At 67.3% G+C, this 49581-nt stretch carries 71 protein-coding genes, 1 tRNA gene and 1 pseudogene (1 of these 73 running past the window's edge); 25 read left to right on the top strand and 48 right to left on the bottom strand.

What is annotated here, in order from left to right:
- Window positions 1-120: 120 nt before the first annotated feature.
- Together QRT08_RS11220 and QRT08_RS11215 are read right to left on the bottom strand one after the other, a co-directional pair.
- Window positions 121-315 carry a hypothetical protein gene (locus QRT08_RS11220; RefSeq protein WP_286046040.1) on the bottom strand — a complete coding sequence of 65 codons (195 nt, stop codon included), beginning with the start codon at window positions 313-315 and terminating at the stop codon, window positions 121-123.
- Between the two features lie 118 nt (window positions 316-433).
- The gene (locus QRT08_RS11215) at window positions 434-871 is read right to left on the bottom strand and encodes a Rieske (2Fe-2S) protein (RefSeq protein ID WP_286046039.1); all 438 of its coding nucleotides are present in this window, start codon (window positions 869-871) and stop codon (window positions 434-436) included.
- Window positions 872-1202: 331 nt separating this feature from the next.
- Here QRT08_RS11215 and QRT08_RS11210 point away from each other — a divergent pair, with 331 nt between their 5' ends.
- The 5 genes from QRT08_RS11210 (at window position 1203) to QRT08_RS11190 (ending at window position 4255) form a co-directional block, all read left to right on the top strand.
- Complete coding sequence (locus tag QRT08_RS11210; RefSeq protein WP_286046038.1) at window positions 1203-1400, top strand: hypothetical protein; 198 nt, start codon at window positions 1203-1205, stop codon at window positions 1398-1400.
- 100 nt (window positions 1401-1500) lie between these two features.
- Window positions 1501-1662 (top strand): hypothetical protein, encoded by a 162-nt coding sequence (locus QRT08_RS11205; protein ID WP_286046037.1) that lies wholly within the window; start codon window positions 1501-1503, stop codon window positions 1660-1662.
- Window positions 1663-1860: 198 nt separating this feature from the next.
- Window positions 1861-2532, top strand: coding sequence for a helix-turn-helix domain-containing protein (locus tag QRT08_RS18835; protein ID WP_286046036.1), 672 nt, complete (start codon window positions 1861-1863; stop codon window positions 2530-2532).
- 189 nt (window positions 2533-2721) lie between these two features.
- On the top strand, window positions 2722-3393 hold the full coding sequence (locus QRT08_RS11195; RefSeq protein WP_286046035.1) for a helix-turn-helix domain-containing protein: 672 nt from the start codon (window positions 2722-2724) through the stop codon (window positions 3391-3393).
- A 163-nt stretch (window positions 3394-3556) separates the two neighbouring features.
- Entirely contained in the window at window positions 3557-4255 is a 699-nt protein-coding gene (locus tag QRT08_RS11190) for a helix-turn-helix domain-containing protein (protein ID WP_286046034.1), read from the top strand.
- Between the two features lie 350 nt (window positions 4256-4605).
- On the opposite strand, the gene secY is transcribed toward QRT08_RS11190, so the two are convergent.
- From secY to QRT08_RS11065, 25 genes are read right to left on the bottom strand one after another with little or no spacing between them, the layout of a single operon-like run.
- Window positions 4606-6075, bottom strand: a complete 1470-nt coding sequence (gene secY, locus QRT08_RS11185; protein WP_286046033.1) for a preprotein translocase subunit SecY — start codon at window positions 6073-6075, stop codon at window positions 4606-4608.
- 3 nt (window positions 6076-6078) lie between these two features.
- Entirely contained in the window at window positions 6079-6594 is a 516-nt protein-coding gene (locus QRT08_RS11180) for an uL15m family ribosomal protein (RefSeq protein ID WP_286046032.1), read from the bottom strand.
- A 7-nt stretch (window positions 6595-6601) separates the two neighbouring features.
- Window positions 6602-7066: a 50S ribosomal protein L30 gene (locus tag QRT08_RS11175; protein WP_286046031.1), complete on the bottom strand. Its 465-nt coding sequence runs from the start codon at window positions 7064-7066 to the stop codon at window positions 6602-6604.
- Window positions 7066-7704, bottom strand: coding sequence for a 30S ribosomal protein S5 (locus QRT08_RS11170; protein WP_286046030.1), 639 nt, complete (start codon window positions 7702-7704; stop codon window positions 7066-7068). The genes QRT08_RS11175 and QRT08_RS11170 overlap by 1 nt, the downstream gene beginning before the upstream one ends.
- A gap of 2 nt (window positions 7705-7706) precedes the next feature.
- The gene (locus tag QRT08_RS11165) at window positions 7707-8258 is read right to left on the bottom strand and encodes a 50S ribosomal protein L18 (RefSeq protein WP_286046029.1); all 552 of its coding nucleotides are present in this window, start codon (window positions 8256-8258) and stop codon (window positions 7707-7709) included.
- Window positions 8258-8707 carry a 50S ribosomal protein L19e gene (locus QRT08_RS11160; RefSeq protein ID WP_286046028.1) on the bottom strand — a complete coding sequence of 150 codons (450 nt, stop codon included), beginning with the start codon at window positions 8705-8707 and terminating at the stop codon, window positions 8258-8260. Before QRT08_RS11160 ends, QRT08_RS11165 begins: the two co-directional genes overlap by 1 nt.
- Complete coding sequence (locus tag QRT08_RS11155; protein WP_286046027.1) at window positions 8700-9479, bottom strand: 50S ribosomal protein L32e; 780 nt, start codon at window positions 9477-9479, stop codon at window positions 8700-8702. The genes QRT08_RS11160 and QRT08_RS11155 overlap by 8 nt, the downstream gene beginning before the upstream one ends.
- Window positions 9480-10064, bottom strand: a complete 585-nt coding sequence (locus tag QRT08_RS11150) for a 50S ribosomal protein L6 (RefSeq protein WP_286046026.1) — start codon at window positions 10062-10064, stop codon at window positions 9480-9482. It lies immediately after the preceding gene.
- Between the two features lie 3 nt (window positions 10065-10067).
- Window positions 10068-10460, bottom strand: coding sequence for a 30S ribosomal protein S8 (locus tag QRT08_RS11145; RefSeq protein ID WP_286046025.1), 393 nt, complete (start codon window positions 10458-10460; stop codon window positions 10068-10070).
- Window positions 10457-10633 (bottom strand): 30S ribosomal protein S14, encoded by a 177-nt coding sequence (locus QRT08_RS11140; protein ID WP_286046024.1) that lies wholly within the window; start codon window positions 10631-10633, stop codon window positions 10457-10459. The genes QRT08_RS11145 and QRT08_RS11140 overlap by 4 nt, the downstream gene beginning before the upstream one ends.
- Complete coding sequence (locus QRT08_RS11135) at window positions 10626-11177, bottom strand: 50S ribosomal protein L5 (RefSeq protein WP_286046023.1); 552 nt, start codon at window positions 11175-11177, stop codon at window positions 10626-10628. The genes QRT08_RS11140 and QRT08_RS11135 overlap by 8 nt, the downstream gene beginning before the upstream one ends.
- Window positions 11174-11932: a 30S ribosomal protein S4e gene (locus tag QRT08_RS11130; RefSeq protein ID WP_286046022.1), complete on the bottom strand. Its 759-nt coding sequence runs from the start codon at window positions 11930-11932 to the stop codon at window positions 11174-11176. Before QRT08_RS11130 ends, QRT08_RS11135 begins: the two co-directional genes overlap by 4 nt.
- A complete protein-coding gene (gene rplX / locus QRT08_RS11125) occupies window positions 11929-12285 on the bottom strand; it encodes a 50S ribosomal protein L24 (RefSeq protein WP_286046021.1) in 357 nt (118 codons plus the stop codon). Before rplX ends, QRT08_RS11130 begins: the two co-directional genes overlap by 4 nt.
- A gap of 11 nt (window positions 12286-12296) precedes the next feature.
- A complete protein-coding gene (locus QRT08_RS11120) occupies window positions 12297-12695 on the bottom strand; it encodes a 50S ribosomal protein L14 (RefSeq protein ID WP_286046020.1) in 399 nt (132 codons plus the stop codon).
- Window positions 12695-13144, bottom strand: coding sequence for a 30S ribosomal protein S17 (locus QRT08_RS11115; RefSeq protein WP_286046019.1), 450 nt, complete (start codon window positions 13142-13144; stop codon window positions 12695-12697). The genes QRT08_RS11120 and QRT08_RS11115 overlap by 1 nt, the downstream gene beginning before the upstream one ends.
- Window positions 13135-13482, bottom strand: coding sequence for a ribonuclease P protein component 1 (locus tag QRT08_RS11110; RefSeq protein ID WP_286046018.1), 348 nt, complete (start codon window positions 13480-13482; stop codon window positions 13135-13137). Before QRT08_RS11110 ends, QRT08_RS11115 begins: the two co-directional genes overlap by 10 nt.
- A 6-nt stretch (window positions 13483-13488) precedes the next feature.
- Window positions 13489-13758, bottom strand: a complete 270-nt coding sequence (gene rpmC, locus QRT08_RS11105; RefSeq protein ID WP_286046017.1) for a 50S ribosomal protein L29 — start codon at window positions 13756-13758, stop codon at window positions 13489-13491.
- A complete protein-coding gene (locus QRT08_RS11100) occupies window positions 13758-14708 on the bottom strand; it encodes a 30S ribosomal protein S3 (RefSeq protein ID WP_286046016.1) in 951 nt (316 codons plus the stop codon). Before QRT08_RS11100 ends, rpmC begins: the two co-directional genes overlap by 1 nt.
- Window positions 14708-15175: a 50S ribosomal protein L22 gene (locus tag QRT08_RS11095; protein WP_286046015.1), complete on the bottom strand. Its 468-nt coding sequence runs from the start codon at window positions 15173-15175 to the stop codon at window positions 14708-14710. Before QRT08_RS11095 ends, QRT08_RS11100 begins: the two co-directional genes overlap by 1 nt.
- Window positions 15176-15185: 10 nt before the next feature.
- Window positions 15186-15611 (bottom strand): 30S ribosomal protein S19, encoded by a 426-nt coding sequence (locus QRT08_RS11090; RefSeq protein WP_286046014.1) that lies wholly within the window; start codon window positions 15609-15611, stop codon window positions 15186-15188.
- Window positions 15608-16330, bottom strand: a complete 723-nt coding sequence (locus tag QRT08_RS11085) for a 50S ribosomal protein L2 (RefSeq protein ID WP_286046013.1) — start codon at window positions 16328-16330, stop codon at window positions 15608-15610. The genes QRT08_RS11090 and QRT08_RS11085 overlap by 4 nt, the downstream gene beginning before the upstream one ends.
- Window positions 16331-16579 (bottom strand): 50S ribosomal protein L23, encoded by a 249-nt coding sequence (locus QRT08_RS11080; protein WP_286046012.1) that lies wholly within the window; start codon window positions 16577-16579, stop codon window positions 16331-16333.
- On the bottom strand, window positions 16576-17328 hold the full coding sequence (gene rpl4p / locus QRT08_RS11075) for a 50S ribosomal protein L4 (protein WP_286046011.1): 753 nt from the start codon (window positions 17326-17328) through the stop codon (window positions 16576-16578). Before rpl4p ends, QRT08_RS11080 begins: the two co-directional genes overlap by 4 nt.
- Before the next feature lies 1 nt (window position 17329).
- Entirely contained in the window at window positions 17330-18343 is a 1014-nt protein-coding gene (locus QRT08_RS11070; protein WP_286046010.1) for a 50S ribosomal protein L3, read from the bottom strand.
- Window positions 18344-18347: 4 nt separating this feature from the next.
- Window positions 18348-19208 (bottom strand): putative RNA uridine N3 methyltransferase, encoded by an 861-nt coding sequence (locus tag QRT08_RS11065; RefSeq protein ID WP_286046009.1) that lies wholly within the window; start codon window positions 19206-19208, stop codon window positions 18348-18350.
- A gap of 196 nt (window positions 19209-19404) precedes the next feature.
- Here QRT08_RS11065 and QRT08_RS11060 point away from each other — a divergent pair.
- Window positions 19405-19475, top strand: a tRNA-Gly gene (locus tag QRT08_RS11060).
- A 168-nt stretch (window positions 19476-19643) separates the two neighbouring features.
- On the opposite strand, the gene QRT08_RS11055 is transcribed toward QRT08_RS11060, so the two are convergent.
- The 3 genes from QRT08_RS11055 to QRT08_RS11045 form a co-directional block, all read right to left on the bottom strand.
- Window positions 19644-20066: a PIN domain-containing protein gene (locus QRT08_RS11055; RefSeq protein ID WP_286046008.1), complete on the bottom strand. Its 423-nt coding sequence runs from the start codon at window positions 20064-20066 to the stop codon at window positions 19644-19646.
- On the bottom strand, window positions 20048-20302 hold the full coding sequence (locus QRT08_RS11050) for an AbrB/MazE/SpoVT family DNA-binding domain-containing protein (protein WP_286046006.1): 255 nt from the start codon (window positions 20300-20302) through the stop codon (window positions 20048-20050). The genes QRT08_RS11055 and QRT08_RS11050 overlap by 19 nt, the downstream gene beginning before the upstream one ends.
- Before the next feature lie 86 nt (window positions 20303-20388).
- Window positions 20389-21732: a hemolysin family protein gene (locus QRT08_RS11045; RefSeq protein ID WP_286046005.1), complete on the bottom strand. Its 1344-nt coding sequence runs from the start codon at window positions 21730-21732 to the stop codon at window positions 20389-20391.
- Window positions 21733-21867: 135 nt separating this feature from the next.
- Between QRT08_RS11045 and QRT08_RS11040 the strand changes: the two genes are divergently transcribed.
- Window positions 21868-22125 (top strand): hypothetical protein, encoded by a 258-nt coding sequence (locus QRT08_RS11040; protein ID WP_286046004.1) that lies wholly within the window; start codon window positions 21868-21870, stop codon window positions 22123-22125.
- A gap of 43 nt (window positions 22126-22168) precedes the next feature.
- Complete coding sequence (locus tag QRT08_RS11035) at window positions 22169-22651, top strand: DUF5813 family protein (protein ID WP_286046003.1); 483 nt, start codon at window positions 22169-22171, stop codon at window positions 22649-22651.
- On the opposite strand, the gene QRT08_RS11030 is transcribed toward QRT08_RS11035, so the two are convergent.
- Together QRT08_RS11030 and QRT08_RS11025 are read right to left on the bottom strand one after the other, a co-directional pair.
- Window positions 22648-22878, bottom strand: a complete 231-nt coding sequence (locus tag QRT08_RS11030; protein WP_286046002.1) for an Lrp/AsnC family transcriptional regulator — start codon at window positions 22876-22878, stop codon at window positions 22648-22650. The genes QRT08_RS11035 and QRT08_RS11030 overlap by 4 nt on opposite strands.
- Before the next feature lie 2 nt (window positions 22879-22880).
- Entirely contained in the window at window positions 22881-23564 is a 684-nt protein-coding gene (locus QRT08_RS11025; protein ID WP_286046001.1) for a potassium channel family protein, read from the bottom strand.
- Between the two features lie 90 nt (window positions 23565-23654).
- Here QRT08_RS11025 and QRT08_RS11020 point away from each other — a divergent pair, with 90 nt between their 5' ends.
- Window positions 23655-23885, top strand: coding sequence for an Lrp/AsnC family transcriptional regulator (locus tag QRT08_RS11020; protein ID WP_286046000.1), 231 nt, complete (start codon window positions 23655-23657; stop codon window positions 23883-23885).
- A gap of 2 nt (window positions 23886-23887) precedes the next feature.
- On the opposite strand, the gene pdhA is transcribed toward QRT08_RS11020, so the two are convergent.
- Entirely contained in the window at window positions 23888-24931 is a 1044-nt protein-coding gene (pdhA, locus tag QRT08_RS11015; protein WP_286045999.1) for a pyruvate dehydrogenase (acetyl-transferring) E1 component subunit alpha, read from the bottom strand.
- Between the two features lie 71 nt (window positions 24932-25002).
- On the opposite strand from pdhA, the gene QRT08_RS11010 reads away from it, so the two are divergent.
- Window positions 25003-25314: a DUF7991 family protein gene (locus tag QRT08_RS11010; RefSeq protein ID WP_286045998.1), complete on the top strand. Its 312-nt coding sequence runs from the start codon at window positions 25003-25005 to the stop codon at window positions 25312-25314.
- On the opposite strand, the gene tmk is transcribed toward QRT08_RS11010, so the two are convergent.
- Window positions 25311-25889: a dTMP kinase gene (tmk, locus tag QRT08_RS11005; protein WP_286045997.1), complete on the bottom strand. Its 579-nt coding sequence runs from the start codon at window positions 25887-25889 to the stop codon at window positions 25311-25313. The genes QRT08_RS11010 and tmk overlap by 4 nt on opposite strands.
- A gap of 98 nt (window positions 25890-25987) precedes the next feature.
- On the opposite strand from tmk, the gene QRT08_RS11000 reads away from it, so the two are divergent.
- From QRT08_RS11000 to cofC, 3 genes are all read left to right on the top strand, one after another.
- Window positions 25988-26917, top strand: coding sequence for a complex I NDUFA9 subunit family protein (locus QRT08_RS11000; RefSeq protein ID WP_286045996.1), 930 nt, complete (start codon window positions 25988-25990; stop codon window positions 26915-26917).
- A gap of 131 nt (window positions 26918-27048) precedes the next feature.
- Entirely contained in the window at window positions 27049-28230 is a 1182-nt protein-coding gene (locus tag QRT08_RS10995; RefSeq protein WP_286045995.1) for a tubulin/FtsZ family protein, read from the top strand.
- Window positions 28231-28281: 51 nt separating this feature from the next.
- Window positions 28282-28881: a 2-phospho-L-lactate guanylyltransferase gene (gene cofC / locus QRT08_RS10990; protein WP_286045994.1), complete on the top strand. Its 600-nt coding sequence runs from the start codon at window positions 28282-28284 to the stop codon at window positions 28879-28881.
- Window positions 28882-28984: 103 nt separating this feature from the next.
- On the opposite strand, the gene QRT08_RS10985 is transcribed toward cofC, so the two are convergent.
- A complete protein-coding gene (locus QRT08_RS10985; protein WP_286045993.1) occupies window positions 28985-29743 on the bottom strand; it encodes a creatininase family protein in 759 nt (252 codons plus the stop codon).
- A gap of 94 nt (window positions 29744-29837) precedes the next feature.
- On the opposite strand from QRT08_RS10985, the gene cofG reads away from it, so the two are divergent.
- Together cofG and QRT08_RS10975 are read left to right on the top strand one after the other, a co-directional pair.
- Complete coding sequence (gene cofG, locus QRT08_RS10980; RefSeq protein ID WP_286045992.1) at window positions 29838-30914, top strand: 7,8-didemethyl-8-hydroxy-5-deazariboflavin synthase subunit CofG; 1077 nt, start codon at window positions 29838-29840, stop codon at window positions 30912-30914.
- A gap of 142 nt (window positions 30915-31056) precedes the next feature.
- Window positions 31057-31566, top strand: a complete 510-nt coding sequence (locus QRT08_RS10975; protein WP_286045990.1) for an Hsp20/alpha crystallin family protein — start codon at window positions 31057-31059, stop codon at window positions 31564-31566.
- 51 nt (window positions 31567-31617) lie between these two features.
- Here QRT08_RS10975 and QRT08_RS10970 read toward each other — a convergent pair whose 3' ends face one another.
- Together QRT08_RS10970 and cofH are read right to left on the bottom strand one after the other, a co-directional pair.
- Window positions 31618-32175, bottom strand: a complete 558-nt coding sequence (locus tag QRT08_RS10970) for a metal-dependent hydrolase (RefSeq protein WP_369684833.1) — start codon at window positions 32173-32175, stop codon at window positions 31618-31620.
- A gap of 61 nt (window positions 32176-32236) precedes the next feature.
- The gene (cofH, locus tag QRT08_RS10965; RefSeq protein WP_286045988.1) at window positions 32237-33583 is read right to left on the bottom strand and encodes a 7,8-didemethyl-8-hydroxy-5-deazariboflavin synthase subunit CofH; all 1347 of its coding nucleotides are present in this window, start codon (window positions 33581-33583) and stop codon (window positions 32237-32239) included.
- Between the two features lie 119 nt (window positions 33584-33702).
- Between cofH and QRT08_RS10960 the strand changes: the two genes are divergently transcribed.
- On the top strand, window positions 33703-34350 hold the full coding sequence (locus QRT08_RS10960) for an HAD family hydrolase (protein WP_286045987.1): 648 nt from the start codon (window positions 33703-33705) through the stop codon (window positions 34348-34350).
- Here the strand turns inward: QRT08_RS10960 and QRT08_RS10955 are convergent.
- The gene (locus QRT08_RS10955; RefSeq protein ID WP_286045986.1) at window positions 34347-35309 is read right to left on the bottom strand and encodes an LLM class flavin-dependent oxidoreductase; all 963 of its coding nucleotides are present in this window, start codon (window positions 35307-35309) and stop codon (window positions 34347-34349) included. The genes QRT08_RS10960 and QRT08_RS10955 overlap by 4 nt on opposite strands.
- 71 nt (window positions 35310-35380) lie before the next feature.
- On the opposite strand from QRT08_RS10955, the gene QRT08_RS10950 reads away from it, so the two are divergent.
- Window positions 35381-36184, top strand: coding sequence for an N-acyl homoserine lactonase family protein (locus QRT08_RS10950; RefSeq protein ID WP_286045985.1), 804 nt, complete (start codon window positions 35381-35383; stop codon window positions 36182-36184).
- Here the strand turns inward: QRT08_RS10950 and QRT08_RS10945 are convergent.
- Window positions 36181-36930 (bottom strand): SIR2 family NAD-dependent protein deacylase, encoded by a 750-nt coding sequence (locus tag QRT08_RS10945; RefSeq protein ID WP_286045984.1) that lies wholly within the window; start codon window positions 36928-36930, stop codon window positions 36181-36183. The two genes, QRT08_RS10950 and QRT08_RS10945, sit on opposite strands and share 4 nt — an antisense overlap.
- A gap of 36 nt (window positions 36931-36966) precedes the next feature.
- Entirely contained in the window at window positions 36967-37200 is a 234-nt protein-coding gene (locus tag QRT08_RS10940) for a hypothetical protein (RefSeq protein WP_286045983.1), read from the bottom strand.
- A 128-nt stretch (window positions 37201-37328) separates the two neighbouring features.
- Here QRT08_RS10940 and QRT08_RS10935 point away from each other — a divergent pair, with 128 nt between their 5' ends.
- Window positions 37329-38342 carry a phosphoribosylaminoimidazolesuccinocarboxamide synthase gene (locus QRT08_RS10935; RefSeq protein ID WP_286045982.1) on the top strand — a complete coding sequence of 338 codons (1014 nt, stop codon included), beginning with the start codon at window positions 37329-37331 and terminating at the stop codon, window positions 38340-38342.
- Here the strand turns inward: QRT08_RS10935 and QRT08_RS10930 are convergent.
- Window positions 38339-39280 carry a formyltetrahydrofolate deformylase gene (locus QRT08_RS10930; RefSeq protein ID WP_286045981.1) on the bottom strand — a complete coding sequence of 314 codons (942 nt, stop codon included), beginning with the start codon at window positions 39278-39280 and terminating at the stop codon, window positions 38339-38341. The two genes, QRT08_RS10935 and QRT08_RS10930, sit on opposite strands and share 4 nt — an antisense overlap.
- A 168-nt stretch (window positions 39281-39448) precedes the next feature.
- Between QRT08_RS10930 and purS the strand changes: the two genes are divergently transcribed.
- Window positions 39449-39703, top strand: coding sequence for a phosphoribosylformylglycinamidine synthase subunit PurS (gene purS / locus QRT08_RS10925; RefSeq protein ID WP_286045980.1), 255 nt, complete (start codon window positions 39449-39451; stop codon window positions 39701-39703).
- Window positions 39700-40371, top strand: coding sequence for a phosphoribosylformylglycinamidine synthase I (purQ, locus tag QRT08_RS10920; RefSeq protein ID WP_286045979.1), 672 nt, complete (start codon window positions 39700-39702; stop codon window positions 40369-40371). Before purS ends, purQ begins: the two co-directional genes overlap by 4 nt.
- 204 nt (window positions 40372-40575) lie before the next feature.
- Here purQ and QRT08_RS10915 read toward each other — a convergent pair whose 3' ends face one another.
- Both QRT08_RS10915 and QRT08_RS10910 read right to left on the bottom strand, forming a co-directional pair.
- Entirely contained in the window at window positions 40576-41646 is a 1071-nt protein-coding gene (locus QRT08_RS10915) for an archaeosine biosynthesis radical SAM protein RaSEA (RefSeq protein WP_286045978.1), read from the bottom strand.
- Between the two features lie 47 nt (window positions 41647-41693).
- Window positions 41694-42050, bottom strand: coding sequence for a hypothetical protein (locus QRT08_RS10910; protein ID WP_286045977.1), 357 nt, complete (start codon window positions 42048-42050; stop codon window positions 41694-41696).
- A gap of 100 nt (window positions 42051-42150) precedes the next feature.
- Between QRT08_RS10910 and QRT08_RS18830 the strand changes: the two genes are divergently transcribed.
- From QRT08_RS18830 to QRT08_RS10890, 4 genes are read left to right on the top strand one after another with little or no spacing between them, the layout of a single operon-like run.
- Entirely contained in the window at window positions 42151-42435 is a 285-nt protein-coding gene (locus QRT08_RS18830; protein WP_286045976.1) for a nickel-binding protein, read from the top strand.
- A 42-nt stretch (window positions 42436-42477) separates the two neighbouring features.
- Window positions 42478-43743, top strand: a complete 1266-nt coding sequence (locus tag QRT08_RS10900; RefSeq protein ID WP_286045975.1) for an ABC transporter substrate-binding protein — start codon at window positions 42478-42480, stop codon at window positions 43741-43743.
- Entirely contained in the window at window positions 43740-44483 is a 744-nt protein-coding gene (locus QRT08_RS10895; RefSeq protein ID WP_286045974.1) for an ABC transporter ATP-binding protein, read from the top strand. The genes QRT08_RS10900 and QRT08_RS10895 overlap by 4 nt, the downstream gene beginning before the upstream one ends.
- Window positions 44476-45255 (top strand): ABC transporter permease, encoded by a 780-nt coding sequence (locus QRT08_RS10890; RefSeq protein WP_286045973.1) that lies wholly within the window; start codon window positions 44476-44478, stop codon window positions 45253-45255. The genes QRT08_RS10895 and QRT08_RS10890 overlap by 8 nt, the downstream gene beginning before the upstream one ends.
- Here QRT08_RS10890 and QRT08_RS10885 read toward each other — a convergent pair whose 3' ends face one another.
- A complete protein-coding gene (locus tag QRT08_RS10885; protein WP_286045972.1) occupies window positions 45256-46071 on the bottom strand; it encodes an ABC transporter permease in 816 nt (271 codons plus the stop codon).
- A gap of 9 nt (window positions 46072-46080) precedes the next feature.
- On the bottom strand, window positions 46081-47178 hold the full coding sequence (locus tag QRT08_RS10880; protein WP_286045971.1) for an ABC transporter substrate-binding protein: 1098 nt from the start codon (window positions 47176-47178) through the stop codon (window positions 46081-46083).
- Window positions 47179-47268: 90 nt separating this feature from the next.
- Here QRT08_RS10880 and QRT08_RS19025 point away from each other — a divergent pair.
- Window positions 47269-47453: pseudogene (locus tag QRT08_RS19025) on the top strand (hypothetical protein); the annotation flags it as partial.
- On the opposite strand, the gene QRT08_RS10875 reads toward QRT08_RS19025, so the two are convergent.
- The 3 genes from QRT08_RS10875 to QRT08_RS10865 all read right to left on the bottom strand — a co-directional run.
- On the bottom strand, window positions 47389-47817 hold the full coding sequence (locus QRT08_RS10875) for a VOC family protein (protein ID WP_286045970.1): 429 nt from the start codon (window positions 47815-47817) through the stop codon (window positions 47389-47391). The pseudogene QRT08_RS19025 and the gene QRT08_RS10875 sit on opposite strands and share 65 nt — an antisense overlap.
- Window positions 47818-47967: 150 nt before the next feature.
- On the bottom strand, window positions 47968-49056 hold the full coding sequence (locus tag QRT08_RS10870) for a sodium:calcium antiporter (RefSeq protein WP_286045969.1): 1089 nt from the start codon (window positions 49054-49056) through the stop codon (window positions 47968-47970).
- Between the two features lie 173 nt (window positions 49057-49229).
- Window positions 49230-49581 carry the 3' end of a sodium:calcium antiporter gene (locus QRT08_RS10865; protein ID WP_286045968.1) on the bottom strand. Its footprint extends 653 nt past the window's final position, so only the last 352 of its 1005 coding nucleotides appear in the window; the start codon falls outside the window, past its right edge — the gene reads right to left on this strand; it ends in the stop codon at window positions 49230-49232.

The raw sequence follows: 49581 nt of genomic DNA, 5'->3' as shown, positions 1-49581 counted from the left end.
CCCACGTCAGAATCGGCGTCGACGGATACGCGAATGCATCGACCGCTCCGGGGGGAGTCGATGTCGGTCGGCCCGCCGATGACGAAGGCGATCGCCCACGTGACGAGGCCGGGTTCCATCTCATCGAGCACGACGAGCCACGGCGACGGTGGACGCCATCAGCCCGGTCCCCTCGATCGCCTCGACGAGGTCCGCGAGCCGTCCAAGTCCGACGAACAGGAGGACGACGATCGCGACGAGGGCGAGGGCGATGACGACCAGCGCCGCCGTGAGCAGTTTCACGACCCAGGGCTCGACGCGTGGTGCGGGCTTCATGGACGAGTACCGAGGCACGCCGGTGACTTGAAACCGACGTACTCGACCGAGTGAAGGGTTGTGGTCGGGCGTGTCGCGCCGGGCGATACCCGCCGCGGACGACAGGACTGCTGAAGACTCACAGCCGGAGGTGCGAGGTCGAACTCGGCCCGCCGTCGTCGTCCTCGTCGTCGCGGCTCGCGCCCTCGTGGAGGAACCGAACGTCGTCGTCGGTCAGGTAGACCTGTCCGTCCTCGACGCTCACCTCGACGGCGGGGAGGGTCGTCTCGGCCGCGGGACCGTTGTCGCAGTAGCCCGAGCAGGTGTCGAAGATCGACCCGTGTTTCGGGCAGACGACCCCGCCGTCGCGGACCACCGCACCGACGCCCTCGCGGTAGAGCGACTGGGCCTCGTGGGTACAGCTGTTGACCCACGCCTCGATCCCGGAACCGTCCGCGTCCACACAGGGAACGAGGAACACCTCCACGTCCTCGCCGTGGTCGTCACGGACCGTGAACAACCACGCGCCCTCCTCCTCGACCGTCTCGACGCTCGTCAATCGGTGGCGACCGCTCATGGTCGTCTCTCGATCGGAAGGCAGTTTAGCCCCTCGATTCGATCGGGCGATCGGGCAATCGGGCGAGGAGGCCGGCGAAGTCTCGCGTGTCGGGCCGTACGGCGCTGGCGCTGGGCGTGGCGACCGGGCGACGTCGCGTCACACCCGTTCGGTCGTTCGATCGCGTTCCGAACGATCCGACGGCAGGACGACCGCCTCGAAGACGTGCTTCTCGACCCTCGTCGCGGTATCGACCGGATACGACAGTCGCGGCGACGATAGGGGTCATGTGATCGGCCGTACGCTGATTGCCCACCGGGCGGACTCACACGGGGTCCCCACCCATCACTTAATGCATCTGCAGGACGTTAGTTCACGTATCACACACCGACCGACGATCCGTAGCGAGCAGGACTTCCAGCGGGAACTGTGCTACCTCATCAGCGCTGCCGCGCGGAACGACGTCGAGATCAGTCCGATCTCGGTTTGGGTCTGTCACTACGAGGACCGCCCCGACCAGGAGGTCCAAATCAGCGAAATCGCCGAGTGAGCAGACCCATCCTTGGCCGTCCCCGGACAGTTCTCTCCCGTCTTAATGGCCTTTAGTACCGTAGGCGTACGTCTATTCGCGCGGACTCCTCACTATCCCTATGGAACAGTCGACGCTCACGTGTCGCCGGTGTGACTGGGAGGCGACAATCGGGACGGATGATCGGCCACACGAGGCGGACCACGCCGCGATCGATCACCATCTCGTGTTCGGCCATCCCGTCGAACGGGTTCCGGCATCGCGCCCGCTTCCCCGCTACTAACGGCCCCCCGTTCCGATGTCCTCTCCGTCCCTCAGGCGCCACCACCGCTCGGGCGACCGAGGGAGCTATATAAGTACCTTCGAGGATTAAGCCAGATCGCCTTATGCCTCGAAGGGGTATTTGCAGTATATGATGCTCGACTATCGGACTACCTGTCGGGAAACCACCAAACAGCGGAGTACCCAACGGAGGTAAGGCGTGTCCGTCATTGCCTATTTCTCCGTCCCCGTGCAGGACTTCATCTTCGACGACCTCTTCAGCTCTCAACCGAACGTACGGCTCCGGCTCGAAACCATGGTCCCGACCGGGAGCGCGCTCGTTCCCTACTGCTGGATCACGGGTGGGAACGTCGACGCCGTCGAAACGACGCTCAACGAGTCGCCGGTCGTCACGGAGGCCCGACTGCTCGACCGACTCGAGGACCAGACCCTCTTTCGGATCGAGTGGTCCGACGAACTCGACGGGCTGTTCGACGCCGTTCGCGACTCCGAGGCCGTCATGCTCGAGGGCTCTGCGACGAGCGAGGAGTGGTCGTTCCGGTTTCGGTTCCCCGACTACGACGCGCTCTCGGCGTTCTATCGCACCTGCGCGCAAAACGAGATCGGTCTCACGCTCGAGAAGATGCACAACCCCGTCGAACCCAGGGATATGGTCGGCTACGGACTCACCCCCCACCAGCGCGAGGCGCTGCTGAGCGCGCTCGAGGCGGGCTACTTCGAGATCCCGCGCCAGTCGACGCTCGTCGACCTCAGCGAGCGCCTCGGTATCTCCGATGCGGCGACCTCACAGCGGCTCCGCCGTGGCCTCAACACGCTCGTTTCGGCGACGCTCGCGATCGAATCCGCCGACGATTCGTTCGAAGACGACTGAGGACCCGACGGCGTATCCATAAAGACCTTCTATATCGAACCCCTGTAACGCACTACGAGCGGCCCACGCGGCGAACGGGACCACAACCGAAGGTATCAGTATGACACGCACACAGATCCGATCGATCGCATCGTTCGGACCCTCGATCGGCGCCCTCCGTGTCGACCGCGTCGCGTCGAGGGTGACCCAATGAGCGTCTTCGCCGAGTTCTCCGCACCGTCGATCAAGTGTCCGTTCGAGTCCGACCTCCACGCACACCCGTCGGTCACCCTCGAGTTCGAGCGCGTCGTTCCCCTCGAAAACGACACCCACTACCTCTGGCTGGTCGGCGAGCACCACGAGTCGGTCCTCGCGGACCTCCAGGCGAACCCCGCCATCGAGACGCTCGTGTTGGTCGACGAACTCCCGGATCGAACGCTCGTGCGCGTGACGTGGCCGGTCAGGGAGAACCCGATCTTTCAGATCCTGCTCGATACGGAGACGACGCTCGTCAGCGCGACCGCGACCGCCGACGGCTGGGTACTCTCGGTGCGGTGTCTCTCCACCGAGGAGATCTCGCGGTTCTACACCGAGTGTCTCGATCGCGGACTCGAACTGGAACTCCACCGGGTGAACGCCCAGGCCACCACCGACTTGAACCCCTATTACGGGCTCTCGCCCAAGCAGACCGAGGCGATACTGGAAGCGTTTCAGCGGGGCTACTTCGGGGTGCCACGCGGGATCACGACCGATCGACTCGCGGACGTACTGGGGATCTCGCCGCAGGCCGCCTCCGAACGGCTGCGACGGGGTGTGCGGACCCTCATCGCGTCGACCCTCCTCGAAGAGGTGGACGAGTCGGGTTCCGACACCGAAGAGTAGCCCGCCGGATGCGCGTCGGTGCCCGTCCCATAGAGTAATATACCGGTTTCGCTATTTGTAGGTCACCGGCGGAAACGGCATCGGACGACATATATTATATATTACTACTTGATTTTTGAAGGGGTTTATACGCTCTCGCCTTGTAGGAGTAACTGATCGTGCCATGAGCGTGATCGTGGAGCTGACGATTCCGGTCGAGGACTTCCTCCTCGGCGACGTACTCAGCGAGGGCTCCGACATTCGGATCCATCTCGAACACGTCGTCCCGATCGAGGACAGCGGCGTCCCCTATTTCCGGATTCAAGACGACACGCTCGAACGAATCGAGGAAGCACTCTTGGACGCTTCCGACATCGCCTCCTACGAGATGGTCGATACGATCGGCGACGAGGCGCTGGTGCGCGTCGAGTGGGCGGGTGAGTCGGATGGCCTCATCAACGCGATCGTGGCCAGTAACGCGGCGGTGCTCCAGGCGGTCGGCTACAACGGAATCTGGGACGTAGAGCTCCGGTTCGACACGCACGAGGACCTCACGGCGTTCTACCACCAGTGTGTCGAGAGGGGGATCTCGCTCACGCTCAAGCGGATGCACAACCCGGGACTGCCGAACCAGAGCGGGCTGGGGTTCTCGCTGACGGAGCGCCAACGCGAGACGCTGTTGAAGGCGTTCGAGGAGGGGTACTTCGAGATCCCGCGCCGCATGGACCTCGTCGAACTCGCGGACGTGCTGGGGATCTCGGACACGGCCGTCTCCCAACGGCTGCGACGGGGGATCACGGCGCTGCTGGCCACGACCCTGTCCGAGGCGACCGAACCCGATCGGGAACCGGACGCGGACGCCGAGTCTGGCCTCGACACCTGAGGGAGGGCGTCAGCGCTCCGGGAGCGGGGGGATCTTCGATATCGATATAATGCCCTTCGACACCTATGCAATGGCACTATCCGACAGGGAGTCGTAGTAGAAAACTGCCAAGGGAGCCTTGGCGATGGGGCCGGGGGTGAAGGGTGCCTCTGACAACTGCCCGAGCTCCGATTTTCGAAAGCGGAACCTTCGATCTCGAAGCACAGAGATGTATGACTTGGAGTGACATAGTCTTGTCGCTTGCGTAACTATTCAATCAAGTAGGTATCTGGCGGTAGAGGATCGGAACGCGAGGAGGCCAGCACGAGTCGCTCCGTCCTCCGGGTGGAGAGCAGGAGTATGGATGTTCGTTACCTACCGCCGAACATCTCGCGCATCATCGGGTGCATCTCCATCAACTGCTCCTCTGCGATCTCCTCGTAGAGCTTGTACGTGATCGAGACCGCCAGCAGCAATCCAGTACCGGAAACCGCGCCGATCGTCCCGAGCATGTTCGCCATCACCGCGAGCAGGCCCACGAGCGCGCCGCCGATGACTGTCACCTGCGGGATATACCTCCCGAGGACCTTCTCGTAGACGCCGATGTTCTGGCGGAAGCCGGGGATCTGCATCCCCGAGTTCTGGATCTGTCTCGCCGTCGCCTCCGGGCCCATGTTGGTCGTCTCAACCCAGAAGATCGCGAAGATCGCCCCGCCGACGATCATCACCGTCAGGTCGATCCCCACCCGGAGCATGATCTGCCAGACCGCCTGGCCGGCCTCGCCGAGCCACCACATCCACTCCTCGGGCGTCTGGATCGGGTTCAGGTAGTAGAACAGCCCGCCCGTGGGCTGGCCCTGGCTGTTGTAGACGCCGAGCCACGCCGGCATCCCCGCCCACCGGGCGTCCATGATCCGCCCGAGGAACTGGATGTTCATCTGCACGGCGCGAACGAGGATCATCGGCAGGACGCTCGCGTAGATCAGCTTCACGGGGAACCGCCCCCGGGCACCCTTCACGCGGGCGTGGCTGAGCGGCACCTCGACCCTGACCGATTCGGCGTAGACGACCACCACGAAGATGAACACCGTGGTGATGATCGCCAGCAGCGCTCCCTGTCCGAGTAAGAGCTCCTGGAGGCCCTCGCCGGTGAGCAACGAGGGAAAGGAGGTCTGGCCGAACAGTATCGAGAACCACGTCGGGATGATCCCGGCCTCGCCGGGCAGTCCGCCCCAGGCGAACAGCCCGCCCATGAGCCGCTGGCTCACGCCGGCGATGATGAATAGGCCGATCCCGCTGCCGACGCCCCACTTCGAGACGATCTCGTCCAGAAACAGGATGAAGATCCCGCCGATGAACACCTGCGCGAAGATGACCGTCTGGATCGTCGTCTCGCCGTAGACGGCGGCGAGTTCGGGACTCGGCGGAAGGAAACCCCCGAGAAACACCATCGGGAAGGCGGTCAGGGCGGTCATCACGACCACCAGCAGCTTCTGGAGGCCCTGATAGAGCACCTGATCGCGCGGGTCGTTGGTGTCCAAGCCGAGGAGGCCGGCACCGCCGAGCAGTTGCAGGACGATGCTCGCGGTGACGATGGGACCGATCCCGACCTGGAGGATCGTCCCCTGTTCGCCGGCCAGTATCGACCGGAAGTTCCCGAAGATGTCCTGACCCGCTTCTGCCTGGGGCATCCCCCACAGGAAGACGTTCGTCAGGAAGAAGTACACCATGAGCACACCCGCAGTCCACGCGAGCTTGCGCTTGAAGGGGACGTGCCCCTCGGGGCGGGTGACGCCCGGCATGCGCGTCAGGACCGGTTCGGCGGCTTCCTTCCAACTCATTGATTACGCTTCTTCAGCGGTTGGTTCAATATCTTCCGGTTTGGATTCGTCCTCGTCGGCCTCCTCCTCGTCGACCTGGCCGCGCTCGGAGACGACGGCCTCGCCCCCGTTCTCCTCGATGAGTTCGACCGCGCTCGCCGAGAAGGCGTCGGCGGTGACTTCGAGGGAGTTGCGGACCTGCCCGCCGCCGAGCACCTTCACGGCGTCGGCGTCGTAGCCGTCCTCGACGAGGTCTCGGGCGTCCAGCCGGTAGCCGTCGCCGGTCTCCTCCGCGAGGCCGTCGGCGACGAACAGCGGCGCGTCCTCGTCGAGTTCCTGCACGTCGATCGTCAGGACGGTGTCCTGTGCCTTCTCGGGCCGTGTGAAGCCGTGTTTGCCGAGCGGCCCGTAGTTGTGGAACTCGTGCTTGCTCCGTCCGGCGGCCCCGCGTCCGCCACGGTGGCCGGCGCCCCGTCGGTTCTTGTGGGTGCCGCCGCCGTGGGTTCGCGAGCCGCGCTGGCGTTTTTTCTTGCTTGTCATGGTCTCGTTATCGCATCGCGACGAGGAGGTCGTCGATCTCCTCGGTTGAGTGTTTGCCCAGCTGACCGCCCTCCGCGGTGACGTGCTTGATGCCCTTGTGGCCGCCCCGTGGCGGGTGCAGGCGGAGCACGGGCGTCAGCCCCTGTTCTTTGAGCGTCGTCTCCTCGGCGAGCAGCGCCTCCGCGAGCGCCTCCACCGAGTCGTACTCGGTGTTCGCCGCGAGCCACTCGTCGTCGACGTCGGCGCTGCCCTCGGCGGGCTCGGCGCGCGTGCGGATGAGCGTCTCGACGGTCTCCCGACTCGGCTCGCCGTGGGCGACGTAGTCGTTGACCTTCGTGATCATCCCGCGGAACGTCTCGTGTTCGGGGACGAGCGCGCAGTGGTTGACGCGGTGCAGGTTGAGCATCGAGAGGGTGTCCTCGACCTCGTAGTCCATGTTGACCTCGCCCCGGAGTTGGACGACCGCCTGCATCACTCGATCACCTCGCGCTGTGCGGCGGCGTGTTCGGGAACGCGCGCCTCCGCGGTGTTGCGAAGCGCGTTGAACGTCGCCTTCGCGAAGTTCACGGTCGTTCTAGTCTGGCCCGAACTGCGCGTCCAGATGTCCTCGATGCCGGCGAGTTCGAGGACGCTGCGAACGGTGTCCCCGCCCGCGAGCCCCAGCCCGCGCGGCGCGGGCAGCAGTTCGACCTCGACGCTGCCGGCCTTGCCGGTCGTCCGCAGCGAGACCGTGTGGGGGCGACCGCAGCCACACTCCCACGAGCCACACCCACGGGAAACGTCGATGATGTTCAGTTTCGCGATGCCGATCGCCTTCTGGATGGCGCCGCCGACCTGGTCGTCGCGGCCCTCAGCGTAGCCGACGTAGCCGTCGCGGTTGCCCACGGCGACCACACAGCGGAACTTCACGCGCCGACCGGAGTCGGTCATCCGCTGGACCATGTTGATGTCGAGTACGTCGTCCTCGAGGCCCGGAAGGAGCTGGTCTACGACCTCGACCTCCTTCAGCGGCAGCCCCGAGTTGAGCGCCTCGTCCATCGTCTCGATCTCGCCGTCGCGGACGAGCCGGCCGAGCCGGGTGATGGGCTCCCATCCGTCGTTTTGTGCCATTGTTAGTCCTCCATGATGGTCTCCCGAACCGAATCGAAGTGCTCGGGAAGCGTCGTTGCGTCGAACTCGCCGCTGTAGAGCGGCTCGTCGAGACTCTCTGCGTACTCGGCGATGTGCTCGCCGCGCGTGCGCGACCAGTCCGCGAGGACGCTGTCGTTGTGCGGGATGTCGAGGCCCGCGTCGATCGCGCCCTCCTGGACGGCGAACACCTTGTTGCCCGGCGTCGCCGTGTGCAGACCGATGTCGAGGACGGCCTCCGAGAGGCCCGCCTCGACGGCGCGCTTGCCCGCGAGCAACCCGGTGAGGTACGCCGCCGGCAGGTTCCCCGTCGGGGCCTCCCAGCCGTACTCTGCGAGGTCGCTCGAATGCGCGCTCGCGAGGGTCTCGTCACCCTCGGGACCGGTCGTGGTCAGCTGCGCCCTGATGTGCTTGTTGCTCGGTCGAGCGACAAGCCGCGGCTTGTCGGATTTCAACAGGCGCAACCTCTGGTGGTAGTCCGTCCGAACTTCGCGCCGACGCCGCATCGGCACCTTGTAGCGTGGTCCTGTTGCCATTAGTCGTCACCGTACTGGTTGTCGATGTAGTTGGTCATGTACCGGACGCTGCGGAACTCCCCGCCGCGGGCCTTGTTGTAGAGCTCGCGGTACTGGGTCGAATCGAGCTCGCCCTCGTCGCGGAGTTCGCGGAGCTTCCGGCGCTGTGCTCTGATCTGGTTCTTCCATTCGTCCTTCTCGTCCTGTCGCGCGCCGGCCTTCCCTTTGCGCTTGCCCGCGCCCTTGCGGTGGCCGTAGGCGCGCTTCTTCTGGCGGTCGCGCGCGCGACCGCGGGAGTTGCCCCGGGCCTCCTTCGACTGGATGATCCCCTGGTCGACGAGATCGCGGATCTCCTCTCGGGTGATCGCGTCGGCGATCTCGCCCTGGGCCTCCGGGTCGAACCAGACGCGGTTCTTCCCGACGTCCAGCACGTCGGCCGCCAGCCGTTTCTGTGCTTTGAGATCACTCATTGTCTACCTCGACTTCGACGTAGGTGGGGTTGAGAACGCGGATGCCCGCGCTCTCGGCTTCCTCCTCGATTCGCTCTCGCTTGCGCCCGCCGACCGACGAGCCGATCCGCACCGCCTGGGTGTCGCCGTCGACGCCCTCGAGGTCGTCCGTGTTCTCGACGTAGACCTCCTCGAAGCCGCTGGGGTGCAGGCCGCGCACCTCGGTGGGCGTGCGGTAGCCGGCCTCGACGACCGGCCCTCGGCTCTTGAAGCGCCGTCGCTGTTTCGAGAGGCCGCCGCGTGGCCGGCGCCACGACTCGGGCGTGCGCTTCTTCTTGTGGTAGTCCTGGCGCTTGAACGCCGGCTTCCCGGTCCGGGCGCGCTCGCCCAGCAGGCGCGCGCGCTCGTCGTCGAGTTCGGGCGTCTTCTCGGTCAGCCCGCGCGGACGGAGTTCGGTCTCGACGTCCTCGGCCTCCGCGTCGGCCTCCGGCTCCTCGTCTTCGACCTCCGCTTCGGTCTCCTCGGCGACCTCGAGGCCGCCGACGTCGGCCTTGATCCGCGCGGCGAGCGCGTTGCCGATGCCCTCGACGTCCGCCAGGTCGTCCTGGCTCGCGGCCTTGACGTCCTCGACGGACTCGAAGCCGGCCTCGCGAAGCGCGTCGGCTTTCGTCTCGCCGACGCCGCTGATGTCGGTCAGTTCGACTCGCTCGTCGGGGGCGACCTCCTCGTCCTCCGAGGGGGTCGCCTCGTCGACGTCCTCGACCTCCGCTTCGGTCTCCTCGTTGTCGGCCATCTAGACGCCTCCTTTGGGTTTCTCGGTGATGTACACGCCGTCCTGGAACACCCGCGTGTCCTTGCCGCTGACGCGGGTGAGCTGTTCGATGTCGGCGGCGGTCTGGCCGACGTCCTCCTTGTTCGGTCCCGAGAGGACGACCTCCTCGCCGTCGACCTCGACCCGCGTGTCGCCGTGGACGGTCGTCCGGCGCGGGGCGCGCTCGCCGAGGAAGTTCTCGATGACGACCTCCTCGCCCTCGACGTTCACCTGCATCGGGAAGTGAGAGTACAGCACCTCCATGCGGTACTCCCAGCCGTCGGTGACGCCCCGAACCATGTTGCGCACGTGGCTCTCGAACGTCCCGATGGTGGCGTTGGTCTTCGCGTTGTCCGTCTCGCTCTCGATGACGACCGCCTCGACCTCGCGCTGTTCGGTCTCGCCGTCGTCGGTCTCGACCTCGTCGGTGACCGTCTCGGTCGAGACCGTCACGTCGGGGTACCACAGCCGGCGAGTGACCTCGCCGTCGGGCCCCGAGATCGTCACGTCGAGGTGGTCGATCTCGCAGTCGACCTCGTCCGGTAGCGTGATTTCTGTTCGTGGCATGATCTAATAGACGTACGCGATCACCTGGCCACCGATGCCCCGTTCGCGGGCCTCGTAGTGGCTCATGATGCCGTGGCTGGTCGTGACGACGAGCGTCCCGTAGTCGCGGGCGGGGAGGTATCGCTTCTCCCACTTCTCGAACTCGTCCGCGCCCGCCGAGTAGCGGGGCTTGACCGGGCCACACTCGTTGATCGCGCCCTTCAGTTCGACCTCGAACCGTCCCGCTCGGCCGTCCTCGACGAACTCGAAGCCGTCGATGTACCCGCGGTCGTAGAAGACCTCGAGCACCGAGCCGATCTGGTTCGAAGCGGGCTGTATCGTGTGTGTCAGGTGTCCGACGCTCTCGGCGTTGTCGATCCCCGAGAGCGCGTTACTGAACGGATCACTCGTCGTCATTTGTACTTCTTGAACCCCATCTTGCGGGCGATCTCGCGGAAGCACTGTCGGCACAGCCAGATGTCGTACTTCCCGACGAGACCCTGTTTGCGGCCACAGCGCTGGCACTGTTCGATCTGACCGGTGCGCTTCGTGGCGTGCTCGCCCGTCTCCTGTGTCTCTGATTCACTCATCCGTCTCCTCCCGTCCGATTCCGGCGTCGAACGCCGCGTTCAGGTAGGCGATCGCCGCCGCCGCGTCGAGTCGGTGGCTCGACGGGATCTGCCGCGACGCGATGTCGCGCTTTTTCACCCGGTAGCCCGGGCGCACGAGGTTGACCGTCACGTCCAGCCCGAAGATTCCGACGTTCGGGTCGTACTCCTGGCCGGGGAACTCGGTGTGTTCCTCGACCCCGAAGCTCACGTTGCCGGTCTGGTCGAACTGGCTCCCCGAGATCTCGGCGATGTCGAGCGCCGTCTCGAGGAACTCGCGGGCCGCCTCGTCCCGCAGGGTGACCTTCGCGCCGATCGGGTCGCCCTGTCGGATGCCGAACTCCGGCTTGGTCCGTTTGGCCTGCGTGCGGACGCTCTGCTGGCCCGTGATCTCCTCGAGGATCTCCTCGGCGTTCGCGAGTTCGCGCCCGCCGGTGCCGACGCCCATGTGGACGACGACCTTCTCGACGACGGGTTCGCGCATCTCGTGGAACTCGCCTTCGGCCTCGTGCTGGCTCTCGCTCATTCCTCAGCACCTCCCTCGTCCTCGCGGCTGTCGCCGCTCGCTTCTTCGGACGCGGTTCCCGCGTCCCCGCCGACGAAGTTCTCGTCGATCACGACGACGTACTCGTCGATCGTCTCGAACGAGCCGTCGTCGGTGTCGACGCTGACGGTGTTGGGCGCGCTCGATTCGATCACGGTGATCTCCTCGATCTCGCCGACCTCGCCGGCGTGCTGGCCCTGCACCGCGGTGACCAGCGCGCCCTCCTCGTAGACGAAGTGCGCGAGGATCTCGCCGTCCCAGTCGATGACGATCGAGTCGCCCGGCGAGTACTCCGCGCCGTCGTCGACGCGCAGGTTGCGCCCGTCGTGCAGTTGGAGTTGGGTCTCCCCGCCGGGCACCTGCCGCTTGTCGGCGATCTTGCCGAGTTTGCCGTCGGCGTCCGCCTCGTCGATCGGCGTCAGCGCGAGCCGACCGCCCTCGTCGGGGAACACGCGGTAGAACTCCTCGCGCTCCTCGAACCCGAGGATGTCGAACATCCCGATGGGTCGACGGACGTCGCCCACCGGTTCGCCGTTGACGAGGACGTTGCCCTCGTTCGTGGCGTACTTCGCTTCCTTCGTCGAGTCGACGTACCCCAGTACGTCCCGTAGCACGATCAGGAGCGGCACGCCCGCCTCGCCGTGGGGGCCCGCGCGGGCCTTCACGGTGTACTTGGCGGTCTTGCGCTCGACCGGCCACGAGTCCGGTACCGAGAGTCGTTTCTGGTGTCTGCTCATTCGCGATCACCCGAGAGTCGCGCCTCTCGAACCTCGTCCTCGAGGTTCAACGCCGTGATCCGGAGGTTGCTCGCCTCGAGCGGGCGGGGAACCTCCTCGCCGTCGGCCTTCTCGATGACGGCGTCCTCGACGTGGACGACGCCGCGTTTGAGGTCGACCGCGACTACCTCGCCGGTCTCGCCGGCGAAGTCGCCGCGCATGACCTCGACGGTGTCGCCGACGTTGACGCGGGCACGGCGGGTGCCGTGGTCCTCGCGGAGGTCCGCGTCGAGCGTCGCGTGGACCTGCTTGTGGCGCTCGTGCAGCGGCGCGTTCTGTGCGTCGTTTCGCTGTTTGCGTGGTTGCTTGCTCATGGTTCGATGCTCTAGACGATCATCGTCGCCGTGCTGGCGACGCTCCCGAAGCGTTCGGCCACCTCGCGCGCGATCGGGCCCTTGATCTCCGTCCCGCGGGGGTCCTCCGCGTCGTCGATGATGACCGCCGCGTTGTCCTCGAACTTGACGCGCGTGCCGTCGGGCCGGCGGATCGATTTCCGCTGGCGGATGACGACCGCCTCGAGGATCTGGCGGCGCATCTCGGGGGTCCCCTTCGTGACCGAGACGGTGATCTTGTCACCGACGCCGGCCTGGGGCTGGCGGTTCTTCACGCCCGAGTAGCCCGAGACGCTGATCAGCTTCAGTTCGCGGGCGCCGCTGTTGTCCGCACAGTTGATGAGTGCGCCCTTCGAGAGGCCCTTCGTGACGTCGGCCTTCAGCGCCTCCATCACTGCTCACCCGCTTGTGGCTCTGCGCCTTCGGTTACGTCGCCCTCGCTCTCCTCCTCGTCGCCTTCGGCCTCGTCGGCCGCCTCCGTCGGGTCGACGGGGCCGAGTTCGAGTTCGGCCTCCGTGACCTCGACGACGACGTGGCTCTTCGTCTTCGAGAGGGGGCGTGTCTCTGCTATCTTCACGCGGTCGCCGACCGAGACGTGATCGAGCACGCCCGGCACGTGGGCCGGGACGCGCGATCTTCGCTTCATGTACCGATCGTACTTCGGCACGAAGACGTCGTACTCTCGCTCGACAATCACGGTCTTGTCCATGTCCGCGCTCGCGACGACTCCCTCGAGGATCTGGCCTCGAACGGAGAGTTCGCCGTAGAACGGACACTTCTCGTAATCATAGTCCGGATCGTCCGGTTCTGGTGGTGTTTCTACGTCTAATCCTATCGCCATGGTGAATCACCTGTGGTTTCGGTGCGTCGGGCGGGTCGTGAGAGCAGTCTGTCGCCATCCACCGTAACGTAGGCCGCCGGGTCGCGGTCGTGTTCCCCGGCGGTCCCGGCCCCCTTTCGGGGACCCGCGGCTTCATCTGTGGCGTCGAGTCGGAACTCGAACGTGGTGCCCGATTTCGGCACTCGCTTGTCCCGGCCGTCGCGGATCGAGAGCGTCTTCTCGCTCTCGCTTACGACACGCCCGCCGATCCCGACGTAGTCGGGGCTGTCGGCGGAAACGACCCGTACGCACAGGCCGTTGAGTTCGTGTCGCGCGATCGTCTCGGGTGTGAGTGCCATGGTTCGTTACTCTTCGCTCTCGGAGGCGTCCGCCTCGTCGGAATCCGCGTCTCGCGGCTGCGCCGCTCGTCCGGCATCGTCGCCTTCCTCGCCCTGGATCGTCTTCACGCGGGCGATGGTGCGTTTCAGCTCCCCGATTCGACCGGGGTTCTCCGGCGCACCGCCCGCGGCCTGGACGGCCTTCATGTTCAACAACTCCGTCCGGAGTTCCTCGACTTCGGCCTCGCGCTCGGCGGGCGTCATGTCGCGGATCTCCGCTGCGTGGAGGATCGCCATCAGTTATCGCCCTCCTCGCCGCTCTCTTCGGCTTCCATCTCGGCGACCAGTTCGGCCGCCTCGGCCTCGATGTCCTCCTCGAGTTCGAGGTCTTCCTCGTCGACCTCCTCCTCGACTTCCTCGACGACGTCATCGTCGAGCGCGCCCGTTTCGTCGACGAACTCCTCGTCGACGCCCTCCTCCTCGACGGTGCCGTCGGTCTCGGTCACCGCGCCGGGTTCGGCGGCGTCGGTCTCGTCGGCGACGCCGCGCGCCTCGACGGCCTCCTCGTCGACCTCTTCGTCGACGGTTTCGAGGAGGTCGTCGACGCCCTCGTCGGTCTCCGCGGTGTCGGCGATCAGGTCCTCGACCTCGGCGTCGTCGTGGATCCGGAAGTCGTCGGGCAGCTGTGCGCCCGGCGGGATGATCTTGACGTTGACGCCGATCGTGCCGAGCTTCATCACGGCCGTTCCGAGCCCGCGGTCGACGATCTCCTCGGCGGGTTCGCCGTTGTGCTTGACGTAGCCGCGGTTGAACTTCTCGACGCGCGAGCGCGCGCCCGTGACCTTCCCCGAGAGGACGATCTCCGCGCCGAGCGCCCCGGCGTCCATGATCCGGTCGATCGTGGTGTGACCGGCCTTCCGGAAGTACCACCCTCGTTCGAGGGCGTTCGCGAGCCGGTCGGCGACGATCTGGGCGTTCAGGTCGGGCTCGTCGACCTCCTGGACGTCGATCTGCGGGTCGTCGAGGTCGAAGCGCTCCTCGAGCTGGCGGGTCACCTTGCGGATGTTCTTCCCGCCCTTCCCGATCACCATGCCGGGTTTCTCGGCCTTGAGGACGATCTGGGTCCCCATCGGCGTCTTCGCGACGTCCATGCCGCCGTAGCCGGCGCGCTCGAGCTCCGTCGCGAAGAACTCGTCGATCTGGGAGCGCTGCATCCCGTTCTGGATGAACTCGTGTTCGTCTGCCATCAGTTGTCCTCCTCCTCATCTTCGAGGATCAGTTCGACGTCGACCTGCGGGGTGTTCCACGCCGTCGCCCGCCCCATCGCCCGTGGCTTCCTCCCGGGCGACTCGCCGACCTTGTGGGCGGCGACGTGCATGATCCGCATCGACTCGCCGTCGAAGCCCTGGTGGTCGGCGTTCCCGACGGCGTTCCCGAGCAGGTCGAGGAACGCCTCCGAGACCTTCTTCGGGTAGCGGCCGGCGTCCCAGCCGTCGATGTCGTTTCGGTGGCCGACGCCGGAGTTGTGCGATTTGAAGGGGACCGACCGCTCCTCGGCGACGACCGATTCGAGGTATGCGATGGCCTCGCCCGCGGTCTTGCCCTTGATCTCGCGGGCGACCTCCTTGCTGTGCTTGTGGCTCATGGGACGCTCTCGGAGCATGGCTTTCGCCGTCGTCTCCGGGTCCGCGTCCACGCTGTAGCTGATTCCCATCCTTTTTACCTCATTTCAGTGGCACGAACTTCGAGGAGCGGGTCGCGCCGATCCCGGCCTGGCCGTGCTCGACCGACTGGCGCGTGAGCTGGAACTCGCCGAGGTAGTGCCCGAGCATCTCGGGGCGGACCTCGACGCGCTCGAACTCCTGGCCGTTGTAGACGGCGAACGTCTTCCCGACGAACGCCGGCACGATCGGCATGTCGCGCAGGTGCGTGCGGATCGGGTTGTTCGCGCTCTCCTCGGGGTCACGCCCCTCGGCCTTCTCGAGCAGTTTCTGCTTCTCGACCGACAGGCCGCGTTCGATGCTCCGCCGCTGGCGGGCGGGCAGCAGTTCCGCGACTTCCTCTAGCTCCATCTCCTGCAACTCGTCGATCGTGTGGCCACGGAAGGTGAACTCGCCCTCCTGGCCGGTTCTGTAATCGGATGAACTCATCTGTTACCACCTCTCCCCGTGCGTCGCGAGGAGATGTCGCCGACCTTCCGTCCCGGCGGTGCGTCCGACGAGACGCTCTTGGGGCGACCGGGGTGCTGGCGGCCGCCGCCACCGAACGGGTGGTCGACGGCGTTCATCGCCACGCCGCGCACGCGGGGCCACTTCGTGCCCCGGGCTTTCATCTTGTGGTACTTGTTTCCGGCCTTGACCATCGGCTTCTCGGTGCGGCCGCCGCCGGCGACCACGCCGATCGTCGCTCTGCAGTCGGGCGAGAGCCGCTTGACTTCCCCGCTGGGAAGCTGGACGACCGCGGCGTTTCGGTCGTGGGTGATCAGCGTCGCGTTGACGCCGCTGGCCCGCGCGAACCGGCCGCCGTCGCCGGGTTTCGACTCGACGTTACAGACCGGGACGCCCTCGGGGATCTCCGCGAGCGGCAGCGTGTTGCCGGGCTTGATCTCCGCGCTGATCCCGACCTGGATCTCCTCGCCGGTGCCGACGCCCTCGGGGACGAGGACGAGACGCCGGTCGCCGTCGTCGAACTCCACGTCCGCGACGGGGGCGCTGCGTGCGGGGTCGTGTTCGATCCCGACGACCGTGCCGGTGAGCAGGTCGCCGTCCTCCGCGCGCCGGTGCGAGAGGTCCGCCTTGTAGCGGTGCGAGGGGGCGCGGAACACCGATCCGCCGCGGCCACGCCGCTGGCCCCTGATTCGTCGCCCCATCTAGAACACCCCGATTCGGGAGGCGACTTCCTGTGCGTCGTCGTCCTCTGACAGTCGCACGGTCGCCTTCTTGGTTCCGTTCATGGTCACCTGTGTGTTTACCTTGGTGATCTCGACGTCGTACTGGTCTGCGATCGCCTCGCGGATCTGCGGCTTGGTGGCGTCGAGGTCGACGATGAACTGGAGTTTGTTCTCGAAGTCCATGTCGTTCATCGCCTTCTCGGTGATGAGGGGGTGGCGGATCGTCATCGGTCGGCCACCTCCTCGATCGCGCTCTCGGTCCAGACCGTCAGTCGACCCGGGTGGGTGCCCGGCGCGAGGTCCTCGGCGCTGACCTCGCGCGCGGTCGCGACGTCGACGCCCGCGAGGTTGCGGGCGGCCTTCGACGGGCCGGCCTCGCTGGAGGTGACGAAGAGGATCGACTTCGGTTCCTTGTACTTGCGACCGCGGGTCTTCCCGCGACCCGCGCGGACCTTCCGGCCCTCGTCCGCGCGCGCGACGTCGTCGGCGAGGCCGACGCTCTCGAGGAACGCGAGGACCTCCTTGGTCTTGATCAGCTCCTCGAACTCGTCTGAGACGACCAGCGGCAGCGAGACGTCCTCGTCGAAGCGGTGGCCCCGCTCGGCGACGAGTTCCGCGTCCGTGGTCGCGGCGATCGCGCTTCGGGTCGCGAGCTTTCGCTCCTTCGTGTTGATGTCCTGCGAGCGGTCCTTCTCGGCCTTCGGTGGGTGTGCCCGGCGGCCGCCGACGGCCTGTGGCACGCGTTTGCCCTGCCCGTTCGAGCGGGGGACGCGCGCCATTCCGCGACCCGTCCCCAGCGACTCGGCCGAGGTGCGCTTGCCCGAGAAGGGGTCCGCGCCGTAGTCCTGCTGTCTGTTTGCCTGGGCGGCGAGCACGGCGCGCTTGATCAGGTCCGGCCGGTAGGTCGTCTCGAAGACCTCCGGCAGGTCGATCTCGCCCGCCTCGTTGCCGTCCAGATCGATGGTTTTCGTGCTCATGTTATCCCTGGTTCGATGCGGTGGACACGTACCGGACCTCGGGGTCCAGTCGCGGTCGGTCGTTCGGCCGGATCGCGGGGCGGAACCGGATCAGTCGCTTGTCTGGGCCCGGCAGCGACCCCTTGATCAGCGCGTAGGGGCCCGATACCTCGCCGTAGTTGACGAGACCGCCGTCGGGGTTGACGTCGTCTTCCTCCCCGAGCGCGATCAGGCGCTTGTTGAGTTCGGTGCGCTGGTGGTAGCCGGTCTGGCCCTGCTGGGGGACCGTCGAGCGAACCCGCGAGGGATTCCACGGGCCGAGGTTGCCGATGCGTCGGCGCCACCCCTGGCGGGCGTGTTTGCCCTTTCGCTTCTGGACGCCCCAGCGCTTGACCGGGCCCTGGGTGCCCTTGCCCGTGGTGACGCCGCTGGCGTCGAGGTACTCGCCGGCGCGGAACACATCGGTCGCGTCGTGTTCGCCGCCCTCGTCGAGCAGGTCGAGCGCGAACTCGGCGCGCTCTTCGAGCGAGCCCCCGCCGACGCGGGTCTCCATGATGTCGGGCTTCTTCTTCGGGACGCCCCGAACCGACGCGGGCGAGGTGTGGGTGATGACCCGGAGGTCGTCGACCCGTCCCTCGTCGAGCGCCGCCTCGAGGTCGTCGCGGGCCGCCTCGTCGAACTCCTCGGGGAGGTCGAGGGCGCGGTGGAGTTCGTCGTCGAACTCCTCGGCCCAGACCTCGCCGCGGGGCTGGAGTCCGTAAGCGGTCTGTTCGTACGCGCGCAGAGCGACCGCCCGCATGGGCGGGGTCTCCACGATGGTGACGGGCACCGTCTGTTCGGTGCCTTCGATGGGCGAGTTGGCCTCGTCGTTGACCATCACCACGTGGCTCATGCCGGCCTTGTAACCGGCGAATCCCTGCAGCGCTGGCTGTCCGTCGTCGTCCGGCCACGAGTTGAAGCGCGGCACCTCACTGGCGGCGCGCGTCCGTGGGCCGAACCCTAACGAGCCTTTGCGTGGTCTGCTTGGTTGTGGCATTGTCTCACTCCGTGAGTGTCAGGCACGCGAGCGACGCGAACATCGCCTCCTCCGTTCGCACCGTCTCGCTGCCCTGGTGTGGGATCGTGTTGAGCCAAAGGTCGAACCGTTCGGGTTCGCCCGATTCGGGTTCGACGGCGTCCGCCGACCGACCGGCGGCAACACGTTCGGCCTCCACGTCTAGTATCGCCGGCAGCCCGCGGCCCGGCGCGCCGAAGGCGACGGTGGTTCCGTCGCGCTGGACGCGCGCTGAGAGCCCCGAGAGGCGCCCGATCGTGAGCTCCTCGCCGAAGCGAGAAGTCGCGATCCGGACGCCCGCGTCGGGGCGGCCGAGCGCCACCGAGAGGTCCGTCCGCTCGACTTCGAGCCCCGACGGCTCCTCGACGAGTTTCGCACGGACCGGTCGTCGCGAAGATATCCTGACGGTCACGCGTTCCCCCTCCTCGACCTCCATCCCGGGAGGCGTAATGAGGGAGAGTGGGTGTTGCAGTCCGCAATTGACCCGTACGCGCCCTTCAGATCCGACCTCGGTCACGAGTCCCTGTCTTAACGACCCCGAACCGTTCGATCCGGAGCCGGTCCGTGACACGGCGAGAAGCGGGGGCAGGACGCCCGCATACTCCAGTTCGTCCCGCGTATCCCACACCTCCTTTCGGAGGTACGGGGGCGTTGCGGCGTACGCGAGTACGGTTTCGACGAACCCGCCGCCCCACCTGCGTTCCCCATCCGAATCGGGGAAGACGATCAGGCGGTCGGCCCGGAAGACGGTCGCCGCGCGGGCGACGTAGCCGAGTTTGCGAGTCGCCTCGCGTTTGTCCTCGGCCTCCCGGACCAGCGACGACGGAACGAGTATGCTGACGGTCATGCCAGCTACTTTCTCGCCGTGGCACTAGACTGTGGCGAAGGTATCGGATCAGGACCTAAAAGGGTAGCGTTTTCTCGCCGAACGTGTGGGTTTCACACGCTCAGGACGGCCGATCCCGGAGGGTTCGGGACGGCGGCGTCCGCCCCCGATTCGGAAGCCTTATACTCGTCACCGGAATACCCGAAAGTGCAACCGGGCGCTGGTAGTGTAGTGGTATCACGTGACCTTGCCATGGTCACAACCTGGGTTCAAATCCCAGCCAGCGCATATTTCTGCGAGCACTCACGCGAACAGAAATATCGTTACGCTGGATTTGAGCAAGCGAGTCGCAGCGGCTGAGCGAAGCGAGGCCGACCGTCTCGCGGGGTTCAAATCCCAGCCAGCGCATTTTTGCTGAACGCAAAACTGCGAGCAACCGCGACGGGGTGCGAGTGTTCAGACGATTTCCGTTCGGATCTCGTCTAACCCTTCGAAGTCGCTATCTCCCGAATAAAGTACCTCACAGCCGGTCATCAGCGCGGCGGCCAGATGAATAGCGTCAGCGTATGAGAGTTCACGCTCGCCGCGCTGATAGTGGCGCTCTCGGAGCCTCGCAGCATTCAGTGCAACCTCGGTGGTTACAGGGACGATATCGAGTTCGTCGAACCGGCGAATCGTATCGATTACGCGGTCCGCACGGCGTTCATCGGCTTTTCGTTCGATTCGATAGTGGACTTCCATCAGTACCGTCGGAGTGATCACGGCACCCTCCGAGGGAATTTTTTCGAGGACAGCCTCGGCATCACGCCACCGGTCATCCTCAGAAAAGTACTCGATCCAGACCCATGAATCGATAAAAATCACTCGTACTTGCTCCACTGGTGTTTCGAGTCCCGCTTCATCGCCTTGATATCAGCTTCGCTGAACGTGATCTCCTCCCGGAGTTCACGCAACTGCGCAAGCGGATCTCCCGCTTTGCGCATCACTACCACCCCTTCTTCGGTGAGTTCGAACGAAATGGTTTCACCCTGTGTGAGTTCCAATCTGTCTCGGATCTCCTTCGGAATGGTGATCTGTCCCTTACTCGTGATCGTGGCCTCGGTAGTGATACTCATTGCATTCCCCCTTACTTTGTATTCACTGTCATTGTTTATAGATGTGTTCCTTACAACTGGGCATCGAAACGAGCATGGGACCACCCTCACTCGGAGGTCTCTGGTTCGCCCTCCTCGGCTTTTTCCTTCCGAACCACGACCGTCGAGATCCGCGTCCCGTCGACCACCTCAACCGAGAGCCGGTAGCCCTCCACCGAGACCTCGTCGCCGACCTCCGGCACCCGCCCGAGTCGGTCGAGCACCAAGCCACCGATGGTCTCGTACTCCGCGCGTTCGAACTCGGCGTCGAGCGCGTCGTTGACGTTCGAGAGGGAGACGCCCCCGTCGATCGCGTAGGCACCGTCTCCGAGGTGCTCGATCGAGGGTTCGCGCTCCTCGACCTCGACGTCGAACTGGTCCTGGATGTCGCCGACGATCTCCTCGACGATGTCCTCGATGGTGACGATCCCCTCGAAGGCGCCCCACTCGTCGATCACCGCGGCCATCTGGCTTCGGTCGCGCTGGAACCCCGCCAGCAGGTCGTCGATCCGGCCCGTTTCGGGGATGATGATCACCTCGCGCGCGAGGTCGCGGGCGGTTGGCTCCTCCCCGTCCTCGATCGCCCGCAGGACGTCCTTGACGTCGACGAACCCGACGACCTCGTCGTCGTTCTCCCCCTCCAGAACGGGATAGCGGGTGTGGCCCGCCTCGACGATGATCGAGCGGAGTTCCGAGAGCGGGCAGTCGGCGGGGATCCACACCACGTCGGGCCGGGGGATCATGACCTGCCGGACTGCGGTGTCGTCGAGGTCGAAGACGCGCTCGATCATCTCGACCTCCTCCATGTCGACCGCGCCCTGTTTTCCCGAGCGCGTGAGGACGAGGAGGATCTCCTCCTCGCTCAGTGTCTCCTCGGTCTCGGAGGCGGGAGAGACGCCGATCAGCCGCGTGAAGAAGTTGGCGGTGCCGTTGAAGACGACGATCCCCGGGACGAACAGGTAGTAAAAGAGCTTCATTGGCGGGGCGACCAGCAGCGAGATCCGTTCGGCCTTCTGGATGGCGATCGTCTTCGGCGCGAGTTCGCCGAAGACCACGTGGAGGAAGGTGATGAAGCCGAAGCCGATCGCGAACGCGACCAGCGAGATGACGCCCGGCGGGAGGACGGATTCGAGCACCGGCTCGATGAGCGCCGCGACCGCGGGTTCGCCGACCCAGCCCAGCCCGAGCGAGGAGATCGTGATGCCGAGTTGGGTGACCGCGAGGTAGTCGTCGAGGCTGTCGACCGCCTCGGCCAACGTCTCGGCGCCCGCCCGACCCTCTCCGACGAGCCTATCGACGGCGGTCGAACGGATGCGGACGAACGCGAACTCGGAGGCCACGAAAAAGCCGTTCAACACCACGAGAAAGAGCGCCAGCAGTAGCCCGCCGACCGAGAACAGGACGTCTACCATGCGCTCCCCCGCGACCGTCCCGAATCGAGATCCCGAGTGTAGGATACGGACACGGCTGGTCTTATCGGGGCCGTCACAAAACGATAGCGCCGGACGACCCCCCATCTATACCGTCCTCGATACCGTCTCGTGAGTATGGCCGACACGCTCAACGAGATCGAGGCGACGCTGGCACGGGTGACCGAGATCGAGGACGACGAACGGGCCCGCGAACGCCTCGACGCCGCCCGCGAGGAGCTAGACGACCTCCGCGAGTCCGACGGGGTCGACGAGGAACGCGCCGAGGCCATCGAGGCGGAGATCGACCAGCACCGCCGGGCGATCGAGGAGCGCGAGAGCTACGACGTCGACGCGATGGGTGCGGCGCGAAGCCCCGACGACGAGAACGCCTGAACGGAGCGTAACCCCCTTACTCCCCGCTCCCCTCGTTCCGACGATGACCGACGCAGACGCCGCCCTCTCCGAGCACGCGGCCTACGAGCGGGGAGAGGCGGGCCACGAACTGACGACGACGCCGTTCGAGGCGGTCGTCGAGACCGACGACGGGGACGGAGAGACGCGCTATCGCGTCGTCGTGCGGGTGCCGACGCTCGGCGCCGTCGTCGAGGGAGAGACGGTCGCCGCGGTGGTCGAGGAAGGGTGGTTCGACACCCTGACGCTCCGGCTCGAGGGGCCCGAACAGGTGACGACCGGCCTCGAATCGATCGATTCGGAGGTGACGCGGGAGGGACGGGCGGTCCGCGTCGAGATGGCCTTTTCGAGTTCGGACCCCGAGCGCGCCGCCGAGAACGCGAAGGCGCTCGTCGAGTTCGTCGAGGGGACGTGGGTCCAGGGGATCGTCCCCGGCTACGAGTACGGCGAACCGGCGGCGTCGCTGCTCGATCGGGCGACGCAGAACTACGACGAGGGCGGCGCCTAGTCCATCGCGATGTACGTTCGGGTGTCCTCGACGCCGGAGATCCCCTGGATGCCGTCGGCGGCGATCTCCTTCACCTGTGCGGGCGAGTCGACGCTCAGCTTGGCGATGATGTCGACGTCGCCGGCGACGATGTGGGCCTCGCTGACGCCCGTTATCTCCTCGATCGAGCCTTTGAGTCGATCGGCCTCTCCCGTGTTCGCTTTGACCATGACGTATGCTGTGACCATCGTTAGACACCTCCTGCCGCGGCGGGTTTCGCGTCGCCGACGATCAGCTGTCGGACGTCGTCGAGCACCCCGAAGTCCGCGAGGACCGCAAGACGATCGCCCGCCTCGAGCGACTGGTCCGGCGAGGGGATCGCCATCGGACTGTCGCCCTTCCCGAACGCGAGCAGCGTCGCGTCGGCGGGCAGCGAGAGCTCGCTGATCGTATAGCCCTTCGTCGGCGAGCCGGGCTGGACGGTGAGTTCGACCACCTGGAGGTTCTGGGCGATGTCGGCGATCGCACGGATGTCCCCCCCGAGGAGGGCGTTCTTCGCGCCGATCGCGCCCAGGCGCTCGGGGTAGATGATCTCGTCGACCTCGTCGGCGTACTTCCGGTAGATGTCCTCGCGGTAGTCCTCGTCGATCCGGAGGATCGTCCGACAGCCGTGGTGTTTCGCGATCATACACGCCGCGAAGTTCGCGTTGAGGTCGCTCGTCAGCGCGCCGAAGGCGTCCGCGGCGTCGATCCCGGCCTCTTCGAGCACCGACTCGCGGGAGCCGTCGCCCTCGACGACCTCGTAGCCCTCCGTTCGGGCGCGATCCGCCATGTCCGCGTCGCGCTCGACGAGGACGACCTCGTGGCCCTCCGCCGAGAGCACGCGCGCCGTGCGCAACCCGACCCGACCGGCACCGATAATAACGAATCGCATGGACCACCATACGCCGGGGGGTGTGAATAATGTTACCCCACTCGCCATCGGGCAAAGGCTTTTGACCCACGGTAACGTATCTCATTGGTGATGGTTCACGCATTCGTGATGGTGAAGACGGCGGCCGGAAAGGCGGAGGCAATGGTCGACGCCGCCCGCGAGATCGCGTCGATCTCGGAGGCCCACATCGTCGCCGGCGACTACGACATCATCGCCGAGGTCGACACCGAGGAGGTCTACGACGTGCTGCACACGGCGTCCTCGGAACTCCAGGGCCTCGACGGCGTCGCCGACACCAAGACCTACATCTCGCTCGATTGAGACTACCGGTCCAGCCCCTGTGGGCCGCCCCTCTCGACGTACGCGAGCAGCCAGTCGCGCTGTTTCTCGAGGCGATGTGGGGCCTCCCCGTAGACCGGGTCGAACACCTCCTCCGGGCGTACCTCGGGTCCAGATTCGGCCCGTTCGACCGCCCGCCGGAGTTCCGCTTCGGCCCCCTCCTCGACCTCCTCGACGAGCGCCTCGTCGACGACGCCCTCCTCGCGGAGATACTTCTCGTAGCGTTCGACGGGGTCGGCCGTTCGCCACTCGGGGAGGTCCTCCTCGTCGCGGTAGCGCGAGGGGTCGTCGCTGGTGGTGTGGGCGCCCCGCCGGTAGGTGAGGCTCTCGACGAGGACGGGTTCGCCCGCGCGGGCCAGCGAGAGCGCCTCGCGCACGACGGCGTAGACCGCGAGTGGGTCGTTGCCGTCGACCCGTGTACCCGTGATCCCGTAGGCGTCGGCCTTGATCGCGATGGACTCGCTCGCGGTCTGGCGCTCCCGCGGCATCGAGATCGCCCACCCGTTGTTCTCACAGAAGAAGACCGTCGGCGTCGAGAACACGCCCGCGAAGTTCAGCGCCTCGTGGAAGTCGCCCTCGCTGGTCGCGCCGTCGCCGAAACAACAGAGCACCGCCGCCTCGTCGTCCGAATAGTCGATCGCCATTCCCAGCCCCGCGGCGTGGGGGATCTGCGAGGCGATCGGCACCGTCTGCGGGAGGATCGGCAGGTCGTGATCGGAGGCGAACTCGGGGTAGCCCCGCCGGAACCGGAGGAGGTCGCTCATCGGGACCCCGCGGGCGATCTGTGCGGCGTTCGACCGATAGGTGGGGACCAGCCAGTCGCGCTCGGAGAGCGCGTGGGCCGCGCCGACCTGCGAGGCCTCCTGGCCCGCAAACGGGGGATAGCCGCTCATCCAGCCGCGTCGCTGCAGCGAGAGCGCCCGCTCGTCGAACCGGCGGGTCCGGACCATGTCGCGGTAGAGCGCCCGCGCGCGCTCCTCGCCGACGTCGGTCGCCGAGAGGGGGTGTTCGTCGATGACGCGGTACATGACCGGCCCGACTCCCGGTGGGCTGAAAGCGATTCCGATACCGAAAAGGTCGCGCCCCTCCTATCCCCCTTATGCTCAGTCTCGGGACGGTCGTCGGCCTCGGGGTCGTCGTCGGGGTCCACACCGTGATCGCGTCGGTCCTCATTCGGTTCTTCAGGCTGCGCCTCGACACCCGCGGCGGGATGGTGGTGTTCTCGCTGTTTCTCGTCCCCATCGTGCTGGCGCTCTCGCTGCTCTTCTTCGGCCAGCTACCGGTCTTCGGTGCGATCGACCGCCAGACGGTGCTGCTGGTCACGATCCTCATGCCGCTGCTTCTCGGGTTCGCGATCGACCTGTTCTGGATGCCCTCCCCCGAGGAGGTCGAACTCGCCCGACGGGGTTAGAGCGCCTCCGAGAGCACCCGCTCGACCCGATCGAGCACCGCCTCGGGCGAGCGGGTGGCGTCGACCCGGACGAACCGGGACGGTTCGGCGTCGAGGAGGCGCTCGTAGTTCGCCCGCACCCGTCGCAGATACTCCGACTGCTCGAACTTGTTCGTCGCGCCGCTGCGCCTCGCGCCCGTCTCGGGATCGACGTCGAGGTAGACCGTCAGATCGGGCGGGCGGGTGAACGCCGCGTGGATCCCGCGGACGTACTCCATCGGGCGGTCGATGGTACCCTCCAGCGCCGCGCCCTGGTAGGCGTATCGGGAGTCGGAGTACCGATCGGAGATCACCAGTTCCTCGGCGTCGAGTGCGGGGCGCACCGTTCGAGAGAGGTGATCGGCGTGGTCCGCGGTGTAGAGGAACAGTTCCGCGAGCGGGTCGGCGTCGTCGTCCGCGATCGACCGCGAGACGGCCTCGCCGTACCACGAGTCGGTGGGCTCGCGGGTGAAGATCGCATCCGGAAAGGTGTCGTGGAGGGCCTCGTGGACGGTGGTCTTGCCGCTGCCGTCGAGGCCTTCGAGGGTGACGAGCATACCCGGGGTTCCACCGGGACCCGGTAGAGTCTGTCGGATACGGGGCTCGCGAGCGATCCGGCAGTAGGTTTACGACGGATCGGACACACGTACGGGATATGAGGGTTCTCGTGACCGGCGGGACGGGCTTCATCGGGCGACACCTGTGTGCCGAGTTGGACGAGCGGGGCCACGACGTGACCGCGCTCGCGCGCTCGCCGGACGCGAGCGACCTCCCGGCCGGCGTTTCGGTGGTTCAGGGCGACGTGACCGACCGTGCCTCGCTCGACTTCGAGGGCCAAGACGTGGTGGTGAACCTCGTCGCGCTCTCGCCGCTGTTCCAGCCGACGGGCGACACCACCCACGAGTCGGTCCACCTCGACGGGACCAGAAACGTCGTGAGCGAGGCGACCGACGCCGGCGTCGAGCGTCTCGTCCAGATGAGCGCGCTCGGGGCTGACCCGAACGGGCCGACCGAGTACATCCGCGCGAAGGGCAAGGCGGAGGCGGTCGTCAGGGAGTCGGACCTCGACTGGACGATCGTCCGGCCATCGGTGGTGTTCGGCGACGGCGGGGAGTTCGTCGAGTTCACGAAGAAGCTCACCCCGCCGTACCTCGCGCCGCTACCGGGCGGCGGCAGAACGCGATTCCAGCCCATCCACGTCGAGGACGTCGCGTCGATACTCGCGGACGTCGTCGAAGGCACTTCGACCGGCAATCGGGACGCTTCGAGTTCCGATGGCGCCGTCGAGGACGAGCGCCACGTCGGCGAGACCTACGAGATCGGCGGTCCCGAGGTGCTGACGATGGCGGAGGTGGCGAAACTCGCTCACAGGACGGACGGGCGCTCCGTGACCGTCGTCCCGATCCCGATGGCGCTCGCCAAACTGGGATCGGCGGCGATCGATCCCGTTCCCTTCATCCCCTTCGGGTCGGATCAGGTCCGCTCGCTGGAGTTCGACAACACCACGCGCGAGAACGACCTCGGGGCCTTCGACCTGAGCGAGGACGACCTGTTGACGCTCGAAGCGTATCTGAACCGGGGATAGCCCGTCGCCGGTACGCGTCCCGCGAACTCGCTGCGACCCCCGTCTCAGATAGTTAATTTTAACTCCAATTATATCACAAGATTTATGTACTTCATGCGACCATTTAGTGTCAACGGAGAACTGTCTGAAATATGAAACTCGCGATGATCGGGTTCGGGCAAGCCGGCGGGAAGGTCGTCGACCGCTTCCTGGAGTACGACGACCGCACCGGTAGCGCGATCGTCCGTGCGGCGGTCGCGGTCAACACCGCCAAGGCGGACCTGCTCGGACTCACACACGTTCCGGAGGAAAAGCGCGTCCTGATCGGTCAGGCGCGCGTGAAAGGTCACGGCGTCGGCGCCGACAACGAACTCGGCGCGGAAGTCGCCGAGGAGGACATCGACGAGGTCCAAGGCGCGATCGACGGGATCCCGACCCACGAGATCGACGCCTTCCTGATCGTCGCCGGCATGGGCGGCGGCACCGGGAGCGGCGGCGCGCCCGTCCTCGCACGCCACCTCAAGCGCATCTACACCGAACCCGTCTACGGACTCGGCATCCTGCCCGGGGGCGACGAGGGAGGGATCTACACGCTGAACGCCGCCCGCTCGTTCCAGACGTTCGTCCGCGAGGTGGACAACCTGATGGTCTTCGACAACGACTCGTGGCGCAAGACCGGCGAGTCCGTCGAGGGCGGCTACCGCGAGATCAACGAGGAGATCGTCACCCGGTTCGGCATCCTCTTCGGCGCCGGCGAGGTCGCCGCGGGCGACGAGGTCGCAGAGAGCGTCGTCGACTCCTCGGAGATCATCAACACCCTTTCCGGTGGTGGGGTCTCGACGGTGGGCTACGCCTCGGAGGTCCTCAGTCGGGAGGAGTCGACCGGCGGCGGCCTGCTCTCGCGCTTTACGGGCGGGAACGAACCCGAGGTCGACACCGCCCACACCACCAACCGGATCACCAGCCTCGTCCGGAAGGCCGCGCTCGGACGGTTGACCCTGCCCTGTGAGATCCGGGGGACCGAACGCGCCCTGCTCGTGATGGCCGGTCCGCCGCGACACCTCAACCGGAAGGGCATCGAACGCGGGCGCAAGTGGATCGAGGAGCAGACCGGCAGCATGGAGGTCCGCGGCGGGGACTACCCCGTCACCGGGGCGGACGAGGTCTCGGCCGTCCTCTTGCTGTCGGGGATCAACGACGTTCCTCGCATTCGGGAACTCCAGCAGGTCGCCGTCGAGGCGCAGGACAACATCGAGGAGATCCGCGAGGAGAGCACGACCAACCTCGACCGGTTGGTCAACGACGACGGCAACGAACTCGACCCGCTGTTCTGACGGGGCGTCGAACCCCACCCCTTATTAGCGCTCGTGGCCGACCCGCGAGCGATGCGCGTCGTCGTCCCGTTCGCCACGGTCGAGCCCAAAACCCGGCTGTCGAGCCTGCTCAGCCCCGGGGAACGACGCGAGTTCTCGCGGGCGATGCTCGGGGACGTCCTCGAAGGAGTCAGGAAGGCGGGCGGCGAAAGCGAGGTGCTCGCGACGGCGCCCCTCGACGTGGACGCTCCGACGACCGTCGACGACCGGCCGCTCACCGAGGCGGTCAACGCGGCGCTCGATCCCGAGACGGCGGTCGTGATGGCCGATCTGCCGCTCGCCACGTCCGACGCCCTCGAGGAACTGTTCGAGACGTCCGGCGACGTCGCCCTCGCGCCGGGCCGTGGCGGCGGGACGAACGCGCTCGTCTCTCGCCATCCGGACTTCCGCGTCGACTACCACGGCGGCTCGTTTCTGAAACACCGCGCGAGCGCGGCCGAGATCGGTTCGGTAGGGGTCGTCGATTCGCACCGGCTGGCGACCGACATCGACGAACCCGCCGACCTCGTCGAGGTGCTGATTCACGGCGATGGCGCGGCCGCAGACTGGCTGCGTGACACGGGCTTCTCGCTGGTGCGACGCGAGAGCCGCCTCGCCGTCGAGCGGGAGTGACTCATAGGGATTATCGTAGCCAACCGGATCCCTCGATCCCGAGAGCTGACATCGTGGTTCGATCCCCGGGCAGGAAACCGATGGACCTCTACGATACTCCCTATCAGACGGCGCCGCGCTCTGCCTCGATCCGCTCGACGTACGCCTCGGTGATCCGCTCCAGGATCGCCTCGCCGGCCTCGGGCGTCGCCTCGCAGGGATCGCCCAGTACGCCGGTTTCGGTGATCGCCGCGAATCCCTCGCTCAGCAGGCGCGAGACCGAGATCTCGCCCTCGCGGCCGACGGCGAGTTCGTCGGTTCGGACGAGGTCCTCCGCGACCGCGAGCACGATGGCCGTCTCGGCGGCCCCCGCGTGGATGACCGGCTCCTCGTACTCGACGCCGGCCTCCCGGAGACCCTCGTTCATCAGCTCCATCAGTTCGTCGAGGTCCGCGAGCGCGATCACGCTCGCATCGATCTCCCGGGCGACCTCGGGCGCGACGGTGTTGACCGGCGCGAAGTTCCCGCCGTGAGTGGGGAGGAGGACGATGTGCTCGAAGCCGTGTTCGTCGAGCGACCGGCAGTACGCTCTACTGGTTTCCATCAACGTTTCGGAGGGAACCGTGATCGTCCCCGGGAACTCCATGTGGTGGCCGGAACAGCCCGGACGGATCGTCGGGGCCGCGAGCGCATCGCCCAGCCTTTCGGCGACCCGCCGCGCGAGTTCGTCGCCCGCGAGCGTGTCCATGATCAGTGGGAGGTGCGGGCCGTGCTGTTCGACCGATCCGACGGCGACGACCGCCGTTTTCGTTCCGTTTTCGAGCGCCGCCTCGACCTCGGGCCAGGTCCGTTCCTCGAGGAGTACCGACTGCCGTGTGGACATGGCTCGTTCGACGGACGACTCGGACATAAACCCGCACGACGCGGAACCGGCCGGTAGCCGGGGGTTTTTGTCGCTGGGCGAGTACTGGAAAACGATGATCCCGGGGGCCGAGGAGTACGACATTGACATCTCGTTCGACGACCCCGAGGTGGACCGCGCGCTCGCCGTCGGGCCCGAAGACGTCTCGTCGGCCCCCGAACTCACCTTCGCGAAGAACGTGTTCGTCCCCCTCACCACCGCCTGTCGCTACACCTGCACGTACTGTACGTACTTCGATCCGCCGGGGCAGGCCAGCCTGCTCTCTCGCGAGGAAGTACGGGAGATCCTCGAGACGGGCGTCGAGGCGGGCTGTACGGAGGCGCTCTTTACCTTCGGCGACGACCCCGACGACCGGTACACGGAGATTCACGACCGGCTCGCGGCGTGGGGCCACGACTCGATCCACTCGTACCTCCGTGAGCTGTGCGAACTCGCGCTCGACGTCGGCATCCTACCCCACTCGAACCCCGGCGACCAGACCCGAGAACAGATGGAGCGGGTCGCGGACGTCAACGCGAGCATGGGCGTCATGTTGGAGACGACCGCCGGCGTCCGGGCCCACGGCGGTCCCCGGGCGAAGTCGCCGGGCCAGCGCCTCGCCACCATCCGAACGGCGGGCGAACTCGGCGTGCCCTTCACGACGGGCATCCTCGTCGGGATCGGCGAGGGGTGGCGCCACAGGGCAGAGAGCCTGCTCGCGATCCGTGAACTCCACGAGCGCTACGGCCACGTCCAGGAGGTGATCGTCCAGCCCGTCTCGAACAACGAGCGCTGGCGCGAGGGGTCGCCCGACCTCGGGACGATGCGCCGAACCGTCGCGATGGCGCGGGCGACCCTCCCCGAGGACGTCTCCGTCCAGGTTCCCCCGAACCTCGCGCCCGTACGGGACCTGCTCGACTGCGGGGTCGACGATCTGGGCGGCGTCTCGCCGATCACCGACGACCACATCAACCCCGACTACGCCTGGCCCGCGCTCAGGGAGTTGGAGGCGATCGCCGACGAGGCGGGCGTCCCCCTCGAAGAGCGCCTCCCGGTCCACGACCGATACGTCGACGGGGAGTGGCTCTCGGAGCGAGTCCGGCGGGGAATCGATTCGATCGGCGACTCGAAGGCGCCGCTCGAACGGCGATGACGCCCTGCAAGCGTGAGTTCAACGGAATGACGATCCCATCGCATCCCGGTTCGTATCGGTAAATCGGACGCTTTATGCCGTTCGATACGTTAACAAATAACATCGAGTGATTCGATGATCGAAGCGTCCACGGGAGTTAGCCATGAGCGATGAGGGGACGGACGAGGGGGACGAAGCGGAGTCGAAAAAATCGGCGACCGACGAGCGAACAGGCGGCGCGTTAAGGGGATTCCGGCTCGAGGCCGGGTTGCGACCGCTGACGGACCTGCTGGGGAGCCTGATCGAGGTGAACGTGAGCGACGCTCCGGTCCGGTCGCAGGAGCCGAACGACGAGAGCGAGCCGATCCATCGATCGACCGCGGACGAACCTCGATCGAACCGGACGAAACGCGTGCGATCGACGGGATCCGAAAACGGGGAGTGTTTCGTCGACACACGGTGGATCGACGACGAGTACCTCGTGACCGCCGACGTTCCCGGAGCGAGCAAGGACGATCTCTCGGTCGGCATCGATCCGCGGACGAACGAGCTCGTGATCGGCAGGGACGGATCCGCCCTCGAGCGCGTCGATCTCCCGTGGGCGTCCGCCGAAGCGACGACGGTACGGTTCAACAACGGCGTTCTCGCGGTCCGACTGCGACCGACGGAGTGAGCCGTCGACTCCCGATACCTGGAACACGTTTCGCTCGCGCGAGGCGACGGCTCACCCCAGCCAATCGGGCGTGAGGTCGGGCATCCGTTTGCGGTAGGTGGTGTAGACGACCGAGATCACCAGCGCGAGCAGCATGACGTTCCGGACGAGGCCGTCGTAGAGGACGAGCACGGGGAGGGTGACGCCGCCCATCAACACGAGGTCCTCCGGCGCGCCGTCGTAGCGGATCCATCTCCGAGGAGCGATCCAGCGCCCGAGGACGTGGGCGTAGACCGCCCGCTGGGAGGTCCGCTCCCACGGGCGGAGTTCGTGGCCCGCGCCCGCGGCGTCGGTCACGGCGTGGACGGTCGCCCCGAGCGCGAAAAAGGCCGCTCCGACGCTCTCGACGGAGGGCGCGAGGACGGCCCAGACGGTCGCGGGGAGGGCGACGACCCACCCGACGATCGGGAAGTGAAGCGTCTTCCTGTGGGTCCCGAAGAAGAGGTCGAGGTCCGGGAACACGCTTCCCAGGAGGGCGGCGACCGCGGCGACCGCGGCGAACTCCGGGGCCACGAGGACCGTCACGGACGCCATCGCAACGCCGATGGCCCCGTGCGTGGTGTTCATCATCCCTCTATTCTACGTCCCGAGGGAGATATGCGTTCCGAACCGCGCGATCGGTTGGCGAGCGTCACTCGACGACCATCGGCGTGCCGTCCGCACGCGGCCCCAACCGTGGCCCGTGTGGGCCGTCCTCGGGGTCGACACGTCGCTTCTCTCGATAGTCGGTCGAGCGCTCGACGGGGACCCGCCCCACCGAGGCGATCATCTCGACCAACTCCCCGACGCTCCGGAACTCGCCGTGTTCCCCGCCGGCGCGTTTGGTGATCTCCTCCGAGAGGATCGTCCCCATGAAGTCGTTCGCGCCACAGGAAAGCATCTTCAGGCCCTGCTCGTCGCCGTACTTCACCCAGCTCGACTGGATGTTCTCGATGTTGTCGAGAAAGAGCCGCGAGACGGCGATCAGGAGTTCGTCCTCGTCGGTGCTCGCCCCGCCCGTGACCACGCCGCGTTCGTACAGTGGCGTCGACTGATGGATGAACGAGAGCGGAACGAACTCGGTGATCGCGCCGGTGCGGTCCTGGAGATCCCGAACCCGTTTCAGGTGCATCACGCGGTGGGCCTCGTTCTCGACGTGGCCGTACATGATCGTCGAGGTGGTGTCCAGCCCGACGTTCGCGGCGGCCTCGATCGCCCGTTCCCACTCGTTCGAGTGTATCTTCCCGGGGCAGATCACGTCCCGGACCTCGTCGACGAGGATCTCGGCGGCGGTGCCCGGAACCGAGTCCAGCCCCGCCTCGGCCAGCCGGCTGTAGACCTCCTCGTAGCTCCAATCGGTCCCCCGGCGGGCGTGATACGCCTCCTCGGGCGTCATCGAGTGGACATGGACGCCCCCGACGCTCATCGCCTCGATCTGCTCTGCGTAGGTACTGGGATCGGTGACGTAGCGCTCGGGCGGCTTGAAGTTCAGTTCGGGGTCCTCGTCCGCCGCTCGCAGGACCTCGAGATGCTCGGAATCGAGCGCGAACGCCGGATGCAGCCCCGAGACCGAACAGACCTCGTAGATCCCCAGTTCGAGCGCGTTCGAGACGATTTTTCGGGACTCCTTGGGCGTCTTCGTGAAGCCGGGATGCTCGACCGCCGAATCCACTTCAAAATTGCTCGCGGTGTCCTTGAAGTTACAGAACAGACAGCCCGTATTGCAGGCGGTGGTGACGTTGTTGTTGAGGTTCGCGACGAACGTGACCTCCTCGCCGACGACCTCGGCACGCCGGGCGTCGGCCGCCTCGAGGACGAGTTCCTTGCGTTCGGGGTCGATCCCCGCCCGATCGGAGCCGGTCGTCATGAGTTCGATCCCGTCGTCGACCGTGAGCCGCTCGCCGGCGCGTGCCTTCGCGAGCGCGTTCTCGAAGGACTGGTCGGTCTCCGGTCGGTGATCGAACGCGAACTCGCGTTCGACCTCGGGCGTGACGGCCATCACCGTATGACGCCACCCCACGGACAAAAATCTGATCGGTACCGGCGGTTTCCTCGCCGGGTGGCGACGGCCGACACACCGACAGCGATAAACCGTGCTGGTCGGTACCTCCTACCCCGATGGACGCGATCTTCTTCGACATCGGCGGCGTGCTCCTCGATTCGGCGTCGGTTCGGCGCGCCCACGAGCGCTTCATCGCCGACCTCCGCGACGAGTACGACCTCGACGCCGGGAACCCCCTCGAAACGTGGCGCGCGGAGGTGGGCGCGCACTTCCGCGAGCGCGAGGGAACGGGGTTTCGCTCGGCGCGGGCGGGCTACGAGCGGGCGATCGACGCGCTCGGCGTCGAGGGGGAGTGGGAGTCGGCCTTCGATCGCGCCCTCTCCGAGACGATCGAACCGAATCCGGGGGCGATCGAGGTCGTCGAGACGCTCGCCGAGTACGACCTCCATTTCGGCGTGATCAGCGACGTTGACGCGGCGGAGGGGCGGCGGATCCTCGCCACCTTCGACATCCTCGAGGAGTTCGACTCGATCACCACCTCCGAGGAGGTCGGACGAACGAAGCCCGATCCAGCGATGTTCGAGACGGCGCTCGAAAAATCGGAGACGACTCCCGAGCGCTCGCTGATGGTCGGCGACCGGTATCGCCACGACATGGCGGGGGCGAAGGACGCCGGAATGGTCACGGCGGCCTACGGTGCCGAGGAGGGTCCGGCGATAGATCACCGACTCACTGACCTGCGCGAGGTCCTCGACCTCGTTTAGGACGCGAGTTCCTCGATCGTCCGCTCGGCCATCTCTTTCCCTGCGTTCGACGGCACCACGACGATCGGTTCGGTGATCGGGGCCGTCTCCGCGACCCGTTCGAAGCGCTCGCGTGCTTTTTCGGGGGTGCCCGCGACGCCCAGCGCGTCGACCATCTCGTCGGTGACACCCTCGCGAGCGCTCGCGCGCTCACCCGCCCGCCACGCCTCGGCGATCCGCTCGGCCTCCTCGGGGAAGCGCTTCGCCACCGCCCGGCGGTAGCCCTCGCCGCTGCCGACGTAGTAGGCGACGTGCCCGCGGATCGCTTCTCGCGCCTCGTCGGGATCGTCGGCGACCGCGGCGGGGACGTAGGGCGAGACGGCGAGGTCGGGATCGCGACCCGCCTCCCGGGCGGTCCGCCGGACCGTCTCGAACGCGCTCCCCAGATTCTCGAACGGGATCATGTGTGGCAGCCAGCCGTCGGCGGTGCGCCCGGTCGCGCGTCGGCTCGTCTCGCCCAGCGCGGCGGCGTAGACCGACACCTCGCCGTCGAGCGCCGGGAAGTCCTGTACCGAAAAGACCTCGCCGTCGTATTCGACGCGGCCCTCACCGGCGGTGAACGCCCGGACGAGTTCGGCCGTCTCGTGGAGCCGGCGGACGGGTCGGTCGTACGGGATACCATGCAGATCCTCGATCGCCTTGGGCGTGCTCGGGCCGATCCCCAGCCTGATCGGTCCCGAGGCGAGATCGGAGAGGGAGGCGGCCCCGCCCGCCAGAACCGCCGGCGAGCGCGAAAATACGTTGACGATGGCCGTCCCGAGCGCCGCGTCGGTGTGGGGCGCGACCGCCGCGAGCGTGACGAACGCGTCGTGTCCCCAGAGTTCGTTGGCCCAGATCGAGTCGTAGCCCTGAGAACCCATCCAGCGGGCGAAGTCGGGAGTCGGTTCGGCGGAGTCGGGTAGCAGAACGCCGCGTGGCATACCCGGCCGTTCGGGCGGGCGGGTCATGAACCCCGAGGGAGGTATAAGCCCGCCTCGTCCAAACGATAGGTATGATCGACGCGACGATCACGCCGATAGACCGCGGGCGGGTGCGTGCCGACAGGAACTACATGATCGAGGGGTACAGGCTCGCGAGCGCGAGCGACCCGAACCCCGACGCCGAGATCGTTGAGACGCCCGTCTACGACCTCGTGATCGAGCACCCCGAGGGGACGATCCTCTGGGACACCGGCTCGCACCCCGAGGCCGGCGATGGCTACTGGCCCGCGTATCTCTATGAGGCCTTCGAGCACTACGACGCGGACGAGCACCCGCTCGAAGGCGATCTGGAGGCGGCGGGCTACGCGCTCGCGGAGATCGACGCGGTGATCCAGAGCCACCTGCATCTCGATCACGCCGGCGGCCTCCACAACTTCGCGGGGACGGACGTGCCGATCTACGTCCACGAACGCGAGCTGAAACACGCCTACTACAGCGCGAAAACGAACGAGGGCGACCCCGCCTACCTCGCTCGGGACTTCGATCACGACCTGAACTGGCGGGTGATCCACGGCGAGCGCGAGACTCGCTTCGAGGGGATCGAGTTCCTCCACCTGCCGGGCCACACGCCGGGGCTGATGGGGCTTCGCCTGACGCTTCCCGAGGCCGGGACCGTGATCGTCGCGGGCGATCAGGCCTACGTCGCGGAGAACTACACCGAGGAACGCCCGCTCGGTCCCGGACTGCTCTGGAGCAAGCGCGACTGGTACGAGAGCCTCCGGATGCTGAAGGAGATGGAGCGCCGCGAGGACGCGACGCTGTTTTTCGGCCACGACCCCGACTCGCTCGCGCGGCTTTCGGGCGGGCTTCGTTAAGCGTCCAACCGCACTACGAGCGCGGGCAGGGTTTCGGTCACGTCCTCGCGGAAGAGGAGGTCGGCCCGGTTATCGTGTGGCGTCGGATCGAAATTACAGATCGCGAGCACCCCATCACGGGCGCCGGCCTTCGGGAGTGAGGCGGCGGGTTCGACGGCGAGCGAGGAGCCGACGGCGAGAAAGACGTCGCTCTCGTCGGCGAGCCGGCGTGCCTCGGCGAAGATCGCCTCGGGTAGGGACTCGCCGAACAGTACGACATCCGGTTTGAGGAGGCCGCCACAGTCACAGCGCGGCGGGCGCTCGCCGTCGCGGACCCGCTCGCGGACGGGTTCGGCGTCCAGTTTTCGTCCGCAGTCGATACAGACAACCCGGCCGGCGTTGCCGTGGAGTTCGAACACCTCCCGTGATCCGGCCTCCCCGTGTAGGCCGTCGGTGTTCTGCGTGATCACGGCATCGAGCCATCCACGGGATTCCATCGTCGCGAGCGCCTCGTGGGCGGCGTTGGGTTCGATTTCCGGACCGAACATCGCCTCGTGGAGCTTCACCCTGTCCTCCCAGAAGCCGGCCGGATCGGAGAGAAAGCGCTCGATCCGGAAGTCCGCGGGGTCGAACTCGGCGTTCCAGATCCCGTCTTCGCCCCGGAAGTCGGGAACCCCCGAGGCGGTGCTGACGCCCGCGCCGGTCAGCGCGACCGTCGAGTCTGCGTCCCGGACCGCACTCACGAGTCGGTCCAGCGCCTCGTTCATGGCCCCGCTACGGCGGCCGGCCGGATAACGCTCCCTCTACCGGCGGAACGCGAGGAGGTGCGCCAGGGCCGAGCGAAACTTGAGCGCCGCTTCGGGGACTCCGAGTCGGAAGCGAATCGAGTCCCAGGCGAACCGAAGCCGGTACTCGTAGTCGGCGATCCGGTGGGTGATGGGCGCGTCGTAGCGCCCGCAGTGGGTACACTCGCCGTCGAGCATCAGGGGGCAGTCCACGCCACGGGCGACGCAGTCGGGGCAGAACCGAACGTCCATACCCCTACTATTACCGCGTGAATAGTAGTTATACATACATGAAAGTGAATTAACCAATGGCTAACGCCGTGAACGGGAAACGTTCATGCCGGGGCCGAAACGACGGACCCCATGAACGAGGGGAGACGATGACGAGCGTCAAGGAGTTCGAGATCGAGCGCGAACCCACCCCGTCCTCGCCGGGCGCGGGCGCGTTCGTCTTCACGGACGCCTACTCGGTGTTCGACTGGGGACGGATGCCCGATACGATCCCGTGGAAGGGGGCGAGCCTCTGTACGATGGGTGCGTTCAACTTCGAACTGCTCGAGAGCGAGGGGATCGCGACCCACTACCGGGGCGTCGGCGAGGGCGCCCGATCGCTCGCGGCGGTCGAGACCCCGCCGACCCGGATGGCGATCGACCTGGTGCAGGTGCCCGACCTCCCCCACGACGGACGCGAGTACGACTACGACGCCTACCACTCGAGCGCGGGCGATAACTACCTCGTCCCCCTCGAGATCGTCTTTCGCAACCGGGTCCCCGAGGGGTCGAGCCTCCGGCGTCGGAGCGAACCCGCAGACCACGGATTGGAATACGGGGCGTGGCCCGACGGGGCGGTCGAACTCGACGAACCGATCGTCGAGTTCTCGACGAAGTACGAGGAGAGCGATCGGTACCTCTCCCGCGAGGAGGCCGACGCGATCGCCGGGAAAGCCGACGTCGAGGACCTCGAAACCGTCGCCCGCGAGGTCAACCGCGTCGTGAGCGAGCAGGCGAACTCGAACGGGTTCGTCCACGAGGACGGCAAGATCGAGTGCCTCTACCACGCCGGCGAGGTCCGCGTGGCCGACGTCGTCGGGACGTTCGACGAGAACCGCTTCTCCTACGGGGGCCAGGAGCTATCGAAGGAGGTCCTCAGGGGGTACCACAAGCGTACCCAACCGGAGTGGGTCGAGGCGGTCGCGTCGGCGAAGGAGGAGGCGAAATCTCGGGGGGTCGCGGACTGGCGGGCGCTGTGTGAGCGCGATCCCGAGCCCCTCCCGACGGAGGTGCTCGATCTGGCCTCCGAGATGTACGCCGCGGGGACGAACGCCTACACCGGCGAGGAGTGGTTCGCCGTCCCGCCGATCGAGTCGGTCGTCGAACGAGTAGGGGGCCTCTAATCGGTCAACACCTCGCCGATCCCGTCGATCGGCCGGTCGGGGTTGATCCCGTCGAGCGCAGGGTCCATCCCGAGTTGGTACTCGCCGTCGCCCCGGAGCTCGGTCCGCCCACGGTGGACGGCGATCGCCTTGTCGAGGTGCAGTCGAACCGCCTCCAGTAGCGCCTCGGCTTCGAGGGGCTGGCCGCGGCGTTTGATCTCCGCGAGGTCCGCGTCGTCGGGCACGTTGAACGCGCGCTGGGTGATGATCGGCCCCTGGTCGAGGTCGGTCGTGACGTAGTGGGCGGTCACGCCCGCAATGCGCACCCCTTCCTCGATGGCCTGGCGATACGCCTCGGCGCCGGGAAACGCCGGCAGGAGGCTCGGATGAACGTTGATGATGCGGTCCTCGTAGCGGAAGACGACGTTCGGGCCGAGGATGCGCATGTACCGGGCGAGGACGATCAGGTCGACTTCGTAACGCTCCAGCAGGTCGAGCAGACGCTCCTCGCTCGCGCTCCCGGACTCGGTGCCGACGTCGTGAAACGGGACCCCGTATCGGTCGGCGAGCGGCTTCAGATCGGGGTGGTTGCCGATCACGACCGAGATGTCCGCCCCGAGTTCGTCGTTGGCCCACGCCTCGAACAGCGCCTCGAGCGGGTGGCTCTCCCGCGTGACGAGCACGGCGATTCCCTGCGTCTCGCGGTCGGCCGGGAAACGCACCCGGACGTCGACCCCGAGGTCCTCGCCCAACCCGTCGAGGGCCTCCCGCAACGCCGCTTCGCTGCACGTCATCCCGCTGGCGTCGACGTGCATCGTCATCCGGAACAGCCCGTCCCGCACCGCCTGATCGAGGTCCTCGATGTTGATCTCGCGTTCGAACAGCAGGGTCGTCACGCGGGCGATCAGTCCGGTCTTGTCGTCGCCCACGACCGTTATCTCCGTCAGCGGGGGCGTCATCGCCGCCACCTCGTGGTACGGGTCATCACGCCCTCTCGATGGCTCGCGGCAAAAAGTGTGTCCGTCCGTCCGGGTTCACGGAACCGCTCTCCCGAATCGAGGACGCACGTTCGTGCATCAAGTCCACGAGTAGAAAGAGCTTTTGAGCACGACCGCGCCACATCGAGTATGGCCGCGTACACCGCGATCGTGACCGTCCGCCTCAAGCGGGGCGTCCTCGATCCGGAAGCCGAGACCACGAAGCGGGCGCTCGAACGCCTCGAGTTCGAACTCGAGGACCTGCGATCCGCGGATCGCTTCGAGATCGACCTCGACGCCGACTCCGAGGCGGCGGCCGAGCGGCGGGCGGACGAGATGGCCGAACGACTGCTCGCGAACCCGACGATCCACGACTACGAGGTGGAGGTAGGGCGTCGAGAATGATCTCGATCGTTCGCTTCGGCGGGTCGAACTGCGACCGAGACGCGAAACGCGCCCTCGATTCGATGGGGATCGAGAGCGAGATCGTCTGGCACGAGGACGGACTGCCCGAGGACACCACGGGCGTCGTCCTCCCCGGCGGCTTCTCCTACGGCGACTACCTGCGGGCCGGCGCGATGGCCGCCCGCTCGCCGATCGTGGCGGAGGTTCGAGCGGTCGCCGACGAGGGCGTGCCCGTCCTCGGGGTGTGTAACGGCGCACAGATCGGCAGCGAGTCGCGACTGACGCCGGGGGCGTTCACGACGAACGCGAGCGCGCGCTTCCAGTGCGAGGACGTCCACCTCCGGGTGGAGAACGCGGAGACGCCGTGGACGGCGGCCTACGAGGAGGGCGAGGTGATCGACCTGCCGATCGCTCACGGCGAGGGGCGCTTCGAGGTCGGCGACGGGGAGCTAGAACGACTGGAGTCGGAGGGACGGGTCCTGTTTCGCTACTGCGACGAGGCGGGGCGGGTGACGACGGCTGCGAACCCGAACGGATCGGCGGGCAACGTCGCCGGGGTCTGCGGCGAGCGCGAGTCGGTCGCGGTGCTCATGCCCCATCCCGAACGGGCCGTCCTCGCGGATATCGGCGGTACTGACGGGCGCGGGATCCTCGAAGGGTTCGCCTAACGGCGGATGTCGACGGGGGCGTCGCTCGCGAGCCATTGGGCGGGGTCCTCGGTGTTTCTGATGATGAACCAGCCGTCCGCGTGGACGACCGCTTCGTCTGTCTCGTGTGCCATGTGGGTCGCCGTCGTCACCGACGGTACCCCCTCCTACGCCCCCTCCGTACTTCGTTAATTACCGCCGAGTTCGACTTAGCCTGCGGTTAACTCACCGGGCGAGCGGCATGTTGTAGCCCGTCTCCCGGGCCATCACCGCCTCCCACGTCGCTTTACACTCGCAGGAAACCTGCTCGAACACCGACGGGTCCTGTCGGAGGTCGAAGTCCTTGATCGCGCGCTGGAGGCGGTCGTCACACCCCCCGCAGTTGTGCGGGCCCCGCTCGGAGCCGTGTCCCACGGGGTCCGAGACGACGATCGCGTCGGCGTCGGCGGTCGATTCGAGCACCTCCGCGACCGACCAGAGCCACGGCGGGCGGTAGCCCCCGCGGAAGTAGAGTTCGTCGACCATCGTGTAGCGCTGGACGTTGGTCGGGTTCATCGAGACGGTGTGGGCGTACTCCGCACACCGGCGGACGGAGCGTTTCATGTCCTCGACGGCCTCGCTCTCGGAGAGGAACGGCGGTTTGAGGAGGAGGTAGGCCTTGATCCCCGCGCCTGCCGTCGTGGCGGCCTCGCTCGCTTCGATGAAGTCGGAGAACTCGAAGTACTTGTTCACGCAGTCACGACGAACCCGGTCCGTGGCCGTTTCGAGGCCGACCGCCACGTCCGTCTCGAGGCCCCGGTCGGTGAAATCGGCGACCCGCTCGCCCTCGACGAAGTCCGGCAGGCTCTCGACGACGATCCGCTCGCGGTCGGCGAAGGTTTCGGCGATCGCCCGTCGACTCTCGGCGCCCACTTCGCGCTCGTCGAGGAAGCTTCCGGAGGTGTAGATCTTGATCAACGGGCTCTTCTCGTCGGCCTCCTCGCGCTCGTGTTCGAGGCAGACCTCGATCTGGTCCATCAGCGCCTCGTGGGAGACCGACCCGCCCTCGACCGATTCGGCGACGTAGCCACACATCGTACAGCCGCCCGCGCGCGCCCAGCGACACCCGCCGGTGTTGAGGATGATCGTCAGCGACTGGCGAACGCCGTCGGGCGTGTTGTCCTCGTCGATCCAGACCCGCGTGGGTTCGTGGGGGTCGTAGTGTTTCTCCTTCTCGGCGCGAATGGAGCGCATCACCCGGTTGTGCGCGTCCATCCCGCGCCCCTGTTCGTAGACCTCGGGACTCGGTTTACTCATTGACCGCGATAGCCGCCCGCGGCCTAAAGCGGCTTCGTCTCCCCGCCCTACTGGTCGGGGTTCTCGTCCTGCGCCTCGACGAAGACGGCCTGCTCGACGAACTCCTGGCCGCCGCCGGTCCGTATCTGGATCGTCCGGCCGGGGAGGTCCGGGTCGTCCTCCTCGTTCTCGTCCTGGGGGACCGAGACCGCGGCGACCCCTCCGATCGTGAGGGTTCGGCGCTGGATCGGGTCGCCCTCGTACTCGACGGTCTCCCACGTCTCGACGTCGAAATCCTGGATGTTCTCGCCGAAGTACTCCTCGCTGTCCTTGTTCACGGAGTCCTCGGTCTGGGATTCTCCCGTGGTTCGGTTGTCGTCGAAATCGACTTCCTCGTGTTTGTACTGGTGGAGATGCACGAGCATACACCCGAGTTCGCGCACTCGCTACATAAGCGGTGACGTGGGAGGTGCCACCCGTTTAAGCGTGGGAAAACCTTACAACCCGGGACCGAGAGTAGGGGTCGTGAAGGAATTCCAGATCTATCGGGAACTCGACGAGCCGATCAGCGACGAGGAACTCGACGACGCCGCCGAGGAGTCGGGGCGGGTCCTCGAGGAGATGCGCGAGGAGGGGACCGAAATCCGGTGGAACGAGTCGGACGTGCTCACCGACGGTGAGGGCGGCGTGATCGGTACGTTCTGTCAGTACGAGGCCGAGAGCGAGGAGGCCGTCGAGGAACACGCGGAGCGGGCGGGTCTCCCGGCGACGACGATCGCCCGAAAGGGCCCCGCGCTCGACGGGGAGTAGGGCGGAGGCGTTTTATCGGCGCGGGGAGAAGGTGCGGTATCGATGCGCACGGAAGAGTTCTGGGTGCTCGACGAGGACGACCGGGAGGTCGTCGCCCGGTTGACGCCGGGGCTGGGCGAGGACGCCGCCCGCGTCCTCGCGTACCTCCTCCTTCGCTCGGCGGTCGAGGAGGGCCCGGCGACGGAGCTCGCGCTCCGGATCGGGACGGGGTTGAACCGGAACGCGATCGCGTCGGCGGTCGACCGCCTCGAATCGGCGGGGGTCGTCGACCGGACGGCCGTGCGCGACGACGGCCCCGGCCGCCCCCCGACGGCGTGGCGCGCGAGGTCGACCCTCGACGCCAGCCCCACGGAGGTGTACCGGCACCACGCGGGGGCGTTGCTGGATCGCGCGGCCGAGCGTTTCGGCACCGAAGAGGGTGCCCCGGACGATCGGGACGAGCAGGACGAGCGGCTCACGCTCGGGTTGAACTGGCGGCCCAACGGGCTCCACCTCCCGTTTTACGCCGGGCACGAGGGCTACGACGAGTTCGGGGTCGAGGTCGACGTCGAACACCGCGAGGGCTCCCACCGGGCGCTCGACGCCCTCGTCTCGGGCGAATCTGACGTGGGACTGGTCGGCGCGGCGACGGTCCTCCGGGCGCGGGCGGCGGGCGAGGCGGTGGTGCCGATCGCGGTCGTCTACCAGCGGGCGATGGCCGTCCTCTACACGGTTCGCGAGCGGTTCGGCGAGCCGTTGACCGGCGTCGATCAGCTCCGCGACCGGCGGGTCGGGATGCCCGCGCGGTCCGAGACGCGGGTGCTCGGTCGCCTCTTTCTGAGCCAGGTCGCGCCCGACGGGGGCGTCCGCATCGTCGATACGGCCGGCGAGGAACAGGACGCCCTCCTCTCGGGGGAGGTCGACGTCGTCACGGGGTCGTTCTCGGACCCCCGGCGGCTAGAGCGGCGGGGCATGACCGTCGACACGCTCGCGGTGGCCGACCGCTTCCCGATCTACGGGCCGACGCTCGTCGTGCGCGAGGGGACGCTGTCGGCGCGCCGAAGCGCCCTCGAGGGATTCCTCGCGGGGACGACCGCCGGCTGGGCCGAGGCGCGTCTCGATCCGACCCCCGCGGCCGAGCGGGTCGCGGCCCGCTCGTCGGGGTCCGTCGACCGCGCCGTCCGAACGTTCGAGGTCGCGAGCCGCGAGTTCGGCGGGAGCGACGCGGTGCGCGAGCACGGCTGGGGCTGGCAGCGCGAGGAGACGTGGGAGCGTCTCCGGGCGGCGCTCGATCAGGGGTCGCTGCTCTCGGGGCCGGGGAGTGCATGATCGACCTCGAGGGGGTGACGGTCGCCTTCGAGGACGTGACCGCCGTCTCGGAGGTCGACCTCCGGATCGAGGACGGCGAGTTCGTCACGGTCGTCGGCCCGTCGGGTTGCGGGAAGACGACCCTGCTCCGGGCGATCGGCGGGCTGGAGGAGCCGACCAAGGGGGAAGTACGGGTCGACGGCGACGCCCCCGCGGCCGCGCAGGCGGCCGCCCGGTTGGGATTCGTCTTCCAGAACCACACCCTCCTCCCGTGGAAGAGCGCGCTCGAGAACGTCACCTTCCTGCGGGAGATGGCCGGCGAGGAGCCGAACCGCGAGGGGGCGCGGGAACTGCTCGCTCGGGTGGGGTTGGCGGGGTTCGAGGACGCGAAGCCCCGGGCGCTCTCGGGCGGGATGCGCCAGCGGGTGTCGATCGCGCGGGCGATCCACCTCGGGGCGGACGTGCTGTTGATGGACGAACCGTTCGGCGAACTCGACGAGATCACGCGCGACGAACTCGGGGTCGAACTCCGGGAGGTCTGGCGACGCGAGCGAAAGACGGTGGTGTTCGTCACCCACAGCGTCCCCGAGGCGGTCTTCCTCGCGGATCGCTGCGTGGTGATGCGCGGCGAACCCGGCCGGATCGAGCGGGTCTTCGAGGTCGACCTCCCGAGCCCCCGCGACGAGCGCGTGTTCGACTCCCGGGCGTTCCAGAAGCGAGTGGCCGCCGTCCGCCGGGCGCTCCACGAGAGCTATGCCTGAGGCGGGCGCGGTGGGCCGGTTCGTCCGCGATCGCGGGCGTGTGAGCTATCCGCTGGCGGCGCTCGTCGCGGCGGTCGGCGGCTGGTGGGCGCTCGTCCTCGCGTTCGACGTCCCGCCGTTCGTCCTCCCGTCGCCGCCCGCGGTCGCGGCCCAGCTACTGGACAACCCCGGACTCTACGGCCGAAACGCCCTGTTCACGCTCGAAAAGGTCGTCTACGGGGGGTCGATCGGGATCGCTGGCGGGTTCGTCCTCGCGCTGGGCGTGGCGTACCTGCCGTGGTTCCGGCGGGCGGTCTACCCCTATCTGGTGACGGCGCGGGTCCTCCCGAAGGTCGCCGTCGCGCCCGTCCTGCTGATCTATCTCGGGACGGGCATGACCACGGCGGTCGTCTTCGTCGCGCTGATCGCCTTCTTCCCGATGGTGCTCAGCACGGCGGCGGGGCTCTCGAACGCCCCCACCGAGTACCACGACCTGCTCGACTCGGTCGCGGCGGGGCCGGTTCGACGAATCGTCCACGTCGACCTGCCCTACGCGCTGCCCGACGTGTTCGCGGGGCTGAAACAGTCCGTGACGCTCGCCGTCGTCGGCGCGGTGATCGCCGAGTGGATCGTCGCCGACAACGGGTTGGGGTTCGTGGTCCTGCTGGCGTCCGAGAACGTCCGGGCGGACGTCATGCTCGCGGCGCTCGTCGTCCTCGTTCTGGAGGGACTCGCGCTCTACGGCGTGGTCGCCCTCGTCCAGCGGGCCGCCGGGCGATGGAGTGCGGTCTGATCACCGCCGGACTGCGCGCTCGGCGGCGACCGGGAGGAGGTAGAAGCCGACCCCCAGAAGCGAGAGGACGACGAGCGCGGCGAACGATTCGGCGGTCCGGAGGAAGGTCGCGGTGTAGAAGACGCGATAGCCCAACCCGGCGTCGAGCGCGACGAACTCCGCGACGACCGCGCCGATGACCGACAGCGTCGCGGCGATCTTGGCCCCCGCGAGGACGCTCGGGACGGCCGCCGGAACCCGGACCCGGAGGAACACCCTCCAGCCGGGCGCGGCGACCGACTCCATCAGCGCGAGGTACGACGGCGGCGTTCCCCGCAGTCCGTCGAGGGTCGCGACCGTCATCGGGAACAGGGTGAGGGAGGCCACGAGCAGCGCACGCGCGGGAACCCCGCGGCCGAACCAGAGAAAGAGGAGGGGCGCGATGGCGATCAGCGGCGCGATCCGCAGCGCGACGACGTGGGGCAACACGGCCCGGGTCAACGCCGGCGAGGCGGTCATCGAGAACGCGAGGGCGAGACCGAGCGCCGCCCCGGCGAGCAGTCCGGCCCCGGCGGTGAGCGCGGTGACGGCGGCGTCGGCGAGCAAGACGGAGTACGTCTCCGCGAGCGCGCGTGCGACCTCGGCCGGCGACGGGAGGATCAGCGTCGGGATCGCGTAGACGGTCACGAGCGCCTGCCACGCGAGCAGCAACCCGGCGAGCGTCACCAGCGGCGGTGCGACGCGGACGACGGCCGTTCGGCCGGAAGCACCGACGAACCGCTTCGCTCCCGGCGACGGCAGGAACTGGCGGCGACGATCCGGCTCCTCGTCGACCATTCGCCGCACTCACTCCCCGACCAGGTCGGCGTAGTCCGCGACGTACTCGGAGCCGGTATCGAGGTAGTCGTTGGTCCAGGCGGCGTCGGGATCGACGCTCTCCTCGAAGAAGCCACCCGCGTCGAGCGTCGCGTAGGTCTCGCGCCACGTCTCGGGGTCGCTCGCCCCCCATCCCTGCTCGCGAACGGTCTCGGAGACCATGTACTCGGTACGCATCGCGTCCCACTTGTCGCGCTGGTTCTCGCGCACCTCCTCGAGTTCCGGCTGGGCGGCGACCAGCGCGTCGATCGCCTCCTCGGGGTGCTGGCTCGCGTGGACCGCTCCCCGGGCGGTCGCCCGGAGGAACGACGCGACGGTCTCGGGGTTCTCCCCGCCGAAGGCCTCCTCGACGGCCAGCAGGTGGCCGTACGAGGGGATCGTCTCGGCGATCGGGAGCGCGTCGATCGCGTAGCCCTGGTGTTCGGCGTCGACCACGTCGCTGAAGACGCCGGCGGCGGCGTCGATCTCGCCGGTGAGCAGTTGCTGGACGGTGTCGAAGCCCGAATCGACGTACTCGACCGCGTCGAGAACGCCGTGAGAGTCGAGGTACACCTCGGTCATCTGGCGGACCATCCCGGGGCCGCTCCCCAGCGTGCGCCCGCGGAGCTGGTCGGCCCCTTCGAGGGGCTCGCCGAAGTTCTCGCGCGCGCTGAAGACGACGACCGGGTTCCGTTGCATGAGGACGCCGACGCACTGCGGCGCGAGGCCCTTGCTGGTGACGTTCAGCACCTGATCGGGGCTCGTGAGCGCGAACTCGGCGTTGCCCACCCCGACCTGCTGGGCGGCGAAATCCGAACCCTGTCCGCTCTCGATGTCGACGCTCTCGAACCCCTCGTCGGCGTAGAAGCCGTTCTCGAGCGCGGCGAAATAGGGCGCGTGGAGCCCTCCGATCCGCCAGTTGAGCACCATCGACACCGACGCGACCTCCGGTGCCGGCGTGTCACTCTCCCCTTCGTCCTGCCCGCCGGTCGACCCTCCGCCTCCGATCCCGGGATCGCGCTCGGCGGTACAGCCCGCGAGCGCCGCACCCCCGATCGCGCCGATGAACGCGCGCCGTGTCTGCTGCATGATAGCTTTCACTGGAGAGTGGGAATCCCTCGGTATAAACTATACGGGAAAATACTCAAGTACTCCATCGTCGCTGGAGCCGCCGGTTTCGTGCTCCTCGGCGACGCGATGTACGAGTCGCTGGCCCGCAGGCGGGGGCCGACGAGGTGATCATCCCCGAGGTCGTCAGCGGCGAGCGGGTCACGGAGTCGCTTCGACCCGCCGACTGGATCACTCGACGTCGTCGTGAGTCAGTAGCGGCCGCTCGCGTTCGCCCGCGGGCGGGTCGTAGGTGATGACCTCGAGGAGGTTGCCGTCCGGATCGAGGAAGTAAAAGCCCTCGAACTCCCCCCAGTCGTACGGTCCCTGCTTGGGGAACTGGCCGTCGAGCTCCTCGGAAAGCGCGTCGTACTTCTCGCGGGGGGCGTCGAAGGCGATGTGGGCCTTGTCCAGGGGGTGGTCGATCCCGGCCTCGTTCCAGCCGTCGGCGCGGCCGGTCTCGGCGAGCGTCACCACCGTCCCGCCGGCCCGGAACATGGCGTGGGCGCCCTGAAAGTCCTCGGGCGGGCGGAGCAGTTCGAGTCCGAGGACCTCGCGGTAGAACTCGTAACAGCTCTCCAACTCGTTGACGTCGACGTTGATGTGGTCGACAGCGTCCATACCGTAGGGGCCACCGCCGGCCACAAATACGTTGATACTGTCGGTCAGAACTCCGTACATCGGCCGCTGGCAGGACGGGACCCACTCTGCGCGGCGGCCTCTCACCGCAGGCACACGCCGTCGACTGTCCCATGACCGACAGGGTGAGGCCTACCCGGAGATCGGGACCCCGCCGAAGACGAAGACCGCGACGATCCAGTAGCCCACGTAGAGCCCGCCGAGCAGGAGCCCGTGCCAGCGCCGGATCCGCCCGGTGGCGATGAAGTACGCCCCGAGGGCGGTCACGACGAGCAGCGCCGGGAAGTGAAAGTACAGCACGCTCGATCCGATGTTCAGGTCGGCGAGCAGCAGGATGAAGCCGATGTTGCCCGTCACGGAGAAGACGACGCTGCCGATGACGTGGCCGATGCCGATCTCGGGGATGCCGCGGCGCACCGGTTCGAGGGTGAGGAGGACGTTCTCGAAGGTCAGAAGCAGCGTGATGACGGTGGCACCGAAGACGGTCTCCTCGAGGCCCGACTCCTCGAGGACGACCTCCGAGCCGGCCTCGATCAGCACGGAGCCGAGGACGACGCCCGCCAGCGCGACGCCCGCGAGGCCGACCCAGACGTAGCCCGCGTAGGACAGGCCGCCGACGAGACGGTCCTCAAGGATCGGTTCGAGGCGCTCGTGGGCCGTGACGCCGCCGTCAGACTGGGGGATACCGCCGTCGGTCTCGACGCGCTCGACGACGTCGGTGTCGCGGAACACGGGGACGTCCCGGTGGTGTTCCATGTAGACGATGTAGGCGAGAAAGGCGAAGAAGACGCCCAGCAACGCGACCCCGTGGATCACGGAGAGCGTCCCAAGGAGCACGAGCGGGAGGAGGATCAGCGGCGAGACGACCATCAACGCGAGGTAGTCCCTCGGGATCTCGACGGAGAAGGGGCGAGCGACGGCCGCGACCGCGAGCGTGATCCCGACGATCGCCAGGGCGGTCCCCAGCGCGGTCCCGAGGGCGGCGTCCTCGAGCCCGCCGGAGGCGAACACCAGCGCGAGGATCGTGTCGTCGAACTCGAAGCCGGTGAACAGTATCGCCAGCGAGAACACGGACACGCCCAGCCCCACCGCCGCGCGCGTCATGTAGCTGATCAGTTTCTCGACGAACGCGATCAGGATCACCCCACCGGCCGCGAGCACCACGACCGCGAACCACAGCCCCTGCGCCTCTACGAACGACTCGATGGCTTCCTCGACCATGCCACCGGATCGGAGGCGACCGTTATGAATATTGGTAACTAGGTACGCGAATACGGAGGCATTTTATACACGGATCGGATCCGTCCGTTCCGGTCCGTTACCCGACGAACGGGCCGGAGTTGCCGATCCAGTCGCGTTGACCGTCTTCGGCGGCGTTCCCATCGGCGGACGGGTCACAGCAGGTAGTTCGCGCCCCAGTAGGCCGCGTACAGCCCCAACAGAACGACGCCGCCCGCGCGGTCGACCCGGCCCCGGAAGAAGAGCGCTGCGACCGCCAGGAGCGTCACGAGGAAGAACGGCCAGTGGACGGTCAACACCGTTCCGCCGGTGTTTATCGGACGGACGAGCGCGAGGACGCCGACGTTCGCCGTCACGAAAAAGAGGACGCTCCCGACGACGTTGCCGACGCCGAGGTGGGGGCGGCCCTGCCGGGCGGGCTCGACGGTCAGGAACAGCTCCTCCAGCGAGGCGACGAAGCTCATGACCGTCGCGCCGAAGACCAGCCCGGTGACCCCCAGGACCGAC

The sequence above is a fragment of the Halalkalicoccus sp. NIPERK01 genome (genome assembly GCF_030287405.1).
Taxonomy (GTDB): Archaea; Halobacteriota; Halobacteria; order Halobacteriales; family Halalkalicoccaceae; genus Halalkalicoccus.
This window is presented reverse-complemented; position numbering and strand designations above follow the sequence as displayed.

Excerpts from the sequence above, each read along its gene's own strand:
- QRT08_RS10915 (WP_286045978.1), bottom strand. The coding sequence starts at position 41,646 with ATGAGTAAACCGAGTCCCGAGGTCTACGAACAGGGGCGCGGGATGGAC.
- QRT08_RS11120 (WP_286046020.1), bottom strand. The coding sequence starts at position 12,695 with ATGGAGGCGCTGAAGGCCGACGTCACGAAGGGCCTCTCGAAGGGCGCA.
- QRT08_RS11035 (WP_286046003.1), top strand. The coding sequence starts at position 22,169 with ATGACCGACGCAGACGCCGCCCTCTCCGAGCACGCGGCCTACGAGCGG.
- QRT08_RS10870 (WP_286045969.1), bottom strand. The coding sequence starts at position 49,056 with ATGGTCGAGGAAGCCATCGAGTCGTTCGTAGAGGCGCAGGGGCTGTGG.
- QRT08_RS10875 (WP_286045970.1), bottom strand. The coding sequence starts at position 47,817 with ATGGACGCTGTCGACCACATCAACGTCGACGTCAACGAGTTGGAGAGC.
- QRT08_RS11170 (WP_286046030.1), bottom strand. The coding sequence starts at position 7,704 with ATGGCACAAAACGACGGATGGGAGCCCATCACCCGGCTCGGCCGGCTC.
- cofC (WP_286045994.1), top strand. The coding sequence starts at position 28,282 with ATGCGCGTCGTCGTCCCGTTCGCCACGGTCGAGCCCAAAACCCGGCTG.
- QRT08_RS11040 (WP_286046004.1), top strand. The coding sequence starts at position 21,868 with ATGGCCGACACGCTCAACGAGATCGAGGCGACGCTGGCACGGGTGACC.
- QRT08_RS10910 (WP_286045977.1), bottom strand. The coding sequence starts at position 42,050 with ATGCTCGTGCATCTCCACCAGTACAAACACGAGGAAGTCGATTTCGAC.
- QRT08_RS11190 (WP_286046034.1), top strand. The coding sequence starts at position 3,557 with ATGAGCGTGATCGTGGAGCTGACGATTCCGGTCGAGGACTTCCTCCTC.
- QRT08_RS10880 (WP_286045971.1), bottom strand. The coding sequence starts at position 47,178 with ATGCAGCAGACACGGCGCGCGTTCATCGGCGCGATCGGGGGTGCGGCG.
- QRT08_RS11080 (WP_286046012.1), bottom strand. The coding sequence starts at position 16,579 with ATGACGATCCGCCACCCCCTCATCACCGAGAAGGCGATGAACGACATG.
- QRT08_RS10900 (WP_286045975.1), top strand. The coding sequence starts at position 42,478 with ATGCGCACGGAAGAGTTCTGGGTGCTCGACGAGGACGACCGGGAGGTC.
- QRT08_RS10950 (WP_286045985.1), top strand. The coding sequence starts at position 35,381 with ATGATCGACGCGACGATCACGCCGATAGACCGCGGGCGGGTGCGTGCC.
- QRT08_RS11165 (WP_286046029.1), bottom strand. The coding sequence starts at position 8,258 with ATGGCAACAGGACCACGCTACAAGGTGCCGATGCGGCGTCGGCGCGAA.
- QRT08_RS10895 (WP_286045974.1), top strand. The coding sequence starts at position 43,740 with ATGATCGACCTCGAGGGGGTGACGGTCGCCTTCGAGGACGTGACCGCC.
- purS (WP_286045980.1), top strand. The coding sequence starts at position 39,449 with ATGGCCGCGTACACCGCGATCGTGACCGTCCGCCTCAAGCGGGGCGTC.
- QRT08_RS11090 (WP_286046014.1), bottom strand. The coding sequence starts at position 15,611 with ATGAGTTCATCCGATTACAGAACCGGCCAGGAGGGCGAGTTCACCTTC.
- pdhA (WP_286045999.1), bottom strand. The coding sequence starts at position 24,931 with ATGTACCGCGTCATCGACGAACACCCCCTCTCGGCGACCGACGTCGGC.
- QRT08_RS11150 (WP_286046026.1), bottom strand. The coding sequence starts at position 10,064 with ATGCCACGAACAGAAATCACGCTACCGGACGAGGTCGACTGCGAGATC.
- QRT08_RS10945 (WP_286045984.1), bottom strand. The coding sequence starts at position 36,930 with ATGAACGAGGCGCTGGACCGACTCGTGAGTGCGGTCCGGGACGCAGAC.
- QRT08_RS11220 (WP_286046040.1), bottom strand. The coding sequence starts at position 315 with ATGAAGCCCGCACCACGCGTCGAGCCCTGGGTCGTGAAACTGCTCACG.
- QRT08_RS11115 (WP_286046019.1), bottom strand. The coding sequence starts at position 13,144 with ATGGCGATAGGATTAGACGTAGAAACACCACCAGAACCGGACGATCCG.
- QRT08_RS11020 (WP_286046000.1), top strand. The coding sequence starts at position 23,655 with ATGGTTCACGCATTCGTGATGGTGAAGACGGCGGCCGGAAAGGCGGAG.
- QRT08_RS10940 (WP_286045983.1), bottom strand. The coding sequence starts at position 37,200 with ATGGACGTTCGGTTCTGCCCCGACTGCGTCGCCCGTGGCGTGGACTGC.
- tmk (WP_286045997.1), bottom strand. The coding sequence starts at position 25,889 with ATGCTCGTCACCCTCGAAGGCCTCGACGGCAGCGGCAAGACCACCGTC.
- QRT08_RS11095 (WP_286046015.1), bottom strand. The coding sequence starts at position 15,175 with ATGGGAATCAGCTACAGCGTGGACGCGGACCCGGAGACGACGGCGAAA.
- QRT08_RS10985 (WP_286045993.1), bottom strand. The coding sequence starts at position 29,743 with ATGTCCACACGGCAGTCGGTACTCCTCGAGGAACGGACCTGGCCCGAG.
- secY (WP_286046033.1), bottom strand. The coding sequence starts at position 6,075 with ATGAGTTGGAAGGAAGCCGCCGAACCGGTCCTGACGCGCATGCCGGGC.
- QRT08_RS10935 (WP_286045982.1), top strand. The coding sequence starts at position 37,329 with ATGACGAGCGTCAAGGAGTTCGAGATCGAGCGCGAACCCACCCCGTCC.
- rpmC (WP_286046017.1), bottom strand. The coding sequence starts at position 13,758 with ATGGCGATCCTCCACGCAGCGGAGATCCGCGACATGACGCCCGCCGAG.
- QRT08_RS11175 (WP_286046031.1), bottom strand. The coding sequence starts at position 7,066 with ATGCAGGCGGTCGTCCAACTCCGGGGCGAGGTCAACATGGACTACGAG.
- QRT08_RS10890 (WP_286045973.1), top strand. The coding sequence starts at position 44,476 with ATGCCTGAGGCGGGCGCGGTGGGCCGGTTCGTCCGCGATCGCGGGCGT.
- QRT08_RS10885 (WP_286045972.1), bottom strand. The coding sequence starts at position 46,071 with ATGGTCGACGAGGAGCCGGATCGTCGCCGCCAGTTCCTGCCGTCGCCG.
- QRT08_RS10970 (WP_369684833.1), bottom strand. The coding sequence starts at position 32,175 with ATGATGAACACCACGCACGGGGCCATCGGCGTTGCGATGGCGTCCGTG.
- QRT08_RS11195 (WP_286046035.1), top strand. The coding sequence starts at position 2,722 with ATGAGCGTCTTCGCCGAGTTCTCCGCACCGTCGATCAAGTGTCCGTTC.
- QRT08_RS11135 (WP_286046023.1), bottom strand. The coding sequence starts at position 11,177 with ATGAGCGAGAGCCAGCACGAGGCCGAAGGCGAGTTCCACGAGATGCGC.
- QRT08_RS11000 (WP_286045996.1), top strand. The coding sequence starts at position 25,988 with ATGAGGGTTCTCGTGACCGGCGGGACGGGCTTCATCGGGCGACACCTG.
- QRT08_RS11065 (WP_286046009.1), bottom strand. The coding sequence starts at position 19,208 with ATGACCGTCAGCATACTCGTTCCGTCGTCGCTGGTCCGGGAGGCCGAG.
- cofH (WP_286045988.1), bottom strand. The coding sequence starts at position 33,583 with ATGGCCGTCACGCCCGAGGTCGAACGCGAGTTCGCGTTCGATCACCGA.
- QRT08_RS10930 (WP_286045981.1), bottom strand. The coding sequence starts at position 39,280 with ATGACGCCCCCGCTGACGGAGATAACGGTCGTGGGCGACGACAAGACC.
- QRT08_RS11145 (WP_286046025.1), bottom strand. The coding sequence starts at position 10,460 with ATGACGACGAGTGATCCGTTCAGTAACGCGCTCTCGGGGATCGACAAC.
- QRT08_RS10995 (WP_286045995.1), top strand. The coding sequence starts at position 27,049 with ATGAAACTCGCGATGATCGGGTTCGGGCAAGCCGGCGGGAAGGTCGTC.
- purQ (WP_286045979.1), top strand. The coding sequence starts at position 39,700 with ATGATCTCGATCGTTCGCTTCGGCGGGTCGAACTGCGACCGAGACGCG.
- QRT08_RS11030 (WP_286046002.1), bottom strand. The coding sequence starts at position 22,878 with ATGGTCACAGCATACGTCATGGTCAAAGCGAACACGGGAGAGGCCGAT.
- rpl4p (WP_286046011.1), bottom strand. The coding sequence starts at position 17,328 with ATGAGCACGAAAACCATCGATCTGGACGGCAACGAGGCGGGCGAGATC.
- QRT08_RS11210 (WP_286046038.1), top strand. The coding sequence starts at position 1,203 with ATGCATCTGCAGGACGTTAGTTCACGTATCACACACCGACCGACGATC.
- QRT08_RS11045 (WP_286046005.1), bottom strand. The coding sequence starts at position 21,732 with ATGGTAGACGTCCTGTTCTCGGTCGGCGGGCTACTGCTGGCGCTCTTT.
- QRT08_RS11085 (WP_286046013.1), bottom strand. The coding sequence starts at position 16,330 with ATGGGGCGACGAATCAGGGGCCAGCGGCGTGGCCGCGGCGGATCGGTG.
- QRT08_RS11205 (WP_286046037.1), top strand. The coding sequence starts at position 1,501 with ATGGAACAGTCGACGCTCACGTGTCGCCGGTGTGACTGGGAGGCGACA.
- QRT08_RS10960 (WP_286045987.1), top strand. The coding sequence starts at position 33,703 with ATGGACGCGATCTTCTTCGACATCGGCGGCGTGCTCCTCGATTCGGCG.
- QRT08_RS11155 (WP_286046027.1), bottom strand. The coding sequence starts at position 9,479 with ATGGCCGACAACGAGGAGACCGAAGCGGAGGTCGAGGACGTCGACGAG.
- QRT08_RS11110 (WP_286046018.1), bottom strand. The coding sequence starts at position 13,482 with ATGGCACTCACACCCGAGACGATCGCGCGACACGAACTCAACGGCCTG.
- QRT08_RS11130 (WP_286046022.1), bottom strand. The coding sequence starts at position 11,932 with ATGAGCAGACACCAGAAACGACTCTCGGTACCGGACTCGTGGCCGGTC.
- QRT08_RS10955 (WP_286045986.1), bottom strand. The coding sequence starts at position 35,309 with ATGCCACGCGGCGTTCTGCTACCCGACTCCGCCGAACCGACTCCCGAC.
- cofG (WP_286045992.1), top strand. The coding sequence starts at position 29,838 with ATGATCCCGGGGGCCGAGGAGTACGACATTGACATCTCGTTCGACGAC.
- QRT08_RS11010 (WP_286045998.1), top strand. The coding sequence starts at position 25,003 with ATGCTCAGTCTCGGGACGGTCGTCGGCCTCGGGGTCGTCGTCGGGGTC.
- QRT08_RS11160 (WP_286046028.1), bottom strand. The coding sequence starts at position 8,707 with ATGAGTGATCTCAAAGCACAGAAACGGCTGGCGGCCGACGTGCTGGAC.
- QRT08_RS11070 (WP_286046010.1), bottom strand. The coding sequence starts at position 18,343 with ATGCCACAACCAAGCAGACCACGCAAAGGCTCGTTAGGGTTCGGCCCA.
- QRT08_RS11215 (WP_286046039.1), bottom strand. The coding sequence starts at position 871 with ATGAGCGGTCGCCACCGATTGACGAGCGTCGAGACGGTCGAGGAGGAG.
- QRT08_RS11140 (WP_286046024.1), bottom strand. The coding sequence starts at position 10,633 with ATGAGTGAATCAGAGACACAGGAGACGGGCGAGCACGCCACGAAGCGC.
- QRT08_RS11100 (WP_286046016.1), bottom strand. The coding sequence starts at position 14,708 with ATGGCAGACGAACACGAGTTCATCCAGAACGGGATGCAGCGCTCCCAG.
- QRT08_RS11025 (WP_286046001.1), bottom strand. The coding sequence starts at position 23,564 with ATGCGATTCGTTATTATCGGTGCCGGTCGGGTCGGGTTGCGCACGGCG.
- QRT08_RS11050 (WP_286046006.1), bottom strand. The coding sequence starts at position 20,302 with ATGAGTATCACTACCGAGGCCACGATCACGAGTAAGGGACAGATCACC.
- QRT08_RS11180 (WP_286046032.1), bottom strand. The coding sequence starts at position 6,594 with ATGACAAGCAAGAAAAAACGCCAGCGCGGCTCGCGAACCCACGGCGGC.
- QRT08_RS10975 (WP_286045990.1), top strand. The coding sequence starts at position 31,057 with ATGAGCGATGAGGGGACGGACGAGGGGGACGAAGCGGAGTCGAAAAAA.
- rplX (WP_286046021.1), bottom strand. The coding sequence starts at position 12,285 with ATGAGCAAGCAACCACGCAAACAGCGAAACGACGCACAGAACGCGCCG.